Raw genomic sequence first — 56,162 nt, 5'->3', positions numbered from 1 at the left:
CCCTGGCGATTCGACGGGATACCGCGCAAACGTCCTGCCCGCAACCGTCTTCACCGTCGACGAACATCACGATCACCGCATCGTTATTGCGCCCGTCGACGGTACTCGCCGCGTGGGCCAGGCTGTCGGCCAGCGGTGTGCCGTCGTCGGGAACCAGGCCTCGAATCCCGTTGATCAGCCGCGGGCGGTCGCCGAACTTGAACAAACCCTGGTCCGGTGTTCTTTCGCAGCCGGCGAAGGTGATCAGGCGTGTGTCGATCTTCGGGTCCAGCCCGTTGATCATGCCGGCCAGCGAGTCCTTGGCGACGTCCATGCGGCTGGGTTTGGCGGTAAGCCGCATGGTGCGGTTCGGGTCCAGGAGCTTGTTGATGTCAGGACCGAAGAACCAGTCCTCGTCGGATTTCACTGACTTGATGTTCAAATCCATCGAACCCGAGGTGTCGAGCACCACCACGAACTGCGGGACCTCTGACTTCGGCGCTGTTTTGCGGCATGCGAAGTTGTCCAGCGTCGGGGCGGGTGGCGGGGCAGCCACTACCGGTTTTGGTGGTGGAACCGGTTTGGGTGGCGGGGTCGGCTTGGGTTCCGGTGCCGGTGCCGGCTTTGGTGGCGGGACCGGCTTGGGTTCCGCTACCGGCTCTGGCGTTGGTTCTGGTGCCGGAACAGGTTTCGGTTCCGGTTCCACGACAGGTTCGGGGACAGGCTCAACTGGTTTCTCAACCGGTTTCTCAACAGGCGTCACTACCGGTGCCACAGGCGCTACAGGCGGAACCACGACAACCGGCTCACGGTGCAGGAACCACCAGAGCCAGAGCGCCAGAAGCAGCAACAGCAGCGCGAGCAAGGCTGCCGCGATCCACCAGCCACGACGCGACGGCGGTAGGACGGGCACCACTGGCGGCACGATCGGTTTGGGCGGACGCTGGTTCCACCGCACCACCAAAGGCTCACCGTTGAGGCTGTAGAGTTTGTCCAGCTCAGGCGTACCGAGCAGGCTGCGCAGGTCATTCGCTTCCGTCGTTTGACCGCGTTTTTGCAGTTCATCCGCCAGCTGTCCGAGGGACGTCTGACGCACTTCATAGGTCTCCAGCAAACGTCGTTGCGCGTCCTCGTTGAGATCGGCATAAGGCGTGGGTTGGCCACCCAGTTCGGTCCACCATTCCAGCACGTCGCCGCTGCCCATCCGCGGGATAGCAAACAGACTGGCGACGGTCGGCGGAAAGTGTTTCTGGATGAGGGCGACTTTGGCTTGCAGCGCACTCATCCCCTCCGATGTGGCTTGCGCATCCCTGATGACCCGCTGCATGACGACGATTCCTGAAAAAGTGCAGGCATCCATCGGGACGCTTGCGGGGTGAAAAGTTACTCTTCGTAGCCGAGGCTGAATTGCAGCTGATTGACCTTCTTCTGCAACGTTTTCAGCTCTTGCTGCTTGGCCGCGAGTGTCGCGGGTGTTGATTTGGCCGTTGGCGCCGCTTGCGAAGCCTTGAGCTGCTTCTCGAGGTCGGCAATCTGCTTCTGCACCTGGGCCTCATTGCCACGCCGAGCCTTGAGCGAGGTCAGCAGTTGCGCCAGCGACTGATTCAGCGCCGCCTGGGATTTCTGCTGGCTGGCCAGATCGGTCTTGGTGCTGAGCTGCTGGGCCTGAATGTTCTCGTACACCTGACGGAACATTGCGTTTTGCTGTCGGGACTCGCTCAGGGCCAGTTCCTTCTGCTTGACCTGATCGCTGTAACCACCGGAGTAGTCACAGTTCATCTTGGTTAGCAGGCTGCTGTCGCGATTGGTTGCATCGCATTCGCCGGGCTGGGTCGCGCAACCGCTCAGGGCCAGGACGGCAGTGATGACCATTAGTTGTCGTAGCGTCATGTGCTTAACCCAGGGTGATTGCGGAGCGTTGGCTGTACAGAGCGTCGACTTCCTTCTGCAGGCTGACGACTTTCTGGTTCATTCTCTGAATGTTCATGTCCACCTGTCGGATCTCGGCGCTGGTGCCTTGCGAACGCTCGGCGTCTGCCACTTTTCTGTACTCGGTGACCTTGGTACGCATGTTGGCAAGGTCTTTGCGCAGGCGTGCGATGTCCGAGTCGATCCCGGCGATTTGCGCCTGAGCCCTGCTCTTGTCGACTTTCTTGTTGGCGATGTCCTTTTTGATCTGGGCAATTTGCGCATTGTCATCATTGATCACTTGCTGAGCGGTCGCAGTCCGGGCGATCACGTTCTGCGTGTCTTGTTCGACGTCGCTGTTCATCTTCGCCAAGCGGGTGGTGGTGTCGGCGTATTGGGCGCGACGTTGATCCAGGTAATAGTTCGCGCCCATGGCCACGCCACACGCGGTAATACCGGCGGCGATGACGCACACGGTTTTGTTGCTGCTGTTGGACAGCGCGCAAGCGAGGATGCCGACACCGGCGCCGACGGCGCAGGCCTGGTAACCGGACTTGCTGAAGAACTCTGCGTCATTGCCCTGGGTCAGGCGCGGGTCGGCACCGTCGCCTTCGCCTTCGCCCAACATGGAGCTGCCGGTGTTGGCGCAACCGCTCATTAGCAGGCTGCCAGCGACTACGAAAGCGATCTGTAGCTTGAAGCGAGTCCAAAGGCTGCGCGACATGGTGAAACTCCTACGTAACGGTGTTGACGCGTTGTTATTGAGTGACGGTTTTGCAGCTGGTCAGCCAGGCTTCAGTGTCGATTTTCTGCTTTTGCAGGAACGCCTTCTGATTGGCCCAGTGGGTGCGCAAGTAAGGTTTGAGGTCTTGCAGCTGTTTGTTGCGGGTGATGATTTCTTCCATCACCGGGACTTGCGATTCAAGCAGTGGCTGGCCGTACAAGGTAGCCGATTCCACCAGGCTGCTGGCGTAGTAGCGGCTGAGTTTGTGCAGGCGATCCTTTTGCTCGTTGAGCTTGCCTTTACGCATGTCGCAACTGGCATCTTTGTCTGCGCTTTCGCAGTTGAGCTTGTAGTTCTTTTGCAGGAAGTCGACGTACTGGCCGTCGTCGAGCATCTTGGTGCACAGGAACGCACCCAGGTTGAGGCTGGCGCGGATCGCCTGGTCGCGGGTTTCTTCCTGCTGCTGGTTGCTGGCGCGCAGCTGGTTCTCCAGGGCCTGGAGCTTTTCCTTGAGCGCTTTGTCTTCGACACCCGAGGCGAGGCTGTTCAGCGATTGTACGGTGCCTTTGTCGGCGGATTCGGTTTCCTTGCTGCCGGTGCCGAGTTTCTTCCAGCTGCTTTCGATGCTGGCGACCCGTTCGCGAGAGGTTAGGGTCGGGGAGACCAGCACCAGTCGCAGGCCGGTGGTCTTGTTTTTCACCTGGCCTTCGGCGTTGTAATACGGCTCTTCCTTACGCAATGCCGTACGCAGGTCGGCCTGGGCGGTCAGGTAGTTGCCGCCACGGACGACATAGCCGCCGGCCTGACCGTGCTGGCGGTCGAGTTTGTTCAGGCGAAACGGCTCGAACATCATTTCGTCGACGTTACCGAGCATGTCATGCAGGCCCAGCGGGTTGGGCTTTTGCAGGCCGGTCAATTGCACTTTGCCGTTGGACGATTGCGCCCCGGCGAACCACTCGTAGGCGTTGATGCCTTCTGGCATCGGGTAGTGCGTGTCGCGGAATTCAGCAGCACCGACTTCCAGCCCGCCGCGCGCGGCGAACTCCCACTCGACCTCGGTCGGTAGGCGCAGGAAACCCTGGGCACCGTCTTCCTTAGGCAGCTTGCCGGCGGCGTTTTTGCGCAGCCACAGGTTGTACTTGTCGGCGGCGTCGATGGCTTGCACCCAGCTCACCGCCGTTTGCGGCAAGCGCATTTTGGTGGCAGCGGTGGGGCAGGTCGCTTCGGTCAGCGCGGCGTATTGCAACTGACTCATCTCGTACTTGGCCATCAGGTAGTAGCGGGACTTGTCGTTCCTGGCCCCGGTAAAACTGCCGGCGATAAAGGTCGGGCGGGTCTGCTCGACATAGCCGTATTCCGCGCCGTCCTGACCGATGTTGATCGGGTAGTCATCCAAGGGACCTGCGACCGGAATGAACACTTTGCGAAACACCATCGAACCTTCGCAGGGCATCGGCAGCACGACGTCGCCAGCCTCGGGCATCGGGTTGTAATACTTCTCTTCCCAGCCCGCCGCCGAGGCGTCGAGCAAGTAGCCGAGGCTCAGGGGTAACAGCAAGCCAAAACGTTTATAGCTCACGCAGACTCTCCGCAGGTTGGATGTTGATGGCTCTCAGCGCGCCGATCATGGCCACCAGGGCAGCGACCAGAAAGGTCAGGAGCAGGGCGGCAACGCCGTGCCAGACCGTGATGTGGCAAACGAAGGTACCGGTGGCCTGGCTGCTGCCGAGCAGGGAGTCGAACAAATGACTGCCCACGGTATAAAACCCCAGCCCGCCCACGTAGCCGGCCAAACTCAGCACCAGCGCTTGCAGGACCACGAAACCGCCGACGGACCTGCGCTTGAAGCCCAGCAGACGCAGGACCGCCAGGCTTTTGCGTTTACGGTCTATGTTGGCCAGGAACGCGCCAACCATGGACGCCACGCAGCCGATCAGTGCCGCCATGGCGATCACACCGAAGATCAACCCCAGCACATGGTTGATGGCTTTGACGTTGTCGATGTCGGCCAGTCGGCTCGACGTTTCGATGTGTTGTTCGTTGAGCCAGTGTTCCAGCGGCGCGACCTGGTCGATGTCGCGCGCATACACGCGGGCGCGGGCATACAGCGGTTGTAGATTCCCCTGAGGCTTGCCGGTGGTAACGCCGAACTCACTGACCTGATAACCGTCGCGAAAGCGCTCCAGATCCAGTAACAGCGGCGGGGCGACGAACCCGGCCGCGCGACCGAAGCGGGCACCTTCGAGCACGGCCAGTACCGTCAGCGTCATCTCGCCGCGTTCATTGACACCTTCCAAGCGGCGCAAGGCCCGTAGCTGCACGCTGTCGCCGGCCTTGGCCTGCAAGCGTTGCGCTGCGCTGGCGCTGAGGATCACCTGATTGCCGACGGGGTTGAGGGACGCCAGATTCAGCTGTGGGTCGCCGGGCTCGGTGGCGATGATTTCCGCGCCTTCGACAAAGCGTTGCATGCCGATCAGCAGGTCCGCCTGGGTATTGAGCGAGCGGGTCTGGCCGAGGGCAAAGCCGGTCTCGGGGCGCAGGCGCAAACGCTCGATCCAGGCTGCGTCGTAGTTACCGTTGCTGAGCATCTTCACTTCAAGGTTGCGCGGGTCGCGCAGCAGTTCGTCCTGCAGCTGGCTGACCACCCCGTGTTTGAGCCCGAACAGCAACAACAACGGCGCGATCACCGCCACCAGGGAAGCGGCGATACACAGCGAGACCTTGCGGTCGTGCCAGAGGTCTTGCAGTGCCAGTGAGCCCAGCAGGCGCAAGCGATCAGTCCATCGGTTCAAACAGAGTCTCTCCCAGATGGTTGATAGCACCGAGTCGCGGCAACCCGAAATCCTTCAGCAGGGCCCAGTCATGGGATACAACGAGCGCACTCAGGCCCATGCTCGACACCAGGCTCAGGAGTAACTCAAACAATCGCCGGGCACTGTGAGGGTCGAGCGCGGCGGTCGGCTCGTCGGCCAACAGCAGCAGAGGTTCATGGGCAATTGCCCGAACGCAGGCGACGCGTTGGCGCTCGCCAATCGACAAGGCCTGGGGTTGTTTGTCCAACAAGCCTTGCAGGCGCAATACGTCAACGGCGTGGTCGATGTGATCGCTCTTCGCCTGCATCCCGAGCAAACGGCGCGGCAGGCTGATGTTGTCTCTCACGCTCAGGAACGGCAGCAAGCCGCCGCTCTGCAAAATGAATCCCAAGTGCCGTGAACGCACCGCTGCAAGTGCAGGCTGATCGTCAGTGGCCAGCAGTTGGGCGATATCCTGAGCGTGCGTCGGGCCCAGCCGGAAGCGCTCGAGTTCTACCGGTGCGAGCAACAGACCGATGGCTTCGAGCAACGTGCTTTTGCCGCTGCCGCTCTCACCCGTGACGGCGAGGATTTCTCCGGCGCCGATCCGCAGGTGCGGCAGTCGCACGTGATGAGCCTGTGCGCCTTCTCCACGGCGCACCAGCAGATTCTTGATTTCGAGCATCGGCGTCTCGTCAGGGCATCATTTCCAGCGGGACGGGGTAGACGTTGTCCCGCGCATCGCTGTCTTTGGCTAAGGCTACCCAACGGTCGACATCGGCGTTGTAACGCTGGTAATGCCGCAGTTTGGTGTTCAGCGTGCGGATGAATTTTTCTTGTGCCAGACCATCCCAGCTCTTCCAGGTCTCTTCATCCAGGTTCAGCACTTCACTCTGATAAGGCAGGTCTTCAAGGTATTCACCGAGCACGCCCATGTCCGCCAGTTTGGCATTGCTGTTCTGTTTGAGCTGATTGGGATCGGCGCCCATGGTCGCCGCCACCGAGCGCAGGCGATTGAACATGTCCGTTGGCGAAATCAGGCCCTCGTTGGCGGCATCGAGAATCTGCTTCATCACGTCGCTCAAGTCGCTGAGCTGTGACTTGGTCAACAGCACCCGCACGTCGGTGGTCGGAATGTTCTGCTTGATCAGGTCGCGGTCGGTGATCCATGCCTTGAACACTGGCGGGGCCTTGCTGTTGGTCCTCTCGCCGAGATAGGCGAGTTGCATGGCGTGGCCGATCAGCGCCGCGTCTTCGAGCATTTTTTTCTCGGCCGGGTCCTGCTTGGCGTTCGCCGCGCTGCCGATGGCGTCTTCGCCCATGTAGGCGGCTTTGACTTGTGTAGTGATCGCTGCGGCCAGTGTGTCGACCTTGCGCCCGAATTCTTGCACATCGCCTGCGTTTACCGGGTAGTACAGCGAAGTGTTGGTACCCGGGTAGGTCGACAGATTCCGGTATTGCGCCTCGGCCTTGGCATGGTCCTTGGCACCGGCCGGGGTTTTCAGGTGCAGCGTGTAAATCGCCACACCCGGGTTGGCGGCTTCGATACGTACCTGTGCAGCGCTCAAGCCGGTCTTCGACAGCTTGTCGTCGCCTTCGATGGCGCCCGCATCGGTGATCAGCACCACGTAGCGTGCGCCGAACTGGCTCCAGTCGACCTTGTCGATGCTCTCCATGACCCCGGCAAACGAGTCTTCATCGAAGCTGCTGCTCGACACGTTAGCCTGTTTGAGGTCTTTGATCCTGGCGAAAAAGTCGGCGCTGTCTTTCACCTTGGTAGGGTCGGCGTACATCTTGGTGGTGTATTCCAGCCCCGGTACTGCCTGGGTGTTGGAGCGGAAAGCCACCAGGCCGAACTTGACCTGCTTGCCGAGGTTCTGCGCTTCGATCTTCTGGTAAACCTTGCGGATCGCCTCGCGGGTGCGGTCGATATAGGGGTCCATCGAGATCGTCGAGTCGATGACAAATACCACGGCCGCGCTGAATTCCTTCAGCTGGTTGGCCTTTTTCTCTTCGGCTTCCTTGCTGCCGGCAGGGCTGTTTGCAGCCCCGCCCTTGGCGTTCTTGTCATCCGGCTTGCTGACGGAGGCCACATTGAGCAGGCGCGTGCGGAAACCGCTTTCGGTCATGACTTCTTCGCCACTGAGCACCGGCAGCAGGTAGAACTGCTTTTGCAGGTCGACGAAGTATTCAGGTTCTTCAGCCAGTACGCCCGGTGCTTGCAGGCCCTTTTTCAGCGTGGCCCGCAGCGGCGCGACTTTGCTGACCGGGTCCGGTGCATCGAGGATGCCTTCGACGGTGGCGCGGTCCTTGAAGAACAGCAGCCGGTCGCGGTTGGCCGGGTTAGTGAAGGCCAGCGTCAGCTGCATCTTCCAGTCGGTGGTGCAGCTGGCAGGCAGCCAGCCAATGGTTTTGCCATAACTGTCGGGACCGACTTTCAGCCATTCGGCATTGTTCGCTTGCGCACGTTCGTACACATAGAAGCGGCTGAAGACCGGTTGTGCTTCACCTTCGGCACCGCCCGCCGTCGAGCTGATTTTGCAGCCCGGTGTGGTCAGCACGCGTTGGAACAGGGTCTTTTTACCGGCCTGGATCAGCGGTTTGTCATCGGCCTGGGACAGTGGGCTGATGCACAGCGCGAGCAAGGCGGCACCGCTCAGCAGGAGTCGACTCATGGGTGAACGCATCACTTCTGCAACTCCTCGAAACGCTGCTTGGCTTCGGCATTGTTCGGGTCCTGGGTGAGGATGGTTTCATACCAGTAGGCGGCGGTGGCGTTGTCCGCAGCCGGGAAGCACTCGCTGGCCTTCAGGTATTTAGGGTCGTATTCACGGGCATAGGCGTTGGCGATCAGCACGTCACCAGCCTGGGCACGGTTGGCGTACAGGCGCTGGGCGACGCCGCAGTGTTTACTGGCCTTGGCCTGGTCGATGATCTCCAACAACCTGGCACTGTCGGGTGCCGCCTTGATGCAGGTCTGGACGAAGGTCAACTCGGGCAGGCTGTTCATACTGTCGAGGGTGCAGGCTTGAGCATTGGCGCCGGCAGGTGCGCTGGCAGTGGCTGCAACCGCAGGCGCTGGGGTGCGTTTGTAGAACCAGAATCCGGCGCCCGCCGCCAGCAACAACACCACAATCAACAGGCCGATCAGACCTTTGTTGCTTTTCTTCACCGGTGCGGGAGGCGGCGTATAGGCGCGCTCGGTGAGTACCGATTCCAACTCCACTTCTGGCTCGGCGGTGGACAGGGTCAGTTCAGGCAAATCCGGGATCTCCGGGATCTCCGGGATCTCCGGTGCCGGTGCGCTCGGCGCCGTCAGTTCGGCACCGCCGTAAGTCGAGCGTGTCTGGCCGCCGGCCGTGGACGGCAGCAAGCCGACGCCTGGCCGAACCACGCCTTTGTCGGCGTGGCCTTGGCTCTGTTCACGCAGTTCGATCTGGAATTGCGAGTTGGCGCCGCCTTCCAGCAGTGGGTCAACCACGTCCGGTCCGACCTGGGTTTCCAAAGCTTCGCCGTTGGCCGCGAGGTTGAAACGCGAGACCTTGAACCAGAATGGATTGTTGCTCCAGGCCTTGTGGTCCTGAAGGTAAAAACCGTCCTGGTTGCGCTGAATGGAAAACTCCAGCTGTTCCTCGTCACCCTGCCATTTCTTCACAGTGAGGCGAGCCTGGCCAGGCACATTGGGCTCTAACGCGAGCAGGTCGACACGAATTGGCATTGCTTATCTCGCTGCGAAGGCTGTGAGCACTTGGCCCAGCCGTTCGTTCTGTTCAGGGGTGATTTCACGTCCAGCACCATGGCCAGCATTGTCCTGCGTGATGTAGGCCAGGCCCGAAAGCCAGTCTCCTAGATACCGTTGCGCCTGATTCGCCGGTTGCGCCGGCAGTACAGGCACTTGTCCAGGGCCAATGTCGGTGTAGAACGAAAACAAGGGCTCCTTGGCACCGGCGCGGCTGTTCGGACGCTCGCTTACCGGTTTCTGGAGGTAGCCGAACCAGGACACGAAATCGCGCAGCACGCGCTGCACTTCCAGCACCTGGCGCTCAACCAGTTGATCGCGCCGCGCGCCACTTTGTGCGCGCTTGAGGACGGCGCGGCTCAGTTGCCCCGGCAAATCCTGGCGATAGCCGGCGGTGATCAGTTCATCGACCACCGCTTCCAGCAAGGCCTTTTCCAGCCCCAGCAGGTTGAGCAGGCTTTGCCGGGTGGTCAGTTCACGCAAGTGCGCGATCCAGGCCTTGAACGCTGCTTTGGCGAAACGGTGCTCGTTGCTTTGCGGTTCGGGCGCCGGGGTGCCGGTTTTGCTGCTGACTGGCGCGTCGTGGCCCGGGTCGTCACTGAAATCGAAATTGAAACCGGTGTCATTGCCGTAGAGGCTCTGGCTCGGTGTCGGGGTGACCGGCTCGTCGTTCACGGCCGGCTCGTCATCGGTTTCGTACACGCCGCTGAGGTACAGGTCGCGCACCTCTTCGCTCGGTATGTCGAGTTGATCGATCAATTCGCCAAGTACCGCCGGGCGACGGCCCAAGCTCGTCAGAATCATTTGCGCTTTGGCTTTCTTGGCGGCTGCGGCGCCGTCGTCGTCAGCGTGGTACCAGGTGCTCAGACCGTGAGTGGTCAGGCCTTCGAGGCATTCGCTCAATTGCTCGCGGATACGCTGCAATTTAAATTCTATATTGGCCACGCCTTTGAAACTGCCGCTGAAGTGGCTGATGCCACCGTCATCGTTGCGCAGCATTTCTGTCCAGGCGTTGACCGGATTCTTGATGTGTTTGCACACCAGAGCGTTGCTGGCGAAGCTGGTGCCCAGCGCGCTGACACGTTCCTGATAAATGGCATTGAGGCCGGTTTCCGCACCGGTCGCGTCTTGCCCGATGAACGCCGCATCCATACGCGGCTTGCGCACCAGGTAGGTGTTCTGGAACGGTGTACCGGCCCAGTCGTTCATCCAGCTCAGGCTGCCGAAACGCTCTAGCATGGTCAACTTGACCATGCCGTTCCAGCTCTCGTCGTACTGATCGGGTGTCAGACTCAGGGAGTTGGTAATGCGCAGGTCGAGCATGGTCAGCGCCCAGATCAGGCCGGTATCGCGCTTGCTGCGAGCAGCCGAGTCGGCGCCCTGGGTTTTTTCGATCCAGCGGGTCAGCACCGGACCCACGTCGTTGACGTCGCTCTGCTTGGTCGAACTGGTGCAGACCACCAGTGCGTTCATTTCCTGGTTGTCGGTGTAGCGTTCGAACAGGTAGGCGACCTTGCCGCGCAGGATCAGCTGGGAAACGGAGTTGTCCTTGGTACTGGATTGCGGGTCGTTGGAATCGGCGATCTCGTGCAGTTTCTGGCGCCCGCGATAACCGGGGAAATCCAGCAGGTCGACCTGATTGACGATGTCATCCACCGGCGCTTCGATCAGGCGGAAGGTCATTTCGGCGGTCAGTGCCGCCAGTTGCGCGACCGCAATCGCCTGACTGTTTTGCAGGCGATCGCCAACCAGCGGTCGAACATCGATCGGTAAGTCCAGCGGGCTGCCGAAGCGTTCGAGGATGTCGACGTTCATGATGCTGTCGCGCTGGCTGTAGGTGTCGTTGTCGAAACTCACCAAGGCCTTCAACGGTGCGAACACGGTCTCGGGCAGCCCCAGCTTGTGCAGCGCGCCGGCCAGTTTCTGGTACACGCGTGTCAACTCGCTTTGCTCACCCCAGAGGATCGAAAACAGCTCGGCCCGTTCCTGGAAATTCAGGCGTGGCGCCAGCTGCAACGCTTTGGGCCAGAACAGGTGCTCAAGCTTCTTCACCGAGTTGCGAAAATTGTCGCGCAGGTAATCCCACAGCGACACTAGATCGTCGGCGTTGACGCCCGTTTGCAGCGGCCCGGTTTCGCGACCTTCGAACGGTTTGAGCACGCGCTGGATGCGCTCCTCGTCGATCTCGTAGGAAATCCGCTCAAGGTCGAAATCCTTGAACCAGGCGTTGGCGAGAATCTTCGCCAGCTCGATTTCCTTGAACAACGTAAGTTCTACCGGGAAGTCCTTGTCCTGACTTTCCGTCGCCCGACGGCTGAAGCGCGTTACCAGGCCGGTGGCTTCCTTGCCACCACCCACCGGGTTGATGTGCTTGATGAAGTCCAGGCGATGATCGCCGAACTCGGTTTCCAGCTTACCGTTCTGACCGGCGGCGAGGGCCGAAATCAGGTAGGACTTGCCGGCCTGGGACAAGCCGAAAAAGCCAATGGTCATCGGCGTGCAGGCCACGCGACCGAGGCTTTGAGCCAGGTTGCGGGCGCGGTGCAGGCGGATGTTCAGGTTGTCGGCTTCGCTGTCCAGGCGCGGCGCATTGCCGCGCGTCTGGTCAATCCAGTCCAGCGCCTGACCGGCGCCTTCATAAACAGCGGCCCAACTGGCAGAGAGCTGAGTTTGATCGGGGGTCAGGTCTTTCATTTGCGTTTCACACTTCCACTGTCGAGCCAGTACTTGGTCTCGCTCAGGCCGGCATCGAGCATGGTGTTGAGTTCCAGCTCGAGGTCGCTGCGCGGGTTGAAGTTGACGTTGTTACTGTTGGATTCGATGTCGCGAACCGAGAGGCGGTCGCTGACCAGATCCTGCTTGCGCGTGTATTTGTCCGCCGGTTTGACCTCGAACCGCACCTTGAGCAGCGGGGCGCTGCCGTTTTCACCGGTTGCCCGGGAAAACTTCTCCCGACCCGCCTTGGTGAACCGCAAGGTATACAACGGCGAAGCGGCCCAGCGGTCAGCGGCCAACTGGCGAAAACCGAGGCGCAGGTCGCCGCGCATTTCCAGCTGCGGTGTGTCGGCGGCGTCGCCAACGCCAATTTCCGGTAGCTTGATTTTGTAGTCTTCGGACTGGATGTTGCGGTACAGCACGTCGGCATCCTTGATCACGTTGTTCAGATCGATGACGCCGATGTGCTTGACCGTTGAATACGGCTTGAGCGCCGATGCCCGGAAGTAGAAGTTCGGCACGCTGTGGTTGGCGCACAACAGGCAGAGCATGGCGCCGACCGAGGCGGTGCTTTTCGGGTCGTCGATCCGGCCGTTCTTGTGAAACGGATACCAGCCGCCGGTGCGGTAGTTTTGCAGCGCCAGAATACGCCCCGGTGGCAGCGGCAACAGCTTGCGAATGAACGCCTGGATGCCGGGCAGGCGCGAAGGGCGGCCGGTCAGCAGCAAGACATCACAGGGGTAATGCGCGACCACTTCACACAGCGCACCAAGGATCTTGGTGATGTTGATCTGGTCGTTGAGAAACGCGGCATGGAGCTTTTGCAGGTCGAAGCTGATCGGCGCGTCATACAGGTCGAAACCGCTCTGAGCGCCGACATCGCGACGCACGGCGACATTGACGTAGTCGAGCACGGTCTGGCTGATGGCATTGTCACCGAGCAATTGGCGGTAGCTTTGCGGGATGACTTCTTGCGGGACCTGCGGATCGTAATGCTCATACGCCTTGAGCAGCGCCAGGCCCAGCGGGGCGAACACCTGGAGGTTCAATTGTTGACGCAAGATCATGTCCTGGGCGCTGACCGATTCATCGCCACACAGCCGTGACATCAGTGAGTTCGGTGCCTTTACGCCGGCGTTCTGCAAGGCTTTTTCGAAACTCGGCAGGATGAAGTCCTGGATCACGTCCAGCAGGATGTCGTCGCCGGCCACTTTGAAGCCATCGCGAAAACGCTGTTCCGGCACGATGTGCACGTTGCTGCCGCTGCCGGTATTGCCCGCGCGGTCGAGGCGATAGTCGGTGATCACCAGGTCGGTGGTGCCACCGCCGATGTCGATGGTCGCGAGGGTGATGCGTTGGCGGTCGACTTTGTCCGGCCGGGCGATGGTGTCAAAAAACTCTTCCGGGTGACCGGCGAAGTTCTCGTTGACCTCAGTGTACAGGTACACCAACTGGCCGCAGGACGCTTCGTCCCATTCCACGCGGATACTCGGGATCGGCGTGCGCGGGCTGACGGCCTGATCCTGATGTGGATCTTCCTCGCCGGCATGCCAGCCGAGGCTTTTCCACACCAGGCCGATGGCTTGCAGCATGCGTTCGTTGAGGATGCTGCGCTCGGCCTGTGGCATGCCCGGTGGCACAGTCAGGGTAATGCTGTTGAGCTGGCGCGGCACGCGGGTGTGACCCTGGCGCGAACGCTGGGCCGGGCTGTTGATTTGCGACAGCGCCTGTGCCAGTACTTCGGCGAGCATGAAGGTCATTAGCGAGCTGCGTGAGTAACGCGGCATGAACACCGGCAGACGATCGTCTTCTTCGAGGCTGTAAAGCGCCTCGCCGGTTTCGTTGATCAGGTGCGAGAACGGCGCAGCGGTGGCGTACGGCTCATTGTCGGTCTTTATATACGAGCAGTTGAAACGCCAGCCGTGGCCATAGGCGTTTTCGTCCCACAGATAGCGTTTCGGGCTGGACAGGCCAGTGGAGCCTTCGGTGCCGCGACGACGACTGGCCAGACGACTGGCCTCATTGCCGACACGGGCAATCGTCGCCCATTGGAACGCATCGTGGCGACCGCTCTTGACCGAGCAGTGGTCCTTGCCGAAGTACGCCTGGGAGAACTCCACGCGGCTTTCAAACGGCAGGTTATAGGTGTGTTCCGGGGTGATCAGGTCACGCAGTTCCAGCACATAATTCTGCTTCAGTCCGGAGCCGGCCTGACCGTGATTTTCGATCAGGATGCCGCAGGTGCGCGAGTTGCCGACGTCCAGCACCAGGTCCACCGGTATGGGTTTGACCAGGCCATTGCTGTCGTTGGCGACCACTTTCAGCTCGGGGATTTCAACTTTCGCCCGGGCCTTCGACTCCTGGGCGGCTGACGGTTTGCTCAACAGGCTGAGCAAGTTGAGGTAGTGCGCCAGGTGATGGTTGGCGCGAATATCGATGTCCAGCTCTGCGCGCGAACGGTGGGCATTGCCCTCATTGAACACTTCCAGCAACCACTCGTTGACCCACGGCTGCGCCAGGAACCAGCGGGTTTCGCTAGCCTTGGTCGCCAGTTTGAAAGACACGCCGGAGCTGATGTCTTCATCGTTCGGCGCCAGATAGGCAGTGCCGTCACGTTTGGGCATCACACGGCTGTCGAACGCCATCGTCAGGCGGTGGGTATTACCGTCGATGTCAGGAGTTGCCAATTTCACCAAACGCATGCGCGACCAGTTGGTCGGACCTTCGTCGAAGCGATGCGGCGGCATGAAGCGGAAAAACGGGATCGGCAGCCAGATACCGTCGAGCAAATCGAGGCTGCTTTTCATGTCGACGCTGAACGCAGGTTTGGCTTTTTCGACCTTTTCCGGTTCGGGTTCGTAGAAAAAGAAGTCTTTCTCTTCGTTGTACGCCAGGCGGCAGATCAGCCCGCTGATCATCGGTGCGAACTCGCCCGCCGGTTCCTTGCGGGGATCCAGGCGCAGGGCGAAATCCATGAACTGGATGCCGGTGTCGCTGACCAGTGTGACGGTGTCTTCGAATTGAGTGACTTCAGGCAACATGTCGGGTTATTCCGTTTTTATTCGGCCACTTGCCGCATGGACATGGGGAATTGTTCTTTTCCGTAACCACCGGTGCAGTCTGCGATCGTGGTTGCCCCTGGGCGGCAGCTGACCTTGGGCATGTCGTAAGTGCTGCCATCGCCGCAAACGGCCTGGCCCTGGCTGTCGATGGCCAGGCTGCCACCCTTCATAGTAGCGCTCACCGGCCCGCTGCATTTCGAGCCGTCGGCCTGATGTACGGTGACTTGGCCCTTACCGTCCTTGAGTTGGTACTCCAGACGTAGCGGTTTGCCGGTTCGGCGATCCTGAATCCCGGCGCCTGCGCTGTACTGTCCATCGAGAAACTTGGCGGCACCGTCGGCGGCGTCTGGCGGGATGCTCAGGGGCGGGCCGGGTTTGGCAGCGGCGGGTTTTTCTGCCTCGGGCGATGTGACATCCGGCGGCGCGGTTTTGTTTTCTGGTGGCTCAGTTTTGTTTTCAGCTGCCGGGTCTATGGCCGGGTCTTTGGTCAAGTCGGCGGGTGCCATGTCAGCCTCGTTACCCTCGACGGCCGGCGTTTCCACACCATGCGTTCCAGTCACGGCGGTGCCGGTTCCAGTGGTCGAGCCTATAACGGTGCCTGTCACCGGAACGTTGTTGAGTGTCGTGACATTTCCGGTCAGTGGCGGCTCTTCCAGTTGTTTTTCTACTGGCACAACGCCGTCAGGCAGCAAATCTACCGCCACCAACGGAATCGGTACGCACCCTCGCAGGCCGAGCAACAGCCACAAAAGCAGCAGCAGGAGCGGCAGCAGCAACAGCCACCACCAACGACGCCACCACGGACGAGCAACCACCGGCACAACGGGCGGAACAACAGGCGCTTCGACCTCGGGTGGCAGCGTGAACGCGGGTGGTACCTGATAGAGGCAGTGCAGGGGATCGCCATTGCCGGTGCCGGCATGCTCGAAACCCCAGAAAGTCAGCACCGGTTTGCCTTGCACCAGGTAGACGAAGTTTTCGTCCGGGAAATGAATCACGCGCTTGAGCAGCTTACCGAACACGGCTTTGTCGCCTTGCGGCTGTTCGGCGGAGTCCGTACTCAGGAAACGCTGGCTCAATTCTTCGAGCGCGGTCTTCAGCGCTTCAAGCTGGCGGCGGGCAGGGGCACGTTCTTCTTCGGTCGCGCTGCTCCACGGAATCACATCGCCGTCGAGAGCGCTGTACCAATCGATCTGGTTCCCGAGTTCATCGCTTTGAGGGATGGCCAGATGATCGACCAACTCGGGGTTCTTGCGGCGAATGGCTTCGCGCAATTGCAGGGCTGCTCGGTAGACCGGTTGACCTGTTTCGCCGAGGGCAGTGAATGACCCGCTCTTACCGCTGCGTAATAGTGCCCCGCGCATTCAAACTCCATACGATCCGTTGCGCAAAAATGACAGACAAATGTGTCTGTACTTGCTCCTGCATTTAGCGGGCGACATTAGTGTCATAATGATATCGCCGTCAATCTGCCGGAGGTTCAAACCTTATGAGACTAACGTAAGCGTGCGGAGGTTGCATAAGGTCAAATTTAATTAGCTTGGGAAGGCTCGGGCGTAAGCTTTTTTATGCTTGCTGAATCGTTTCATCAGCGCTATAAAAAATGCACAACTCCAAGAAAGGCTTTCCCCATGTCCCCGCTCAAACTCTTCGTTGCCTTCAGCGCGCTGTCCGCTGCCTCCCACGCCATGGCCTGGGATTACGTCCTGCTCGACACTGACAAAGCCGCCCAGAGCTGGCAGATCACCAGCCAGCAACTCGGGGTGAAAACCGACAAACCCTTCTCCGTGACCCTGCGCACCTTGCACGGCGGTCGGCAGGAGGGCGTCAGCATCGTCGACATCGATAACGGCACGATGAAACTCTCGGTGGTGCCGACTCGCGGCATGAACGTCTTGCAGGCCTCGGTCGGCAATGTGCGCATGGGCTGGGATTCGCCGGTCAAGGAAGTGGTCAACCCGTCCTTCATCGAACTCAATGGTCGCGGTGGCTTGGGCTGGCTGGAAGGTTTCAATGAGCTGGTCACCCGCTGCGGCTACGAATGGGTCGGCCATCCCGGCATGGACAACGGTGAACTGCTGACCCTGCACGGCCGCGCCGCCAACATTCCGGCCAACAAAGTCACCCTGCACATCGATGAAAAACCGCCATACGCCATCAGCCTGCGTGGCGAGCTGAAAGAGCAGGCGTTCAAGAAAGTCGACTTCTCCGTGGCGACCGAACTGGTCACCGAACCCGGCAGCGTAACGTTCGCCCTCAACGACACCCTGACCAACAACGGCGACTATCCGAAGGAATACCAGGCGCTGTATCACAGCAACTTCAGCACGCCGTTCCTGGAACAGGGCGCCCGCTTCGCCGCGCCGGTGAAACAGGTCTCACCGTTCAACGACAAAGCCAAAGGCGATCTGCCGGACTGGCAAACCTACCGTGCACCGACCAAGGACTACGACGAGACGGTTTACAACGTGGTGCCGTATGCCGATGCCAAGGGCGATACGTTGACCGTGTTACATAACAAGGCCGGCAGCCTGGGGGTTTCGGTCGGCTTCAATACTCAAACACTGCCCGTGTTCTCCCTGTGGAAAAACACCGATACCCAGGGGCAGGGCTATGTCACGGGGCTGGAACCGGGGACGAGTTTTTCCTACAACCGCCGGTATCAGCGCCCATTGAACCTGGTGCCGACGATTGGGCCGAAGGAACACAAGCAGTTCCGCATCAGCTACAGCTTGTTGGCGGATAAGGCGGCTGTGGATAAGGCATTGAAACAGGTGAGCGAGATTCAGGGTGGGCGGGAGACTGAGGTGCGGCAGACGCCGTTGGTTGACCTCAACAAGGGGTGATGCTGGCTAGAGTGTTGTCGGCCGATATTGCAGCGCCTCGGCCAAGTGTTCACGGGTGATGCCATCGACTTGCTCAAGGTCCGCCAAGGTGCGAGCAACCTTGAGCAGTCGATGGGCCGCTCGCAGCGACAAGGTCAGCCGTTCACACGCCGTTTCCAGCCAGGTTTCGTCAACTGTGGATAACTTGCAGTGTCTGCGCAGGCCCGGCAAATCGAGGAATGCATTGGCACAGCCTTGGCGCTTTTGTTGCCGTTCTCGTGCATCGGCAACCAACTCGGCGGCGGTGGCAGTATCGTCGCCGGGTTTCAACGCAGGATTCAGCGCCGTGGCTTCGCGAGCAACCGTAAGGTGCAGATCGATACGATCCAGCAGCGGCCCCGACAATTTGTTGCGATAGCGCTGAACCATGTCCGGCGTACAGGAGCAACGGCCGCTCGGCTCGCCAAGATATCCACAGGGGCAGGGATTCATCGCTGCGACCAGTTGAAAGCGCGCCGGGAAGCGTACGCGGTCCTTGGCACGGGAGATCACGATGTGGCCGGATTCCAGTGGCTCCCGGAGCACCTCCAAAACCTTGCGATCAAACTCCGGTAGTTCGTCCAGAAACAGGACGCCGTGGTGGGCGAGGGTGATTTCACCGGGCTGCGGTTTCGAGCCGCCCCCCACCAGCGCGGGGCCGGACGCCGAGTGATGCGGTTGGCGAAACGGCCGCTGCGGCCAATGGCTCAACGGCGAGCAACTGACGACCGACTGAATCGCCGCCACTTCCAGCGCTTCATTTTCGGCCAGCGGCGGCAGCAATCCCGGCAAGCGGCTCGCCAACAGGGTTTTCCCCGTTCCCGGCGGCCCGCTGAACAACAGGTTGTGAGCACCAGCGGCAGCGATCAGTAGCGCACGCTTGGCCGCGAGTTGCCCCTGCACTTCATTCAAGTCGGGGTAGGGTTTGCTGGCGTAGAGCAGGCCATTGGAGACATAAGGCTCAATCGGTGTATGCCCATTGAAATGCGCAACGGCCTCAAGCAGATGATCCACCGCAATTACTTTCAGTCCCGAGGCCAGGCACGCCTCTTCAGCGTTAGCTCGCGGCACCATCAACCAGCGCCCGGCCTTGCGCGCTGCCAGCGCCGCTGGCAAGACCCCACGAACCGCCCGCACGGCACCTGATAACGCCAACTCCCCAAGGCATTCCGCATCATCGAGCGTCAACGTAGGCACCTGCACACTGGCCGAGAGAATCCCCAGGGCAATCGCCAGATCGAACCGCCCTCCATCCTTGGGTAAATCCGCCGGCGCCAGATTCAACGTGATCCGCCGCGCCGGAAATTGCAGCCCCGAATTGATGATCGCGCTGCGCACCCGGTCCTTGCTTTCCTTTACCGCCGCCTCGGGCAGGCCGACCATCGTCAGCGACGGCAAACCATTGGCCAGGTGGACTTCAACGGTGACAGCGGGCGCATCCACGCCAATCTGGGCGCGGCTGTGGACGATGGAGAGGGACATGGTCGTTCCTTGAGATGACGGGAGCCGCTTCCTGCGGGTTTTTGAAGGGTAGTCGTGGAGTCCGGTCGGAGAGGAGGGAAACTTTCGCAGAATGTTGCTGAAAGCCACGCTATGTAACAGCAGCCAAACGCTGGGTTCGACTGCGCAGCTGTCGTAAAACCTACTGACAAAGCCAGTCTGACACACCCCCTGCGCATTTATTTCGCGTGTAAATCAAGCAACTTATGTTGAGGTGGCTTGTTTTGAAGGAGTTGTGTCGTCAAACAAACTATTATCGCCATCCAGGATTTTGCCGGCGAAGCTCTCGGCATCCATCTTCTTTTTACCTTCTGCGACATTCGTAAAATAGTTGAAGTCTAAATCTATCCAGTGCTTAAGTTTGGCTTCGTAGTTGTTTGGATACTGTGCTTGCTGAACTGGGGGCAAGCCCTTGTAATGGTCAAGGACACTTTTGGAGAAGTTTGTGAGTTTTCCAGTGTTGTTGTATTCAAACTCTGCTTCGGCCACCACTTTCTGTCGCCATGCAAATTCTTGTTTGGCTGACTCTTTCAGTGCTGCCCGTCTTTCATTGATGGTAAAGGTGCCGCTGTCATCGTAAGTAATTAAGGCAAGCTGATCCATGGGCATCCCCGAAAACGGATTTTTGCCGAGTCCGTTTGTATACTGTGTCGCACTTTTGGCGCGCGCTAGTAATGTGGCATTATCTGTGTCAGGAACTTCAGAGTCGTATGTTGATTTATTGGCAGTATAATTAGCACTCACTAACTCGTTGAATGTGTTATTAGCCATCGAGCTCAGTTCCGTTCTAGTTAGGCGTGCATCCCGGGCCTGTGCGCGTACTGAGGCTTCGCTCAATTGGCTCGCTAGGGTGGAAACGGTACTACTATCTCGTGCGTTGCCAAGTGGGCCTTGGGGTGTGCTTTGGTTGACGCCTGGGTTTTTGCCGGGAGTCGCTGTCAATTTTTTTGTTCCAGCGAGCGCTTGGCCGCTGTTAGCTGCAAAATTGTTTAGTGAATTAACCATTCTTTTCTGCTCCCTGTTCGATGACTAAAATATGATGCATCGCCTAATAAATGTTGATGCTTTATCAAGATCTTACAAGCCCATTAAATATCGCTACATGCTTTATTTCATGGTGAGTACTACTGACCATGCATAGGTGGACGGATTTGTATTAGTTACTTTGATGGTGCAGGTGGCCCCACCACTAGGCGTGGCCGTATTATTCCACTTTGGAATTTTACTCGCGCCAAAGCCAGGAGTAGTCACAAATGTAGCTAAATAAATACATTTCTTGTTACCAATTTGATATCGCAAATTAGCATGATTGTAATCAGGTGATATCTGGCTTTGTATGACGTACGTATCTGAGTCATTTGCAATCACGGACGCTTGTGGAGTAGGTGATGCGTTTGCTTTCGTTATAGCTTCGTTGTTTGTTATGGGGGTATACGTAGCAGTCTGTGTTCCAAGGTTCTTGAATGTGACTGTAACGGACGGCCCAGCGGCCGCTGAACTTATGTGGAATGCAGTCAATGCGAAAACGGCAATTAAAGACTTGGATATTTTCATGGGTGTTGCTCCTTGTGGTGTTGGTAACAGTATTCCATTTAAAAAGTTGTGCTCATCACAAACTATTATCTAAGCCATGTAATATGGGCTTAAACTTTTTCGAGCGGATTTGCGAACCGGAGCCTGCGGAAATACCGGCAGGCCCGAAGGTCTCCCATGCACGGCCATAATTCGAGAAAGGAATAAATCTCTGGTTCGAACGTCGTCACGGTGCGTCGGGTGCTGTTCGAGTCGTCAAACCCATTGCTGGCTAATCAGTTGGGAGTGAGCTTAGGAACCGGAGCTTTGCGGCGCAATCGGAAGGGGAGTGAGATCTTCGTAGGAAGTTGCCGGGATTCTTGCGGGCTTGAAGAGCGCAGGTTGCGGCAATTCCTACAGGTGAGTCTGAAGGTCGTGGCGACCATTTCGCGAGCAGGCTCGCTCCCACAGTGGATTGGGTTCCACAGTGAGCATTTGCGGTGTTATTCGGTTGGTGGGTTCAGTTTCGCTTCCAGCTCGGCGACTTTCGCTTCGAGGCTTTCGAGGCGGGCGCGGGTGCGTGCCAGTACGACCATCTGGCTATCGAACTCTTCCCGACTCACCAGATCCAGTTTACTGAAGCCGCTCTGCAGCAACATTTTGAACTGGCTTTCGATTTCGGCTTTCGGCAGAGGCGTGTCGCCGCTGAAAAGGCGAGAGGCGGTGCCGGTGAGGGCGTCGAGGAAGTCTTTTGGCGCGAGCATGGGCAATGTCCTGGAAACAATGACGGGCAGTGTATCACGCAGTGTCTATAGTCATTTGCGCGGGCAAGGGATGCACGATTTTCGCGCATGGGGACGGACGCTGTCGCACCGTTGTAGTGCGTATCGCGTCGGGTATTGTTGCGAAGTAGCAGTCATCTGCGGGTAAAGGCTTGAAAACAGTAGTTTTTATGGAGATGGCAAGCTTTCTGCTTAGACCCTGATGACCCATGCACTGATGCAGTCACTGTGACGAACGCAGTGCGCCAAGCGAAGCGGGGGAGTGTTTCGTGAGGGGCGTCGGACGGGCAGGTCAGGGCCGACGATGCGTTACAAAGCCAGGCACTGCGCTTAGACTTGAGACGGGTTTGTTTTCCTGGGGCAAGTCCACCAAATTCGGGAGAGAGTTTTCATGAAGCTAGTCACTGCCATCATCAAGCCGTTCAAGCTGGACGACGTACGCGAGTCGCTGTCCGAGATCGGCGTGCAGGGCATTACCGTCACTGAAGTCAAAGGCTTTGGTCGGCAGAAGGGTCACACCGAGCTGTATCGCGGCGCGGAATACGTGGTCGATTTCCTGCCCAAGGTGAAGATCGACGTCGCCATCGACGACAAGGATCTGGACCGGGTAATCGAGGCCATCACCAAGGCTGCCAACACCGGCAAGATCGGTGACGGCAAGATCTTCGTGGTCAATCTGGAACAGGCGATTCGCATCCGTACCGGCGAAACCGATACCGACGCGATCTAAGCCGCCACAAACCCAACGCCCCAGGAGAAAACAATATGACTCTGCGTAAATTCGCAGGGCTAGGAGCCCTGTTGTCCATCGTAATGCCCAGCCTTGCTCTGGCGGCAGACGAAGTGGCGGCCCCAGTCCTCAACTCCGGCGACACCGCCTGGATGTTGACCTCGACAGCTCTCGTGCTGTTCATGACCATTCCCGGCCTCGCGCTGTTCTACGGCGGCATGGTTCGGTCGAAAAACATTCTTTCCGTGATGATGCAGTGCTTCGCCATTACCGGTCTGATCAGCGTCCTGTGGGTCATTTATGGCTACAGCATCGCGTTCGACACCACGGGCATGGAGCAGGGCGTCGTCAACTTCAACTCGTTCTTCGGCGGCATGGGCAAGGCGTTCCTTGCGGGTGTCACGCCAGCGAGTCTGACCGGCCCGGCAGCGCTGTTCCCCGAGGCGGTGTTCATCACCTTCCAGATGACCTTCGCGATCATCACCCCGGCGCTGATCGTCGGTGCGTTCGCCGAGCGGATGAAGTTCTCCGCGATGCTGATTTTCATGGGTATCTGGTTCACCCTGGTGTATGCGCCGATTGCGCACATGGTCTGGTCCGGCAACGGTGGCCTGATGTGGGACTGGGGCGTGCTCGATTTCGCTGGCGGCACCGTGGTGCACATCAACGCCGGTGTAGCAGGCCTGGTTGCTTGCCTGGTGCTGGGCAAGCGCAAGGGTTTCCCGACCACGCCGATGGCGCCGCACAACCTCGGTTACACCCTGATGGGCGCGGCCATGCTGTGGGTTGGCTGGTTCGGTTTCAACGCCGGTTCCGCCGCTGCGGCCAACGGCACCGCCGGCATGGCGATGCTGGTGACGCAAATCGCTACCGCTGCTGCTGCACTGGGCTGGATGTTTGCCGAGTGGCTCACCCACGGCAAGCCTAGCGCACTGGGCATCGCTTCGGGCGTGGTTGCCGGTCTGGTGGCAATCACCCCGGCTGCCGGCACCGTTGGCCCGATGGGCGCGTTGGTAATCGGTCTGGCGGCTGGCGTGGTGTGCTTCTTCTGCGCTACCACCCTCAAGCGCAAGCTCGGCTATGACGATTCCCTGGATGCCTTCGGCGTGCACGGTATCGGCGGTATCCTCGGCGCAATCCTGACCGGTGTGTTCGCTGCTCCGTCCCTGGGTGGCTTCGGCACCGTGACCGACATCGCCGCACAAGTGTGGATTCAGTGCAAAGGCGTGGGCTTCACGGTGATCTACACCGCGATCGCTACATACATCATCCTCAAGGTGCTGGATGCGGTCATGGGCCTGCGTATCAACGAAGAAGAAGAAGCGGTCGGCATCGATCTGGCGCTTCACAACGAACGCGGCTACAACTTGTAAGCAAGCGCGTAAAAAACTGCCCGGCTTGCCGGGCATTTTTTTGTCTGGAATTTGTCGTTGAAGGCTGAGCTGAAAGGTTTTTTCCTACAGCTTTTATGATGTTTACGTCGGGTGTTTTTGTGCAGCCAAAGGCTTACAGGATTGAAGGAATATTAGGGCCTTTGTTTTTTCACAGAGCGCGCTAGAATGCGCCCCGAACGTGCGGAGAACTGTATGTGGCAACAGACTCTGATTACCTTGCGGGCGAGGCCCCGGGGCTTTCATCTGGTAACGGACGAGTTACTCGCCGGCCTGCCTGAACTCAAGGCGTGTCGGGTCGGTCTGTTGCACTTGTGGCTGCAGCATACCTCGGCGTCGTTGACCATCAACGAGAACGCCGATCCGGCGGTACGTCGCGACTTCGAACGATTCTTCAATCGTCTGATCCCACAAGGAACAGACGGCTATGAGCATAACGACGAAGGCCTGGACGACCTCCCGGCGCACTTCAAGGCCAGCGTGCTTGGCTGTCAGCTCAGTTTGCCGATTGCGGCAGGCCGGTTGGCGTTGGGGACCTGGCAAGGCGTTTATCTGGGCGAGCACCGTGATCATGGCGGTGCCCGTAAAGTCCTCGCCACCGTGCACGGTGAAGGGGCATAACCGCTGGTCAGCAGCGGCTGTTGATTTTTTTCCGGCAGCCTTCGACAGAGGGCAAAGCTGGGCTATAACTAATCTGCTTTTCGCAAGTCATGAGGTAGAACATGAGCGACGATGATCTGGAAAACGACGACCTCGAAGTAGGCGACGACGACGAAACCGAAGAAGGTCTGGAAGCAGCGGCGGAAGACGTCGCTGAAGACGACGGTGGTGATGCGCCGGTTCCGACCGCCAAAGGCAAGGCCAAGGCAGCGGTATCGGTCGATGAGCTGCCGAGTGTCGAAGCCAAGAACAAGGAGCGCGATGCTCTCGCGCGGGCCATGGAGGAGTTTTTGGCCAAGGGTGGCAAGGTGCAGGAAGTGGAGGCCAATGTGGTCGCCGATCCGCCCAAGAAGCCGGACAACAAGTACGGCAGCCGGCCTATCTGAGCCTGCTACCCGCTTACTGAAAAAGCCCGCCGTCGCTGCGGGCTTTTTCATGCCTGAAACAAAAAACATGAAACCTGTGGTGATCCCTGTGGGAGCGAGCTTGCTCGCGATGGCGGAGTGTCAGGCAACATTTATTTTGAATGTTAAGCCCTCATCGCGAGCAAGCTCGCTCCCACGGGTTTTTTGTCAGTTCGATACCGAATTCCACCGCGCCAGCAATGCCGGCAAATCGCTCAGGCTGCGAATCTCCGCATCCGGCAACCGTTCGGCTTCCCAGACCTTGCCCGCCGGGTTGAACCAGATCGCCCGCATTCCCGCCTGCTGCGCACCGGCAATGTCATCACCTGGATGATCGCCAATGTGCACCGCCGATTCAGCGGTCACGCCACCGCGTTGCAAGGCCTCTTGGAACAATCGCGCATCGGGTTTGGCAATGCCGATGTCTTCGGCGCAAAGCGCAAACTTGAAGTAATCCGCCAGGCCCAGCCGACGCACATCGGCGTTGCCATTGGTGACCACGCCGAGGGCGTAATGATTGGCGAGGATTTCCAGGGTCGGTTCGACCTCCGGAAACACTTCGATCTGATGCCGGGCATGCAGGAATACTTCAAAACTCTTGTCCGCCAGGTCCGAGGCTTCGTCATGCCCATAACCGGACTCTTCCAGTGCGTGGAACAGCACCCGCCGACGCAGGGCGCTGATGCGGTGCTTGAGGCCAGGCTCGTTGCTCAATACGCGCTCACGAATGGCCCACAAATGTTCCACCGGCACTGCCCCCAGGTTGGGCGCGTGCTCGGTCAGCCATTCACGCAAAACGGCTTCGGCGCTGACGATCACCGGGGCGGTGTCCCACAGGGTGTCGTCGAGGTCGAAGGTGATCAACTGAATACTCATGAATCGTCGCCTTTCATGCGTTTGGCCCGTGGGTGGGCGCTGTCGTAGACGGCTGCCAGATGCTGGAAGTCCAGGTGGGTGTAGATCTGTGTGGTCTTGATGTCCGAGTGTCCGAGCAGTTCCTGCACCGCGCGCAGGTCCTGGGACGATTCCAGCAAATGGCTGGCGAAGGAGTGTCGCAACATGTGCGGATGCAGGTTCTGCCCCAGTTCGCGCTCGCCGGCAGCCTTGACCCGCACCTGGATCGCCCGGGGGCCGAGGCGGCGGCCTTGCTGGCTGACGAACACCGCATCGTCCGTCGGGTTGGCCATGGCTCGCAATGGCAGCCACTGCTCCAGCGCTTCGCGGGCCTTTTTTCCTACAGGCAGCAGGCGGGTCTTGCTGCCTTTGCCGAGCACCTGGACCATGCCGTCAGCCAGATCGAGCTGATCGAGATTGAGCCCCGTCAGCTCCGAAAGCCGCAAGCCGGAGGAATAGAACAGCTCGAGAATCGCTTGGTCCCGACGTGCCAGAAAGTCATCCTCGACCCCGCCTTCCAGCAGTTGCAGGGCGCGGTCGGTGTCGAGGGTTTTCGGCAGGCGGCGTTCGCCTTTGGGCGGTACGAGGCCATTGGCCGGATCGTGGTCGCACAGGCCTTCGCGGTTCAGGTAGTGATAGAGCCCGCGAACGGCTGACAGTAATCGCGCCAGGCTGCGGGACGATTGGCCTTGGGCGTGCAGACGGGCAACCAGGCTACGCAGGCGCTGGATGTCCAGCGCCGTCCAGCTGCCGATATTCTGTTTGACGCACCAGCCCAGCACTTTATCGAGGTCGCGGCGGTAGGCCGACAGTGTGTGCGGCGACACCTGCCGCTCACTGCGCAGGTGTTCGCAGTAAGCGTCCAGTTGTCGTTCCATGTTCAGCGTACCGAGCGCAGGGAATTGTTGACCCGTGGCAGCACGCGACCCATGACTTCAGCGATGTAGCTCAGGAACAAGGTGCCCACCGAGCTTTTGTAGTGCTGCGGATCACGGCTGGCGATGGCCAGGATGCCGTGGATGCCCTGGTGGCTGATGGCGACAACCGCGGTGGAGCCGATCTGCTTGCGCTGTTCTTCGCCGAACAGGAAGTCCAGTTCATGCTCACGCAGGCTGCCGCTGACGCTTTTGTCTTCCGAGAGCAAACCGCCGATGGCCACTTGAGCTTCGGCGTGTGTGACCCAGCGGCCCACCGGCATGGCGTTGTCGCCGAGCAGGATGAGGCTGACGAAGGGCACCTGGAATTCCTGGCGCAGGCTGTCTTCGACGCACATCACCACGTCTTCCAGGCTGGCAGCATCCATCAATGCCAGGATCAGGCGACGGGTCTTTTCGAACAGGCGGTCGTTGTCCCGGGCCACGTCCATCAAATGCGACAGGCGATGACGCAGTTCAATGTTGCGGTCGCGCAGGATGGTCATCTGGCGCTCGACCAGCGACACGGTATCGCCGCGCCGATGGGGGATACGCAGGGACGGGAGCAGTTCTTCGTGCTCGACGAAGAAGTCCGGATGAGCCTCCAGGTACGCGGCTACAGCCGCCGCCTCGAGGCTTTCGGACGGTGATTCGTCAGCTTGTCGTGCGGGTACCTGAGGCTTGTCGGTCATGGATTTCGCTCACTCAAAGACGCACTTGTCCTTCATATACGCGCACTGCCGGGCCGGTCATCATCACCGGTTGGCCAGGGCCTGCCCATTCGATGGACAAGCGCCCGCCAGGCAGGTCGATCAATAGCGGCGAATCCATCCACCCCTGGCTGATCGCGGCCACTGCGGCGGCACAGGCGCCGGTTCCGCAAGCCTGGGTTTCCCCGGCTCCACGCTCCCAGACGCGCAATTGCGCGCGGCTCCGGTCGATGACCTGGAGAAAACCGACATTGACCCGTGCCGGGAAGCGCGGGTGATGTTCGATTTTCGGGCCCAGTTCATGCACCGGCGCGTTGTTGATATCGCTGACCCGCAGCACGGCATGGGGGTTGCCCATGGACACGGCGGCCAGATCGACCGGGGTGCCGTCGACGTCGACCTGATAACTCTTGGCCTGCTCCGGTGCCTGGAACGGAATATCCGCCGGTACCAGGCGCGGGGCGCCCATGTTGACGCTGATCTGGCCGTCGTTACGCACGTCGAGCTCGATGACGCCGCTTTTGGTCTCGACGCGAATCACACGTTTTGCAGTCAGGCGCTTGTCGAGCACGAAACGGGCGAAGCAGCGCGCACCGTTGCCGCACTGTTCCACTTCGGAACCGTCGGAGTTGAAGATCCGATAGCGGAAATCCACGTCCGGGTTGCTCGGCGCTTCAACGATCAGCAACTGGTCGAAACCGATGCCGGTGTGCCGGTCACCCCATTGCTTGGCATGCTTGGGCAGAATGTGCGCGTGCTGGCTGACCAGGTCGAGGACCATGAAATCATTGCCCAGGCCGTGCATCTTGGTAAAACGCAGCAGCATGGTTTTACTCCGGCAGCAGGCTTTCGCCAGCATACAACTCGGCTACCGTTTCACGGCGACGCACTTCAAATGCCTGATCACCGTCCACCAACACTTCTGCGGCACGGCCGCGGGTGTTGTAGTTGGAACTCATGACAAACCCGTAGGCACCGGCCGAATGCACGGCCAGCAGGTCGCCTTCCTCCAGCGCCAGCTGACGATCCTTGGCCAAGAAGTCGCCGGTCTCGCAGATCGGGCCGACGATGTCGTAGGCGCGGGCAGCGGAGGTGCGCGGGCTCACGGCGGTGACGTCCATCCAGGCCTGATACAGCGCCGGGCGGATCAGGTCGTTCATGGCGGCGTCGACAATGGCGAAGTCTTTGTGTTCGGTGTGCTTGAGGTACTCGACCTGAGTCAGCAGCACGCCGGCGTTGGCGACGATGAAGCGGCCCGGCTCGAACACCAGCGCCAGGTCACGACCGTCGAGACGTTCGCGCACGGCCTTGATGTAGTCGGCAGCCAGTGGCGGCTCCTCGTCCTTGTATCGCACGCCCAGGCCACCACCGAGATCGATGTGGCGCAGGTAGATGCCGCAATCGCCAAGGCGATCGACCAGGCCCAGCAGGCGGTCGAGAGCGTCGATGAACGGCGGCAGGGTGGTCAGTTGCGAGCCGATGTGGCAATCGACGCCGACCACTTCCAGGTTCGGCAGCTGCGCGGCACGCACGTACACGTCTTCGGCGTCGGCGATGGCGATGCCGAACTTGTTCTCTTTGAGACCGGTGGAAATGTACGGGTGGGTGCCGGCATCGACGTCCGGGTTCACGCGCAGCGAAATCGGCGCGCGAACGCCCAGTTCGGCGGCGACCACCTGCAGGCGTTCCAGCTCGTCGGTGGATTCGACGTTGAAGCAGTGCACGCCGACTTCCAGGGCGCGACGCATGTCGTCGCGGGTCTTGCCGACGCCGGAGAACACAATCTTGTCGGCGCTGCCGCCAGCGGCCAGTACGCGTTCCAGCTCGCCACGGGAGACGATGTCGAAACCGGCGCCAAGACGCGCCAGGACATTCAGGACACCCAGGTTGGAGTTGGCCTTGACCGCGTAGCACACCAGGTGCGGTGTGCCGACCAGCGCATCGGCGTAAGCCAGGTATTGGGCTTCGATGTGCGCGCGCGAGTAAACGTAGGTGGGTGTACCAAAGCGCTCGGCGATGGCAGACAGGGCAACACCTTCCGCGAACAGTTCACCGTCACGGTAGTTAAAAGCGTCCATGAGGTTCCCTTATTATTGGTAGACGTCGTGCTTGTGTGCTTTGGAGGCAGGCTGCTGCTGCGACGACTTGGCTTGCTCCACAGGGTCCTGGTCTTCATCGGGCAGGTACAGCGGGCCTTTTTGACCGCAGGCCGACACAAGGCAGGCAACCGCGAGGAGCGCAGCAAGGGAAGAGATCAGGCGCTTCATGGCGAAATCCTTGAAAATGCATTAATTGCGCCGGAGTATACCGGCCACCCGGCAGCTTGCCTATGCAACGGACCGCCCGTCCGGCGGGGCTCGGCCCGATGCCGGTCGGTATCATGCAATCCCACAGGTCGTTATCCTTTGCAATCGACGGAGCTCGGTCGTATCTTGCGGCGCTTGAGCCTGATCAGACACTTTTTGAGGTTGCCGTAATGAGTTTGTCCGAAGCGCGTTTCCATGACCTGGTCGATGCCACCCAGCAATCCCTGGAGGACATCTTTGACGAGAGCGACCTGGATATCGACCTCGAAAGCTCGGCCGGTGTGCTGACGGTCAAGTTCGAGAACGGCAGCCAGTTGATCTTCAGTCGCCAGGAGCCGCTGCGCCAGCTGTGGCTGGCAGCGGTATCCGGTGGTTTCCACTTCGACTACGACGAAGAAAGCGAGCGCTGGATGTGCGACAAGAGCGAAGAGCAGTTGGGTGAAATGCTTGAGCGTATCGTCCAGCAGCAGGCCGGTGTCGAACTCGATTTCGAAGGCCTGTGAGATCGTGACCCAGCCTGCGCCTGTCCGTGCGCCCAAACCGCTCTACAGCAATGTCAGCCCGGCGGTACCGTCGCCCTGCAGCGGTGTGTGCCGGCTGGACGAGCAGAAAGTGTGTCTGGGCTGCTTCCGCCATGTCGAAGATATTCGTGAGTGGCGCTCGGCTGATGACGAGCGTAGGCGGGTGATTTGTGCGCAGGCTGCCCACCGCAAAGCTTCAGTCTAGTGAGTCATTGTGGCGAGGGGGCTTGCCCCCGTTGGGTCGCGTAGCGGCCCCAAGTTTTTACGGCTGCTGCGCAGCCGAACGGGGGCAAGCCCCCTCGCCACAGGAGTTCTCTACAAGTCCATAGCGTCGGTTTGGCCATGACTTGTATATTTTTTGAGCTGTGATAGTGTCCAGAAACGCCTCAACCCATCGAGGCTTGTGAAAACCCCGCCTTTTTCTGGCGGGGTTTTGCTTTTTTCGTGCAGAAGAAAGGAGTCTGCCCAGATCATGACCTCACCTTCCATCACCCTTACCCGTCTGGACGTCCAGCGTCTGGAGCGTCTGATCGACAGCCTGGACGACACGCTGCCGGGCGTTATTGCGCTGCAAACCGAACTGGATCGCGCCGATACCGTGGTCGGCCACGATGAAGTGCCGGCGGATGTCGTGACCATGAATTCCCGTGTGCATTGCCGCGAAGAAGGCAGTGGCAAGGACTACCACCTGACCCTGGTGTACCCCAAGGATGCGAACGCCGACGAAGGCAAGGTCTCGATCCTGGCGCCGGTGGGCAGCGCGCTGCTCGGCCTGAAGGTTGGCCAGCACATCGATTGGCCAGCTCCGGGCGGCAAGACCCTGAAGCTGACACTGCTGGAAGTCGAATCGCAGCCGGCCAATGGCGGCGCGTTCCCGGAGTGACTCCCCCTCAGACCTGATCGAGCGCCTCGTTCAATGCGTGCTCCAGGTCGGCTTTGTAGCGCAGGTACAGATGGGTGGAACTCTGACCTTCGCCGAGCAGGCCTGACAGGTCGAGGTCGGTGATGTAGCAGCGGTAGCGTTCGGTTTCCCGGCGCTGCCCGACGATTTCCCGGGCGACCACGCGGAACAACTGGTCGCCATGTTCCAGCTCTGAAAATTCCCGTTGATTGCAATACAGCGTCACCTGCACCTGACCCGGTGCGGCTTTGCCGACGATCGCCTGCACGTCGTAGAACGGCTTGTTCACTGGCGTCTGCGGCACCGGCCGGGCTTCGATGCGGCGTGCCCGGCCGGGGCCTGACGGCAGCAACTGGCAATACAGGGTGTCGAGGTTCAAGGGGTGGGCTGCGTCCATCGGCAACAAGGCATCGCGACGGTACTGGATCGATTGCAGGAAACGCTGCAGCGGCACCAGCAGGCTTTGCTCATCGTGCCAGGGCAGGCGTTGCTGCCACAGGGCGTTGAACTCATCGAGCACGTACAGATCAGCCTGATCTTCGTTGACCCTATAGAACACTTGAATGCAGTCCGGTTGGCCCGTTGGCAGGAACAGCGCAAGGTCGTGGTCTTCCAGTGCCTTCGGATCGAGGTGCAACGGGCTGTAGCTCGCCATTTCTTCGCCCAGGTAATCGATCAGCGCCGGCAGAGTGGCCAGCGCGATGTGCTGGACCTGGCCCGGCACCAACTCCAGCACGTGGTAGTGCTGCTGGACCTGGATCAGGTAGCGATGATTGAGCCGGCTGAGCAGCAGGTTCTGTGCGGTATCGAGGATTTCTTCCACCCGTTGGGCAATGAACTGCGCGCGGTTATGGCAGAAGCAACGCACCCGCAGCTTCGGCTGTTGTGGTCCGGCCGGCAGGTTTTTGAGGTAGTCGCGGATGCAGTCGAGCAGGGCGTGGGGGCCGTCGTAGCGGCCGACCAACACTTCGTTCCAGCTATTGAGCGTGACCTGGTCCAGAGTCAGCACCAGATTTTCCCGGACACCGGCGTAGCTCAGGGAGTCGGTGCGCTCGGTGGTCATGAGGATGTTCAGGTCGCGATGGTGCTTGAGCGGATCGATGCCGACATTCACCAGGATCAGCACTTCACCCGGCACGCTGGCGCGCAACAGAGGTTCCTCGGCGACGGTGGGCAAGGGCAGGGCGATGGTCTGTTGCAGGCTGCCGAGCAGGTTGAACAGTTCGAATTCGCTCAAGTCGCTGGTGCCGGGGTGCAAGGCCAGGCGGGTACTGCTGTCGATCACGCCATTGCGGTGGCACCAGGTCAGCAGTTCGAGCAAGTGACGGCTGCGTTTGATCGGCGCGAAATGCTCCCACTCCAGTGCCGTCAGGCTGCCGTTGTACAAGCCCCACTGGCTTTGCCCCGGCTCTTTCTTGTTCGGTGCGTGCACCAGCGTCAGGGTGTCTTCAGCCAGGTCCGGGGCGATGCCGGGATTGATGAATTCGACTTTACCGGCCTTGCGCTCGAAAGCGGCGTACAGGCGACGGCCGAGGACACTCAGGTCGCGCTTGTTGATGCGGCTGACCGTTTGTTCGTGACGGGCAAACTGGGTGAGGAAGCGGTAGCTGTAGTTCAGCTCGTTGACCAGTGCCCGCCGCTCGGAGCTGACCTGGCGGACTTTCCACTGGCTGCGGCTGTCGAGCAGGGTCAGTTGACGCTGGTCCCAGTGCCATTCATGGGCCAGGCGTTCGAGCAAGGAGCGCTGCCAGCTCTGGGTGCGGCTGTTGCCGGTGAGTTTGCGATTGACCTTCAGGTACAGCGCGCGCCGCACCAGTTCCAGCCGTTCCGGTTCGTTGCGGGCGATCAGGTATTCCTCGATGCGCCGATACACCACGACATACGGATCCAGTTCGTTGAGGTCGAGGCGGTTGGCGAACACCGCTTGCTTGAAGCGCAGGCTCAGGCAATGGACCCTGGGGTGTTCACTGGCGTAAACCTCCGTCAGCAACAGCTTGAGCACCGACTTGTAGGGCGACTCGATGCCCTTGAACAACTGCCAGAGCCCGGCACCGATGAATTCGCCGGGCGGGATGTAGGCCAGGTTGCCGAGGTCGAGGGTTTCATCGGCACGGATGAAGCGTTTGGAGATCAAGGCATGGGTGTAGCGGTCGTAGCTCGACTCTTCGTAGACCGGCACCAGCCACCAGATCGGTGTGCGCCCGGCGAGCCAGATCGCGGTGCGGTAAAACTCGTCCAGCAACAGGTAGTGCTGGGTGGTGCCGCAATCTTCCGAACTCAGCTGGGTATCGCGCTCACCGCGGACGAAACGGCTCGGGTCGATCAGGAAAAAATGCGCTTCGGCGCCCTGGCTGGTGGCCCAGGCTTCCAGCAACTGGCATTTCTTGCGCAGCTCGGCGAGTTCGTTTTCGGTCAGGTCCGGTCCATGGCAGACCCACACATCCATGTCGCTCTGGTCGGCCTGGGCCAGGGTGCCGAGGCTGCCCATCAGGAACAGTCCGTGAATCGGCCTCGGCGGGTTGCTGCCGTGGCGCGGCTTGTAGGAAAACGAGCGGGTCAGGCGCTGGGCTTCAGCGAGGACATTGGCATCCGGCTCGAAATTCGACAGCCCGGCCGGCGTACTGCCGGAAACGTAACCGGGCAACAGCGGATGGTTAACGTGGAAAAACAGCGGCAGCAAGGTCAGGACCCCTTGCTGGCGGGTCGACAACCCTTCCATGGCGCGAGCCATTCGCCCTTCGTTGAGTTTCAGAAAACGTGCGCGCAGCTGGCTGAGAACCTTGCGGTCGATTCCCTCGTCCAGATCGGGGCGGATTTCGTCGGTGCGCGTCATGTCAGCTCAAACCGGCTCGCAGGGCTCGGACGTGGGACTCTTCGGATGAGGGGCAGTTTAGCGCCTTGAGGCGACGACTTTTAAGCTGATTTTGTTTTTCTGGCGTCAGATTTCTATCGGCTGCAGACAGAAATCAGGGGGATGTGCCCGCGGAAATCCCTGGATCGGGGTCTCCGTGGGCGATGCGGCAGAATTCAGGCTGTTACTTCGGCGTTAAGAATGGTCAGCACGGTTTGCACATTTTGCGCGGCGTCACGACCCAGGCTGGTCAGGTAACCGCCATCAGGCTGGTCGGTCAGTTCTTTTTCAAAGAGGCGTTTGGCGGCGGCAATGTGTTTCGGGGCAGCGGTCTGATGAATTTTCAGACCTTCCTGGGAACTGTCCAGGTTGAAGAGTGCGAGGACTTCCAGTTCGGCAACCAACTCAGGGGTAAGCGACATAAGGACTCCAGACTTTCTAGGAATTGGACGACAGCGCCCCTAAGGTGAACCCGCTTGTCCGGCATGTCCAGTGCTCGCGACAGGGTTTTTTTCCTCTGTAGGAGCGAGCTTGCTCGCGAAGGTCGTCAACGATGACGCGTAAAACCAGATGCCCCGTGGCGCTCTCGGGTTTTTCGCGAGCAAGCTCGCTCCTACAGGGAGGTGTGGGCTTACTGCTTTTCTGGCGGCAACTCGGGCAAGGCGCGCAGGGCAGCTTCGTACCATTCGGTGTTGAACGCGCGGTCTTCTTCGAGGATCGCGTCGATTTCTACCGCCAAAACGTGGGCCATCAAGTTGAGGATTTCTTCCCGCTCGTAACCCACCAGCGTCAGCTTGTTGAACGTCGCCTTGGCAGCCGGCGGGTTGTCGCTTTCGATCTGGTTTTCGATGGCCTGGATCAGGGTGGTTTCGGCGAACTCTTCTTCGTCGTTGTCGATATCGGTTGGCTCGCTCATGGCAGGCTCCTCAGGGAAAGGCGGCCAGTTTACCCGCATTCAGCGGCGTGATGCTGCTGGCAAGAATCCCGGCAGCGTTCTATAAACAGGCACTGCCCACCCCGCATGGCCTGGAGGCTTTGTGATGATCAAGCTTTATGGATTCTCCGTCAGTAACTACTACAACATGGTCAAACTGGCGCTGCTGGAAAAAGGCCTGCCCTTCGAAGAAGTACCGTTTTACGCTGGCACCAGCCCCGAGGCACTGGCCATCAGCCCTCGCGGAAAGGTCCCGGTGCTGCAGGTAGAGCAGGGCTTCATCAATGAAACCAGCGTGATCCTCGAATACATCGAGCAAAGCCAGAAAGGCACGCCGCTGCTGCCGAGCGATCCGTTCGAGCGCGCGCAGGTGCTGGCACTGGCCAAGGAAATCGAGCTGTACATCGAATTGCCAGGCCGGGCCTGCTATCCCGAAGCCTTTTTCGGCATGACCCTGCCGGATGCGATCAAGGAAAAAACCAAAGCCGAATTGTTGTTGGGGATGGCTGCGCTGGGCCGGCATGCCAAATTCAGCCCTTACGTGGCTGGCGACAGCTTGAGCGTGGCGGATCTGTATTTCCTGTTCAGCGTGCCGCTGGCTTGTGGGGTCGCCAAGAAGTTGTTTGGCATCGATCTGTTGGCCGAGATGCCAAAGGCCAAGGCGCTGCTGGAGTTTTTGGGGGGGAATCCGAATGTGCAGCGTGTGGCGGCGGACCGGGAGGCCGCGATGCCGGCGTTCATGGCGATGATTGCTGCCAAAAAGTAGTTCTGTGGCGTTCTGAAGTCAGTCATCGCGGGCAAGCCCGCTCCCACAGGTTTCTTTGTTTGCCATGGATTTTTGGCAAGTACTGGATCCTTGTGGGAGCGGGCTTGCCCGCGAAGCTTTTAGCGGCTGGCGAGGAGCGCCTGACCGCGAGCCACTGCAGCCTTCACCTGCGCCGGCGCGGTGCCGCCGATGTGGTTACGGGCATTGACCGAGCCTTCCAGGGTCAGCACGGCGAACACGTCCTGGTCGATCTGGTCGCTGAACTTGCGCAGTTCTTCCAGGCTCATTTCCGCCAGGTCCTTGCCGCTGTCCACGCCGTACTTCACGGCATGACCAACGATTTCGTGGCAATCACGGAATGGCAGGCCGCGACGCACCAGGTAGTCGGCCAGGTCGGTGGCGGTGGAGAAGCCGCGCAGGGCCGCTTCGCGCATCATCGCGTGCTTGGGCTTGATCGCCGGAACCATGTCGGCAAAGGCCCGCAGCGAGTCGCGCAGGGTGTCGGCGGCGTCGAACAGCGGTTCCTTGTCTTCCTGGTTGTCCTTGTTGTAGGCCAGGGGCTGGCCTTTCATCAGGGTCAGCAGGCCCATCAGCGCGCCGAACACGCGACCGGTCTTGCCACGCACGAGCTCCGGCACGTCCGGGTTTTTCTTTTGCGGCATGATCGAGCTGCCGGTGCAGAAACGGTCGGGCAGATCGATGAACTGGAACTGCGCGCTGGTCCACAGCACCAGCTCTTCGGAGAAACGCGACAGGTGCATCATCGCGATACTGGCCGCCGAGCAGAATTCGATGGCGAAATCACGATCGGAGACGTTGTCCAGCGAATTGCCGCCAACCGCGTCGAAACCCAGGAGTTGGGCGGTGTATTCGCGATCGATCGGGTAGGTGGTGCCGGCCAGCGCCGCGCTGCCCAGTGGCATGCGGTTGGTGCGCTTGCGGCAGTCGACCAGGCGTTCGTAGTCGCGGCTGAGCATTTCGAACCAGGCCAGCATGTGGTGCCCGAACGTCACCGGTTGTGCGGTCTGCAGGTGGGTGAACCCCGGCATGATGCTTGCGGCTTCGCGCTCGGCCTGCTCCAGCAGGCCTTTTTGCAGGCGGGTGATTTCAGCCAGGATCAGGTCGATCTCGTCACGCAGCCACAGACGGATGTCGGTGGCGACCTGATCGTTACGGCTGCGGCCTGTGTGCAGTTTTTTACCGGTCACGCCGATGCGGTCGGTCAGGCGCGCCTCGATGTTCATGTGGACGTCTTCGAGGTCGATGCGCCAGTCGAACTGACCGGCCTCGATTTCGCCCTGGATGGTGTTCAGGCCATCGATGATGCTGTCGCGCTCGGCATCGGTCAGCACGCCGACCTTGGCCAGCATGGTGGCGTGGGCGATCGAGCCCATGATGTCGTGGCGATACAGGCGCTGGTCGAAGGTGACGGAGGCGGTGAAGCGGGCGACGAAGGCGTCGACGGGTTCACTGAAGCGGCCGCCCCAGGACTGATTGGTCTTGTCAGTGCTCATGAATTCGCTCGTATCGGCTTGAAGTAAGAAGGCGTGGAACGCTGGCGCGGATAATAACAGGGTTGCCAATCCTGTCGCTGACACTGGTCGATACGTTTTTTTTGGGGAGAGAAGGACCGGGCCGGGGCAAGAGCCACGCATTTTTGCCGAACGATATTTTCCAATTGAGCAATATCGTCCCGGCAACCGTCTACAGTTGGACAGTAGGATCAGCGCATTTTCTCGGTGCAGCCGCTGACTATAAGAAGAGTGGGGTGTTCATATTGCGTATCAGCAAACCCTGTGGCGATGCATCGCCAACGCGGGCCTGGGCCGCCAATCGCCCGGCAGATGAAAATTTAGCCGCCGGACCAGCGGCACTTTTTGACGCTCGCGCTAGTCTTAGCGTGGATCGCGGTGACGGACGTCACTTCACCTGTCTACGCTATCCTTGTGCGAGACTCACGCAGGAATCCAGCGCAATATGAATGTCCTGATCGTTGATGACGAACCCTTGGCCCGCGAGCGCCTGAGCCGAATGGTTGGCGAACTCGAGGGGTACAGTGTCCTGGAGCCTAGTGCCACGAATGGCGAAGAGGCGTTGGCACTGATCGACAGCCACAAGCCGGATATCGTGCTGCTCGATATCCGCATGCCCGGCCTGGATGGCCTGCAAGTGGCTGCTCGGTTGTGTGAACGCGAAACTCCCCCCGCCGTGGTGTTCTGCGCCGGGCCCGATGAATTTGCCGTGGAAGCCTTACAGGCCAGCGCCGTAGGCTATCTGGTGAAACCTGTGAGAACTGAACAATTACATGACGCATTAAAGAGAGCCGAGCGCCCCAATCGTGCCCAGCTCTCCGCCCTGACCCGCCCTGCTGCCGAAAGCGGCAACGGCCCGCGCAGCCATATCAGCGCCCGAACCCGTAAAGGGATCGAGCTGATTCCGCTGGATCAGGTGGTGTATTTCATTGCCGACCACAAATACGTGACCTTGCGCCACGAAAGCGGCGAAGTGTTGCTCGATGAGCCGCTCAAGGCCCTCGAAGATGAATTCGGTGACCGTTTCGTGCGTATTCATCGCAATGCACTGGTTGCCCGCGAGCGTATCGAGCGATTGCAACGCACACCCCTGGGGCATTTTCAGCTGTTCCTCAAAGGCCTCAACGGTGATGCGCTGATCGTCAGCCGTCGTCATGTGGCTGGGGTACGCAAAATGATGCAACAGCTTTAAAAAGCTGTTCGCAGGCCAATTTCACACCCGATTGCCGGACATCCGGGGCCAGGGAGGCCGAGTAGTATCTGATACAAGTCAAAGTGGATTTGGCTTAGCTGTTATTATCCGTCATATCTATTCAGTACGGATTGATCCATGTCCTCTCGCCAGATCCGCATCGCCACCCGCAAAAGCGCTCTCGCCCTGTGGCAGGCCGAATACGTCAAGGCCCGTCTTGAAGCAGCCCATCCGGGCCTGCTGGTGACTCTCGTCCCCATGGTCAGCCGTGGTGACAAGCTGCTTGACTCTCCGCTGTCGAAAATCGGCGGCAAGGGCCTGTTCGTCAAGGAACTCGAAACCGCGCTGCTGGAAAATGAGGCCGACATCGCCGTGCACTCCATGAAGGACGTGCCGATGGACTTCCCCGAAGGCCTCGGTCTGTTCTGTATCTGCGAGCGGGAAGACCCGCGCGATGCCTTCGTTTCCAACACTTACACCAACCTGGATGAGTTGCCCCAGGGCAGCATCGTCGGTACCTCCAGCCTGCGCCGCCAGGCTCAATTGCTGACCCGTCGCCCGGACTTGGAAATCCGCTTCCTGCGCGGCAACGTCAACACCCGCCTGGCCAAGCTCGATGCCGGCGAATACGACGCCATCATCCTCGCCGCTGCCGGCCTGATCCGTCTGGGATTCGAAGACCGCATCACCTCGGCCATCAGCGTCGACGACAGCCTTCCGGCCGGTGGCCAGGGCGCGGTGGGTATCGAATGCCGCAGCGCCGACAGTGAAATCCATGCGTTGCTGACACCCCTGCACCACCAGGACACCGCCACCCGCGTGACCGCCGAACGAGCCCTCAACAAGCACCTCAATGGCGGCTGCCAGGTGCCGATTGCCTGCTACGCCGTGCTGGAGGGTGACCAGGTCTGGTTGCGCGGACTGGTGGGCGATCCAGGCGGTGGCCTGCTGCTCAGCGCACAAGCCCGCGCCCCTCGCGGCGATGCCGAGGCACTGGGTGTGCGAGTCGCCGAAGACCTGCTCAGCCAGGGTGCCGACGCCATCCTCAAAGCGGTCTATGGCGAGGCTGGTCACGAGTGATCGGCTGGCGCTTGCTGCTGACGCGTCCCGCCGAAGAAGCGGCGGCGCTGAGCGGTTTTTTGGCCGAGCAGGGGATATTCAGTAACAGTCTGCCGCTTTTGGACATCATGCCCATTGAGGCCACTGACACAATGCGCCAGGTGATTCTGGCGCTGGATCAGTTCTGCGCCGTCATCGTGGTCAGCAAGCCGGCCGCCCGGATCGGCGTCGAACTGCTCGAGCGGTATTGGCCAACACCGCCCGGTGTGAAGTGGTTCAGCGTCGGCGCGGCGACCGCGCAGATCCTCGGGGATCACGGGCTGGACGTGAGCTTCCCGGCAGAAGGCGATGACAGTGAAGCCTTGCTCGAACTTTCCCGACTGCGCGAGGCTATCGCACAACCCGATGCACGAGTGCTGATCCTGCGCGGGGAGGGCGGGCGCGAGTTGCTGGCTGAGCGTTTGCGTGAGCTTGGTGCTAGTGTCGAGTATCTGGAGCTGTACCGCCGGGGATTGCCGATTTACCCGCCGACACTGCTGCCGCAACGGATCCAGGCGGAACGCCTGAACGGGCTGGTGGTCAGCAGTGGACAAGGTTTTGAGCACCTGCATCAACTGGCCGGCGATGCCTGGCCGCAGTTGGCGCGGTTGCCGTTGTTTGTACCGAGCCCCAGGGTTGCCGAGCTGGCGCGTGCCGCCGGGGCCAAAACAGTTGTGGATTGTCGTGGCGCCAGTGCCGCGGCCTTGCTGACGGCGTTACGGGAGCATCCCGTACCCGTTTTCTAATGCAAAGGATGGATACGTGAGCGAAACAGCCTTGCCTAAAGATGACTCGCGACCGGTGCTTGATGCACCTGTTGATGCACCTGTTGATGAAATGTCGCCGCCGACACCTGCTGCCGGGCAGCGTCGAGGCAATGGTCTGGCAATCATCGCGCTGCTGTTGGGCGCGGCCGGTGTAGCGGTGGGCGGTTGGGGTGTCTGGCAGGTGCGTCACCTGCAGGCCAATAATCAGCAGCAACTGAGCCAGGTGCAGGCGCTGAATGACCAGGCGCAAAACCTCAAGCTCAATGAGGAGCGCCTGAGCGCACGCCTGGCGCAATTGCCTCCAGCCGATGAACTGGAAGCACGCAGTCGTCTGGTGATTCAGCTACAAGGTGATCAGCAGCGGTTGAACCAACGGCTGGAAACCGTTCTCGGTGCCAGCCGCAAAGACTGGCGTCTGGCCGAGGCCGAGCACCTGCTGCGTCTGGCCAGCCTGCGACTGTCCGCCTTGCAGGACATCAGCAGTGCCCAGGCACTGGTCCAGGGTGCCGACGAGATACTGCGTGAGCAAAACGATCCGGGCTCCTTTGCCGCTCGCGAGCAGGTGGCCAAGACCCTGATCGCCTTGCGCAGCACCGAACAACCGGATCGCACCGGGCTGTTTCTGCGTCTGGGCGCGCTGCGCGATCAAGTGGCCAGCCTCACCGAGCTGGCACCAGAGTACAAGGACCGTGGTGATTCGCTGCTGGGCCTGACTGCCGATGGCGACGGTGCCAGTCGCTGGGCGCAATGGTGGGATCAGATTTCGCGCTACATCCGCATCGACTTCAATGCCGACAAGAACGTTCGCCCATTGCTGGCAGGCCAGAGTCTGAGCCAGGTACGCCTGGCCCTGAGCCTGGCGCTGGAGCAGGCGCAGTGGGCCGCACTCAATGGCCAGGCGGCGGTTTACTCCCAAGTGCTGGACGAGGCGCGGGACATCCTCAACGGCAACTTCAATCCGGACAACGCACAAAGCAAAGTCATGCTTGAACAGGTGGCCGAGTTGAGCGTGCAACCTGTCACCGTCGTCACGCCGGATATGACCGGCACCCTGAGCGCGGTGCAGGGGTATCTGGAACGGCGCAACGTCAACGCCGAGGACTCGGTCAAGCCACTGGCCAGGCCTGCCGCGAACGCCGCGCCGGAGGCCACGCCATGAGACGCCTCTATGTGATCGTGTTCCTCGTGATCGCCGCTGCCGCTGCGCTGGGGCTGGCGATTGCCGAGCATTCCGGCTACGTGCTGATTGCCTACAAGACCTTCCGTTATGAGTCGAGCCTGTGGGCTACTTTGGCGCTGGTGGCTGTGCTCTGGCTGGTGATCTGGGGCATCAGGTCGCTGGTCGAACTGGTGATGGCTTCCAGTGGCGTGGTCAATCCGTGGTCACGGCGTAACCGCAGCCGTCGAGTGCAGGTGGCGATCGAGCACGGTCAGCTGGACCTGGCCGAGGGTCGCTGGGCCAGCGCGCAACGTCACTTGCATCGGGCTGCCGAAGCCGAGCGTCAGCCGCTGCTTTACTACCTCGGCGCTGCCCGTGCCGCGAACGAACTCGGCAATCACGAAGAAAGCGACAACTTGCTGGAGCGCGCCCTCGAGCGTCAGCCCCAGGCCGAGTTGGCGATCGCCTTGAGCCACGCCCAGTTACAGACCGATCGCGGTGACACCGCAGGCGCCCTGGCCACCCTGCAAGCCATGCGTGAACGCCATCCTCATAACGCACAGACCTTGCGTCAGTTGCAGCGCCTGCTTCAGCAGCGTGGTGACTGGTCGGCAGTGATTCGCCTGCTGCCGGAGCTGCGCAAGGACAAAATCCTGCCGGCGGCGGAGCTCGCCGAGCTGGAGCGTCGGGCCTGGGGGGCGAACCTGTCTCTGGCGGCGCAACGAGAAGAAGACGGAACGGTGGGGCAGCAATCGCTGGAACGTGCCTGGCAACAACTGACTTCAGCACAGCGTCAGGAGCCGCAACTGGTGCTGGCATATGCCGAGCAGTTGCGGCAACTGGGGGCTCAGGTCGAGGCCGAAGAAGTTCTGCGCACCGCGCTCAAGCGCAGCTACGACAGTCATCTGGCCCGACTCTATGGACTGGTTCGGGGCAATGATCCGGCCCGCCAGTTGCAGGCCGCCGAAGGCTGGCTCAAGGACCACCCGGCCGATCCGGGCCTGCTGCTGACACTGGGTCGTCTATGCCTGCAAAACAGTTTGTGGGGCAAGGCCCGGGACTATCTGGAAAGCAGCCTGCGTGTACAGCGCAATCCGGAAGCCTGTGCCGAGCTGGCACGCTTGCTGGCACAAATGGGCGATGCCGAGCGCAGCAACCAGCTGTTTCAGGAAGGCCTGGGGTTGTTGGATGAGCGCTTGCTCGCGGCCCCTCTGCCAACGCCAGTCGGCGCTTGACCCACTCGCAGGCACCGGGCTCCGGCGCCTGAGCGATGACCTGCGACGAGGGGGCAATCACCCTCGCCGCAGTGCGATGATTAGTTGAAATTCAGTCGCGAAATCTCATCGCAGACAAAGTCCTACAGAGGACTACATTTTATCCTCTCGCCTGCGTCGGGATTTCCCTACACCTGCGCTGAAGTCTCTGTGGGCACTTGCCTTGAAAGGCTGTCGCGCTTTCCTCTACCGTAATGGTCTGTCACTACTTTTACGGAAAAGCCATGTCTTTGGCCTGCTCACGCTCCTTGTTTTTCATGGCTTTCATTGCGGGTGCCCTGGCGATGGGTGTTTCCTACTACCTGGAATATGCAGTCGGCCTGCGGCCTTGTGGCTTGTGTCTTGTGCAGCGGTTTTGCCTGGCGCTCCTTACCGGCGTCTGCCTGATGGCTTCGGTCCATGGCCCCGGTCGCATCGGAAACGTTCTCTATTGGCTGTTCAGTCTTTGTTGCAGCCTGGCCGGCACTGTCACTGCATGGCGACAGGTCCTGCTGCAAAGCCTTCCTGCGGAACAGGTAGCGGCGTGCTCGACTCATCTGGCGGACCTGTTGGCCAACTCTCCGTGGCTTTCGGTCGTACAGCAAATGTTCAAGGGCGCTGCCGATTGTGTGGAAATTTCCTGGACGCTGTTCGATCTGAGTCTCACCGAGTGGAGCCTGTTGCTCTTCGTCGCGATGATGATTCTGGCCGTTTACCAGTCGCTGCGACTGGTCTGGACCGGCTATCAGCGACCACTCAGCGGCGAGTCGTCGCACCGGGCCTTTGCGGGTGATTAAACACTTGTATGAACTTTATCGCCTGCGTACCTTGAAGCCAGTGTCGTGCGGGCATAATCTGGCCCGCACGTGTCATTGGAATTATGTTGCTCGATGACGCTCTGCCTGACCGCCCACCGACGTTACAAGAGGCGAGCGGGCATAGAGCAGCTGACCCACAAGGGAAGAGAGATCACCATGCTCGAAAGTTGTCAGAATGCTCAGGAACGCTGGGGCGGAGTGCACCTGCTGATCGATCGCTGGTTGCAGGAACGACACGAACTGATCGGGGCCTATGACGCTCTCGGCGCAAAGCCTGAGGCGCTGGGTGAGAACCGCAAGCCCTTGCAGGAATTCTGCGGCGTGCTGGTCGATTATGTATCGGCCGGGCACTTCGAGATCTACGAGCAGCTGACGGGGGAGGCCAAGGCCTTCAACGACAAGCGTGGCCTGGAGCTCGCCGAGACCATCTACCCGCGGATCGACGTCATCACCGAAAAGCTGCTCGCCTTCAATGACCTGTGTGACGCAGGTAAGTGTGTCGCCGAAGAGTTCAAGACACTCGGCGGACTGTTGCATGAGCGCTTTGAGCTGGAAGACTGCCTGATCGAAGTGCTGCACACCGCCCACAAGGAAGCCGATTCGGTTCAGGCCTGAAGCGCTTCCTGCAAGATCCCGAAACGGCGTGCCAAGGCACGCCGTTTTTCGTTTGCATCGTCAGCTGGTGGCACCGCGCAGTTCGACTTCGAACACCAGTGGTGTGAATGGTGCGATCACGTCACCGGCACCGTCGGCGCCATAGGCCTGAGCCGATGGAATCACCAGTCGCCATTTCGCCCCGACCGGCATGTTTTGCAGTGCACTGCGCCATCCGGCGATCACGCTGTCGAGACTGAACCACTGTGGCTGACTGTTCTGATCGAACACAGTGCCGTCGGGCAATCGACCGATATACAGCACCTGCACCTTGCCGTTCGGTCCGGCCTTGGCGCCAGTACCTGGCGTCAACTCGGTCAGCAACACGCCATCAGCCAGTTCGCGCACGCCGGGCCTGGCTTTTTCTGTGGCGAGAAAACGCTGTTCTTTTTCCAGTGCCATTTCGCTTTGCGGCTTGTCGGACTGCATGGCGATCCGGGCTTCATGCTCGGTCAGTATCTGTTGGATCTGCTCGTCCTTCAGCGCCAGCGGTTTGCCCTGATAGGCCTGCTGCAATCCTTCGACCAATGCCTGGAGTTGCAGATCGGGAACCTCCTGGCGCAAGCGTTCGCCAAGGCTTGCACCCAGGCTGTATGCGAGATCGTGGGCTTCATTTTCCTGCGTTGTTTCGCCGGCCTGGGCCACCGAAAAAAACACGCACAGCGATAAAAAAAGGTAGCGCGACATGAGCACTCTCCGACCTGAATTGCGGGCGATTATGCCAGTGAGAATGCGCGCAACGGTGAACTGCTTTTGCGCCGAGGCAGAAGTTTTTCAATCCTTTGCAACACAGCGCTTTCGATAGTGTCAACATGCCCTAGCGGCGGTTGCAGCAGAGGTCTAGTATGAGCCGCACTCACTTCAGCCAGGAGGTAAACCATGTCGGCCACCAAGAAGCCAGTAAACACTCCGTTGCACTTGCTCCAACAACTCTCGAGCAGCCTGCTCGAGCATCTGGAAACCGCTTGTTCCGAAGCCTTGGCTGATGCTGAAAAACTGCTCGCCAAGCTGGAAAAGCAGCGCGGAAAAGCGCAAGAAAAACTGCACAAATCCCGCACCAAATTGCAGGACGCTGCGGCGGCCGGAAAAGCCAAGGCACAAGCCAAGGCCAAGGGCGCAGTGGCCGATCTTGAGGAGCTGCTCGATGCCCTCAAGGATCGTCAATCGGAAACCCGCGGCTACATTCTGCAACTCAAGCGCGATGCTCAGGAAAGCCTGAAACTGGCCCAGGGCGTCGGTCGTGTACAAGAGGCTGTCGGCAAGGTGTTGTCCTTGCGTGCGGCCAAGCCTGCTGCGGCACCTGCGAAGAAAGCCGCTGCCAAACCGGCTGCTGCAAAAGCACCGGCCAAACCTGCCGCAAAACCTGCAGCTGCCAAGCCAGCAGCTAAAACTGCCGCAGCCAAACCTGCTGCCAAACCGGCTGCAAGAAAACCGGCTGCTGCCAGCGCTGCAAAACCTGCGGCTAAAACCACGGCTGCCAAACCAGCCGCCGCACGACCTACCGCTGCAAGAGCCGCTGCTGCCAAGCCAGCCGTGGCTAAAACCGCCGCCGCTAAACCGGCTGCAAAACCAGCCACTAAACCAGCCGCTAAACCCGCAGCAAAACCAGCAGCCAAAACTGCAGCAGCGAAACCTGCTGCGAAGCCGGCCGCCAAATCTGTCGCGGCTAAACCCGCTGCAAAACCTGCTGCGAAAACTGCGGCCAAACCCGCTGTAAAAGCAGCGGCCAAGCCGGCCGCTAAACCAGCTGCTAAACCGGCAGCCAAACCTGCTGCGGCTAAACCTGCCGCTGCTGCCAAGCCGGCCACCGCCAAACCCGCTGCCAAGCCAGCGGCGGCGAAGCCAGCTGCAAAACCAGCAGTGAAACCTGTTGCCGCCAAGCCGGCCGCCGCGCCAGTTGCCAAGCCAGCCAACCCGGCTCCGGTAGCAACGTCTGCTTTAGCAGCAGCCACCTCGACAGCCACGCCAGCGCCAACGCCGGCCGCTGCATCGATCGCAGCAACCACCCCAACCAGCGCTTCCTAAGTGCCGGTTACCGCGACGCGCAGCTGATGCAGCGCGTCGCGGTCCAGGTGGGCGGCGCCTGCCGTCACACCATTGAGCCAGGCCGATAGATCGGTCGCCTCACCTTGCGGCCAACTCAACGCCGATCGTTCCAGTCGTACCAACAGATGTCGCTCGGCTTCCAGTTCGAGTGCCTTCACTTGCTCGCGCAAAGCATTCAGTTCGCCGTCGTCGGCGGCAACGACTTTCCAATTCACCCGCAAGGCTCGCAGCGGTCGCACCACGTCTGCGTCCCACGGCTCGGCCACGCTACGCAGTTGCTGCAATCGGTGTTCGTTAAAGGCGACGCCACGTTCTCCCAGCCACAGTCCGCAGAGGAGCAAGCACACATTGATGCCCGCCGACTGCAATTGCAGGCATGCGGGTTCAACGCCGGGCTGTGCATAAGTACTTAGGGAAAAGCTCCACAGGTCAGAGGACATAGTGCTACTCGCGCCAGTTGCGAGCGAAGCTGGTAGACTCCGCCGCCATTATGATTCGACTTCAGAACCTGACTTTACAGCGTGGCCCGCAACGTCTGCTAGAAGACGCCGAGCTGACCCTGCACGCCGGCCAGAAAGCCGGCCTCATCGGTGCCAACGGCGCCGGCAAATCGAGCCTGTTCGCCTTGCTTCGGGGTGAGCTGCACCCGGACTCGGGTGATTGCTTCCTGCCGGCCGACTGGCGTATCGCCCACATGCGCCAGGAGGTCGACACCCTCGAACGCCTGGCGGTCGACTACGTGCTCGATGGCGACCTGCGCCTGCGCCAGGTGCAACGCGACCTGGCGGCAGCCGAAGCGGCCCATGACGGTGCCGCTCAGGCCCGACTGCACTCGGAACTCGACAGCGCCGACGGTTACACCGCCGATGCCCGGGCGCGCAAGCTGCTGGCCGGACTTGGATTCACCAACGAGCAGATGGATCGCCAGGTCGGGGATTTCTCCGGTGGCTGGCGGATGCGCCTGAACCTGGCGCAGGCCTTGATGTGCCCATCGGACCTGCTGCTGCTCGACGAACCGACCAACCACCTGGACCTCGACGCCATCATCTGGCTCGAAGAGTGGCTCAAGAGTTATCCCGGCACCTTGATGCTGATTTCCCACGACCGGGACTTCCTCGATGCCGTGGTCGACCACGTGGCCCACGTCGATCAGCGCAAGATCACCCTGTACCGCGGTGGCTACAGCGCTTTCGAGCGTGCCCGTGCCGAACGCCTGGCCCAGCAACAGCAGGCGTACGAGAAGCAGCAGGTGCAACGTGCGCACATGGAAAGCTACATCGCCCGCTTCAAGGCCCAGGCAACCAAGGCCCGCCAGGCCCAGAGCCGGATCAAGGCACTGGAGCGGATGGAAGAGCTGACCGCTGCCCACGTCGATTCGCCGTTCGACTTTGTCTTCCGTGAATCGCAGAAGATTTCCAGCCCGCTGATCGACCTGTCCGATGCCCGCCTGGGTTATGGCGACAAGGCCGTGCTGGAGAAGGTCAAGCTGCAACTGACCCCGGGTGCGCGAATCGGTCTGCTCGGCCCGAATGGCGCCGGTAAATCGACCCTGATCAAGAACCTTGCCGGTGAGCTCTCGCCATTGGCCGGCCGCTTGACCCGTGGCGAGAACACCGTTGTCGGTTACTTCGCCCAGCATCAGCTGGATTCGCTGGACTCCAAGGCCAGCCCGTTGCTGCACCTGCAACGCCTGGCACCGACCGAGCGTGAGCAGGCCCTGCGCGACTTCCTCGGCGGGTTCGACTTCCGTGGTGCGCGAATCGACGAACCGGTACTGAATTTCTCCGGTGGCGAAAAGGCGCGCCTGGCGTTGGCCTTGATCGCCTGGGACCGACCGAACCTGTTGCTGCTCGACGAACCGACCAACCACCTGGACCTGGAAATGCGTCTGGCGCTGACCATGGCCCTGCAGGAATTCAGTGGTGCGGTATTGGTGGTCTCTCACGATCGCCACTTGCTCAAAAGCACCACCGACAATTTCTATCTGGTGGCGGACGGCAAGGTCGAGGAATTCGACGGCGACCTGGAGGACTACACCCGCTGGCTGGTGGAGTATCGCCAGCGCAACGCCCCGGTCAGCAACACGCCGGTCAACCCGGACAAGACCGACAAGAAAGCCCAGCGTCAGGCCGCTGCTGCGTTGCGTCAGCAACTGGCGCCGCACAAGCGCGAAGCTGACAAGCTTGAAGCCGAACTCGGCAAGCTCCACGAAAAGCTGGCGAAGATCGATGCCAGCCTCGGCGACAGCGACATCTACGAGCCGGCGCGCAAGAACGAATTGCGGGATCTGCTGGCCGAACAGGCCAAGCTGAAGGTGCGTGAGGCGGAGCTGGAAGAAGCCTGGATGGAAGCCCTGGAGTTGCTGGAAAACATGCAGGCGGAGCTGGAGGAGCTGTCCTGATGGACGCCTTCAAGCTGCCGCTGCCGGCGGTGTGGGTCGAGCCGATCTGGCTCGGCGTACAAATCCTGCTGATCCTGCTGGCCGGATACATCGCCCAGCGTTTCGTCGCCAAATGCCTGACCCGTCTCGGCGAGCGCTACCCGTTTCCGCCGCAGTTGCTGATGCCGCTGCGCGGTGGTCTGCGCTGGCTCATCATGGGCAGTGCATTGATTTTTGTGCTGGAACGCCTCGGTGTTTCGGCCACGGTGCTCTGGACCGCGTTGTCCGGATTCGTCGCAGTCGCGGCGGTGGCGTTTTTCGCCATGTGGAGCGTGCTCTCGAACCTGCTGTGCGCGATCCTGATCTTTACCGTCGGCCCGTTTCGCATAGGTGACGTGGTCGAGTTGGTGGACACCACCGACAAGCCCGGCGTCAAAGGCCGGGTGGTGGCGATCAATCTTCTTTACACCACGCTGATCGAGGCCGAAGAAGTCGGCACTGGCAGCGCCATGGTGCAGGTGCCCAACAGTTTGTTCTTCCAGCGTTCGGTACGGCGCTGGCGCGGGACGGATGTGTTTCCTTCCAGCGGGTTTGAAAAGTAAGTTTTTTTTTCGCCTGACATATCGCCATTGCGAGCAAGCTCGCTCCCACAGTCGATCTTCAGTGAGCACAAATCTTGTGAGCACCAGAGACTTCTCTGTGGGAGCGAGCTTGCTCGCGATGGGGACCTCAAGTCAGCAGTCGTCATGTCCTACAAAAAATCGGTAGTCATCCAATCAAAGCCGCATTAGCTTAGACATCTGTCACGAGTCTGAGTCGAGGTGTGCAATGGAGCTTCAAACATGGCTGGCGTTTTTTGCCGCCTGCTGGGTGATCAGCCTGTCCCCCGGTGCCGGCGCCATTGCGTCGATGTCCAGCGGCTTGCAATACGGTTTCTGGCGCGGCTACTGGAACGCCCTGGGCCTGCAACTGGGCCTGGCTTTGCAGATCGCCATCGTCGGCGCCGGTGTCGGCGCCATTCTCACGGCGTCGGCCACGGCCTTCTATGCCATCAAATGGTTTGGCGTGGCGTATCTGGTTTACCTCGCGATAAAGCAATGGCGTGCGCTGCCCAGCGATATGAGCGATGACGCGGCGCTGCGCCAGATCGGCAAGCCGATGGCCTTGGTGTTCCGTGGTTTTCTGGTGAACATCAGCAACCCCAAGGCGCTGGTGTTCATGCTGGCGGTGTTGCCGCAGTTCATCGACCCCCATGCGCCACTGCTGATTCAGTATCTGATAATCGGTGTGACCATGGTTTGCGTCGACCTGATCGTCATGGCCGGCTACACCGGTCTGGCGTCCAAAGTGCTGCGTCTGTTGCGCACACCGAAACAGCAAAAGCGCATGAACCGGACCTTTGCCGGGCTGTTCATCGGGGCGGCGGCGTTCATGGCGACGTTGCGCAAAGCTGCTGTGTAAAACGGCGATATAAAAAAAGGCGACCCTGGAGGTCGCCTTTTTTGTTTGGAGGAGCCGCTCTCGAAACTGATGCAATTACGAAGAGATATCAACAAAGCTTGAGCGAAACCCGTCTGGCGTTAACAATATGTAACTTCGTATTTCCAATTGAGATTCATTCATGATTGCCCCCTCCCGTTTCCTGGCCTGGCTGTTGCTGCCGCTGTTGGCTGCGTGCAGTTTTCAGCTACTGGCCGCTCCCGCCGAAGGTGCGCCGCAGGCGCTGCACTTGCTCGATTACATCGGCGCGGATTACCCGGACACGGTGCAGGCGGGCAGCATCACGGACCAGGCCGGATTTCGCGTGCAGCAAGACTCGGTCAAGACGCTGGGACGTCTGATTGCAGTCATGCCGGCCAAGCCGGAAAAAGCCGCTCTGGAGCAAAGCCTGGCCGCGCTGGGAAACTCCATTGACGCCCATCAGGACGGCGCCGACGTCGCGCGCCAGGCCCGGCAACTGGGTGCGAAGCTGGCCGTGGCCTATGAAGTCAGTCAGGCCCCGGTCATTACGCCGGACCCGGTGCGTGGTGCGCCGCTGTACGCTCAGCATTGCTCGGTCTGCCATGGCGATACAGGGGCCGGCGACGGCCCGGCAGGTGTCGGCATGGCGCCGCCGCCATCCAATCTGCGTGATAGCACACGACTGGACCGACTGAGCCTCTACGCGATCTACAGCACCCTGGGCCTGGGGGTCGAAGGGACCGACATGCCGGCCTTTGCCGATCAACTGGATGATCGTCAGCGTTGGGACCTGGCCACCTATATCGCCAGCTTCAGTGTCGACCCGGCGACGGCCAAGGCTGAAAAGACCTACAACATCGCCGACCTCGCTCGTCAGACCCCGGCCGAAGTACAGGCTGTCGAAGGCCTGCAAGCCGCCGCGACCTTCCGTGCCCAGCGAGCGCAACCGCCGCAGGTCAAGCGTGGTCCGGCGCAACTGCTCGACTACACCGCGGCCACTTTGGACAAGAGCATCGCGGCGTATCGTGCCGGTGAGCATGATCAGGCTTATGACTTATCGGTAGCGGCGTATCTGGAAGGCTTCGAGCTGGTTGAGAGCTCGCTGGATAACATTGACGCCAACGTGCGTAAAGACACTGAAAAATCCCTGATGGCCTACCGTCAGTCGTTGCAGGACGGCTTGCCGGTGAGCGAGGTCGAGCAGCGCCTGGACGTGGCCAAGGACAAGTTGAAGGCATCGGCCGGCCTGTTGGGCAACGAGGGTTTGAGCTGGTCGCTGAGTTACATTTCCGGCCTGCTGATTCTGCTGCGCGAAGGTCTGGAAGCGATTCTGGTGCTGGCGGCGATCCTTGCTTTCCTGCGTAACACGGATCAACAGGCGGCGGTGCGCAGCGTTAACGTCGGCTGGGGCCTGGCGTTTGTGGCGGGGCTGGGCACCTGGGCGCTGGCAGCCTATGTGATTGATGTCAGCGGTTCCCAACGCGAATTGCTGGAAGGTGCGACGGCGTTGTTTGCCAGCGTCATGGTGCTGTGGCTGGGCGTGTGGATGCATGACCGTCGTCACGCCGCGGCCTGGCAGGATTACATCAAGACCAGCCTGGTGGGCGGTGGCGGGCGTTTCGGTTTTGCGACCCTGGCGTTCTTCTCGGTGTATCGCGAACTGTTCGAAGTGATCCTGTTCTACGAAACCCTGTGGTTGCAGGCGGGGCCCGCGGGGCACAACGCGGTGCTGGCCGGTGGTGCCACGGCGCTGGTGCTGCTGGTCGGCCTGGCCTGGGTGATTTTGCGCGGTTCGGCGAAGTTGCCGCTGGCGTTGTTCTTCAGCATCAACGCCGGTCTTTTGTGCGCCTTGTCGGTGGTGTTTGCCGGGCACGGCGTGAAAGCGCTGCAGGAAGCCGGGATCTTCGGTACGCGGCCGGTGCCGTTCTTTGACTTTGAATGGTTGGGGATCCATGCCGATGCCTATTCGTTGAGCGCCCAGGCTGTGGCGATCATTTCGATTGTCGTGTTGTACGGTCGTAGCCGGGTGGTTGAGAGACAGCGGGTGCAGGTTTCTTAAACGGCATTCGCTTCGCTCACTTTCGCGGGCAAGCCACGCTCCCACAGGTTTCGCGTTAACCTGTGGGAACGTGGCTTGCCCGCGATGCTTTTCAACAGAGGAAAATTCAATGCGTGTGTGGATCGATGCCGACGCCTGTCCTCGGGCAGCCAAGGATCTGGTGGTGAAGTTCGCTCTCAAGCGCCAGTTCGAAGTGGTGCTGGTGGCCGGGCAGCCGCAGACCAAACCGGGGCTGGCACTGGTCAAGCTGATCGTGGTGCCGAGCGGCCCGGATGCGGCCGATGACTACCTGGTGGAACACGCGGTGCCTGGTGAGCTGGTGATCTGCAGCGATGTACCGCTGGCCGATCGTCTGGTGAAGAAGGGCGTGGCAGCGCTCGACCCACGGGGCAAGGAGTTTGATGCGCAGAACATGGGCGAGCGGCTGGCGGTTCGCAACCTGTTCACCGATTTGCGCGAACAAGGGCAAATGGGCGGAGGGCCAGCGCCGTTTGGCGACCGTGAGAAGCAGGCGTTTGCCAATGCGCTGGACCGGATTCTCACTCGTCTGACGCGCAGTTCTTAAGACCAGTGGCGAACCCTGTGGGAGCGAGCTTGCTCGCGATAGCGGACTTACAGACAACATCGATGTTGAATGTGCTGGCCCCATCGCGAGCAAGCTCGCTCCCACAGTTTTGGAGGGTGTCAGGCGTCGTTTTCGTGGGTCAGTTCCAGTACCCGGTCTACCAGTTTGTTGATGCCTGAAGCCGCTTCACTGATCGATTGCGCCAGCATGTAAGCCGGTGTGCTCACCAGTTTGCGCGCCTTGTCCTCGACGATGTCACTGACCGCGCAATCGGTATGGGTCGCGCCCATCTTGTTCATCGCAGCTGCCGTGTCGGTGTCGTTGCCTATGGTGCAGGTGACGCCAGGGCCGTAGATCTTTGCCGCCAGGGCAGGGGAGATGCACATCAACCCCACCGGTTTGCCGGCCTCGGCAAAGGCTTCGGTCAGTGCCAGGACATCCGGTTGAACGGTGCAGGCGGCACCTTCGATGGCGAAGCTGGACAGGTTCTTGGCCGAGCCGAAGCCGCCGGGCACGATCAGCGCATCGAACTCATCGACGTTCGCGTCTCGGATATCCTTGATGTTGCCCCGGGCAATCCGCGCCGACTCCACCAGCACGTTGCGCGATTCGGGCATTTCTTCGCCGGTCAGGTGGTTGATCACATGCAACTGCGCGATGTCAGGTGCGAAACACTGCACCTGGGCCCCGCGCTGGTCCAGGCGCAGCAGGGTGATAACGCTCTCGTGGAGCTCGGCGCCGTCGTACACGCCACAACCGGAAAGGATCACTGCAACTTTTTTGCTCATGGGCTTTTCTCCAGATTCATGGCGTTAAATGTCCACTAATTTGTCCCGCGTTGCCATAGGGTTAATTCACGGCTGCACATAGCATCTGTCCTCAAGATTCCGATCAGGGCGCGTCATGGACTTCATTCTGTATGCGGTGCCGTTTTTCTTTGTGCTGATCGCCGCCGAGCTGCTGGCCGACCGTTGGCGCGGGGTGAGCAATTATCGGGTGGCAGACGCGATCAACAGCATCAGCACCGGCGTGCTGTCGACCACCACGGGTCTGTTGACCAAGGGGGTGGGGCTGGTGACCTACGCCTTTGCCCTCAAGCACTTGGCGTTGTTCGAGTTGTCGGCCGACAGCATCTGGACCTGGGTGTTTGCCTTTGTCTTCTACGATTTCTGCTACTACTGGCTGCATCGCATGGGTCACGAGCGCAACATCCTCTGGGCCGCCCATTCGGTGCATCATCAGAGCGAGGACTACAACCTGTCCACGGCCTTGCGCCAGACCAGTACCGGCTTCCTGCTGGGCTGGATCTTCTATCTGCCGATGGCGGTGTCCGGCGTGCCGCTGCTGGTGTTCGTCAGCGTCGCGGCGCTGAACCTGCTGTACCAGTTTTGGGTGCACACGCGGCACATTCCCAAGCTTGGCTGGTTCGAATGGTTCTTTGTCACGCCGTCCAATCATCGGGCTCACCATGCACAGAACGCTCTCTACATGGATCGCAACTATGGCGGCGTGTTCATTATTTGGGACCGTCTGTTCGGCTCGTTCCAGGAAGAAGACGACAACGAGCCGGTGATTTTCGGCGTGACCACGCCACTGGCGAGCTGGAACCCCGTGTGGGCGAACGTGCAGTTCTACGCGCAGTTGTGGGCAGATGCGCGTCGTGCCGAAAGCACCTGGGACAAGCTGCGGATCTGGTTCATGCGCACCGGCTGGCGCCCGGCGGAGGTGGCTGCCAGATACCCGATGAACAAGCCGGACCTGAGCCAGTTTCGCAAATTCGAGGTGGCGCTGGACGGGCGTCAGCAGCTCTACGTCCTCCTGCAGTTCTGCGTCTATATCGCGCTGGGCAGTTACTTGATGAATCTTGAACCGAAGCTGCCCGTCGTCGCCCTGGTGTTGGGCTGGGGAGCGGTGGCGTTCGGTCTGTTTGTGCTGGGCGTGGCTCTGGAGAATCGCCCGTGGGCGTTGAAGCTGGAGCTGCTGCGGCTGGCGTCGAATCTGCCATTGGTATGGCTGGCCCCGATGGTGGGGCTGTGGCCGGCCAGCGCTGTGGGCTGGGTCGGCCTGTTCAGTTACAGTCTGTTGAGCGGCATCGGTCTCTACTGTTGCAGAAACCGCATCACTCGGCTGGCGTCGTAGGGCCTTCGGCCTTGGTTCGTTCGGCCTTCAGGGCTTGTTCGTCGGCGTAGACCTGCTTGGCCAGGCGGGCATTCTTGAAGCGCCGACGCAGCCACAGCACGAAGCCCAGGACCAGCAGCGCACCGAGCACCCAGAGTTCATACTTCTTCACACTGCCGAGCATGCCTTCGAGCACCGCGCCGAAATGGTACGCGGCCGCCGCCAGGGCTGTGGCCCAGATCGCTGCGCCAATGCCGTTGAGCAGCAGGTAACGGCCCGGCGGATAACCCGACAGCCCGATGGCCACCGGCATGACCGTGCGCAAACCGTAGACGAAGCGGAAGCTCAATACCCAGATGTCCGGATGCTTGCGAATGTGTTCCAGCGCCCGGTCACCCATCATTTGCCAGCGGGGTTTGCGCGCCAGCAGTTTGCGGCCGTGTTTGCGTCCCAGGAAATACCACAGTTGGTCGCCGGCATAGCTGCCGAAGAAGGCCACGACCACCACCAGGTTGATGTCCATGTATCCACGGAACGCGAGGAAGCCCGCGAGTACCAGGATGGTTTCGCCTTCGAAGAACGTGCCTAGAAAAAGGGCAAAATAGCCGAAGTCATGCAGAAATTGTTGGAGCATTGTCTGGGTGCTGGCGAAATGAACGCGCAGCCTAACCCTTCGGACACATTCAGGAAAGTGTCCAAATGTGTCTCGACGTGAACATTTCCTACAACGACAATGGAATGCGGCTACCTGTCACAGGGGTGCACACAACTGTAATACGTTCGTCATAATGGCCGCTTATAACTGTCACGCTCGCACGCCTGCGGGCTCAGGAGTCTGCCGTGAGCTTTACCCCCGCCAACCGTTTGTTCCCTGCAACCCGCCTGCGCCGCAATCGTCGTGACGACTTCTCGCGTCGTCTGGTCCGTGAAAACGTCCTGACCGTCGATGACCTGATCCTGCCGGTGTTCGTACTGGACGGCGAAAACCGTCGCGAAGCGGTGGCTTCGATGCCGGGCGTCGAACGCCTGACCATCGACCTGTTGCTGGAAGAAGCGGCCAAGTGGGTCGAGTTGGGGATTCCGGCGCTTGCGCTGTTCCCGGTGACGCCAGCGGAACTCAAGTCCCTGGACGCCGCCGAGGCGTGGAACCCCGAAGGCATCGCCCAACGCGCGACCCGTGCGCTGCGTGCGCGGTTCCCTGAGCTGGGCGTGATCACCGACGTTGCCCTGGACCCGTTCACCACCCACGGCCAGGACGGCATTCTTGATGAAGAAGGCTACGTGCAGAACGACATCACCGTCGACGCACTGGTCAGGCAAGCCCTGTCCCACGCTGAGGCCGGCGCTCAGGTCGTGGCCCCATCGGACATGATGGACGGTCGCATCCAGGCGATCCGCGAAGCTCTCGAAGTGGCCGGTCACGTCAATGTGCGGATCATGGCCTACTCGGCCAAGTACGCCAGTGCCTATTACGGCCCGTTCCGTGATGCGGTCGGTTCGG

General features: G+C 60.4%; 53 protein-coding genes and 1 pseudogene (2 of these 54 running past the window's edge). 25 read left to right on the top strand and 29 right to left on the bottom strand.

Annotation, left to right across the window (positions count from 1 at the left end):
* The 11 genes in view from J4D25_RS24655 to J4D25_RS24605 are tightly spaced (at most 56 nt apart) and all read right to left on the bottom strand, a layout consistent with a single transcriptional unit that may run on beyond the window.
* Positions 1-1,306 carry the 5' portion of a VWA domain-containing protein gene (locus J4D25_RS24655; RefSeq protein ID WP_057712763.1) on the bottom strand. The gene continues 170 nt to the left of window position 1, outside the view, so the window shows 1,306 of its 1,476 coding nt (coding positions 1-1,306); the start codon lies at positions 1,304-1,306; the stop codon falls past the left edge of the window.
* Positions 1,307-1,362: 56 nt separating this feature from the next.
* Positions 1,363-1,869 carry a hypothetical protein gene (locus J4D25_RS24650; RefSeq protein ID WP_057712764.1) on the bottom strand — a complete coding sequence of 169 codons (507 nt, stop codon included), beginning with the start codon at positions 1,867-1,869 and terminating at the stop codon, positions 1,363-1,365.
* A gap of 4 nt (positions 1,870-1,873) precedes the next feature.
* Positions 1,874-2,611 (bottom strand): hypothetical protein, encoded by a 738-nt coding sequence (locus J4D25_RS24645; RefSeq protein ID WP_057712765.1) that lies wholly within the window; start codon positions 2,609-2,611, stop codon positions 1,874-1,876.
* A gap of 34 nt (positions 2,612-2,645) precedes the next feature.
* Entirely contained in the window at positions 2,646-4,190 is a 1,545-nt protein-coding gene (locus J4D25_RS24640) for an SUMF1/EgtB/PvdO family nonheme iron enzyme (protein ID WP_057712766.1), read from the bottom strand.
* Entirely contained in the window at positions 4,180-5,403 is a 1,224-nt protein-coding gene (locus tag J4D25_RS24635; RefSeq protein ID WP_057712767.1) for an ABC transporter permease, read from the bottom strand. The genes J4D25_RS24640 and J4D25_RS24635 overlap by 11 nt, the downstream gene beginning before the upstream one ends.
* Entirely contained in the window at positions 5,387-6,088 is a 702-nt protein-coding gene (locus J4D25_RS24630; RefSeq protein ID WP_057712768.1) for an ABC transporter ATP-binding protein, read from the bottom strand. The genes J4D25_RS24635 and J4D25_RS24630 overlap by 17 nt, the downstream gene beginning before the upstream one ends.
* Positions 6,089-6,098: 10 nt before the next feature.
* Positions 6,099-8,078, bottom strand: coding sequence for a vWA domain-containing protein (locus J4D25_RS24625; protein ID WP_057716539.1), 1,980 nt, complete (start codon positions 8,076-8,078; stop codon positions 6,099-6,101).
* Between the two features lie 11 nt (positions 8,079-8,089).
* The gene (locus J4D25_RS24620) at positions 8,090-9,121 is read right to left on the bottom strand and encodes a hypothetical protein (protein WP_057712769.1); all 1,032 of its coding nucleotides are present in this window, start codon (positions 9,119-9,121) and stop codon (positions 8,090-8,092) included.
* 3 nt (positions 9,122-9,124) lie between these two features.
* Positions 9,125-11,836, bottom strand: a complete 2,712-nt coding sequence (locus J4D25_RS24615; protein WP_057712770.1) for a putative virulence factor — start codon at positions 11,834-11,836, stop codon at positions 9,125-9,127.
* Positions 11,833-14,898 (bottom strand): virulence factor SrfB, encoded by a 3,066-nt coding sequence (locus J4D25_RS24610; protein ID WP_057712771.1) that lies wholly within the window; start codon positions 14,896-14,898, stop codon positions 11,833-11,835. Before J4D25_RS24610 ends, J4D25_RS24615 begins: the two co-directional genes overlap by 4 nt.
* A 17-nt stretch (positions 14,899-14,915) precedes the next feature.
* Positions 14,916-16,283, bottom strand: coding sequence for an SrfA family protein (locus J4D25_RS24605; RefSeq protein ID WP_057712772.1), 1,368 nt, complete (start codon positions 16,281-16,283; stop codon positions 14,916-14,918).
* Between the two features lie 267 nt (positions 16,284-16,550).
* Between J4D25_RS24605 and J4D25_RS24600 the strand changes: the two genes are divergently transcribed.
* Positions 16,551-17,765, top strand: coding sequence for an aldose 1-epimerase family protein (locus J4D25_RS24600; protein WP_057712773.1), 1,215 nt, complete (start codon positions 16,551-16,553; stop codon positions 17,763-17,765).
* Between the two features lie 6 nt (positions 17,766-17,771).
* Here J4D25_RS24600 and J4D25_RS24595 read toward each other — a convergent pair whose 3' ends face one another.
* From J4D25_RS24595 to J4D25_RS24580, 4 genes are all read right to left on the bottom strand, one after another.
* Positions 17,772-19,265 carry a YifB family Mg chelatase-like AAA ATPase gene (locus J4D25_RS24595; protein ID WP_057712774.1) on the bottom strand — a complete coding sequence of 498 codons (1,494 nt, stop codon included), beginning with the start codon at positions 19,263-19,265 and terminating at the stop codon, positions 17,772-17,774.
* Positions 19,266-19,487: 222 nt separating this feature from the next.
* Positions 19,488-20,288 (bottom strand): hypothetical protein, encoded by an 801-nt coding sequence (locus J4D25_RS24590; RefSeq protein ID WP_241781123.1) that lies wholly within the window; start codon positions 20,286-20,288, stop codon positions 19,488-19,490.
* 102 nt (positions 20,289-20,390) lie between these two features.
* Positions 20,391-20,837: a hypothetical protein gene (locus J4D25_RS24585; RefSeq protein WP_079246695.1), complete on the bottom strand. Its 447-nt coding sequence runs from the start codon at positions 20,835-20,837 to the stop codon at positions 20,391-20,393.
* Positions 20,838-21,298: 461 nt separating this feature from the next.
* A complete protein-coding gene (locus J4D25_RS24580; protein ID WP_046038993.1) occupies positions 21,299-21,559 on the bottom strand; it encodes an accessory factor UbiK family protein in 261 nt (86 codons plus the stop codon).
* 409 nt (positions 21,560-21,968) lie between these two features.
* Here J4D25_RS24580 and glnK point away from each other — a divergent pair, with 409 nt between their 5' ends.
* The 4 genes from glnK to sutA all read left to right on the top strand — a co-directional run bounded on the left by glnK (position 21,969) and on the right by sutA (position 24,744).
* Positions 21,969-22,307 (top strand): P-II family nitrogen regulator, encoded by a 339-nt coding sequence (gene glnK, locus J4D25_RS24575; protein WP_002555808.1) that lies wholly within the window; start codon positions 21,969-21,971, stop codon positions 22,305-22,307.
* Between the two features lie 35 nt (positions 22,308-22,342).
* Entirely contained in the window at positions 22,343-23,680 is a 1,338-nt protein-coding gene (locus J4D25_RS24570) for an ammonium transporter (protein WP_057712776.1), read from the top strand.
* Positions 23,681-23,893: 213 nt separating this feature from the next.
* Entirely contained in the window at positions 23,894-24,319 is a 426-nt protein-coding gene (locus tag J4D25_RS24565; protein ID WP_057712777.1) for a secondary thiamine-phosphate synthase enzyme YjbQ, read from the top strand.
* Positions 24,320-24,420: 101 nt separating this feature from the next.
* Entirely contained in the window at positions 24,421-24,744 is a 324-nt protein-coding gene (gene sutA, locus J4D25_RS24560) for a transcriptional regulator SutA (protein WP_008050867.1), read from the top strand.
* Between the two features lie 186 nt (positions 24,745-24,930).
* Here the strand turns inward: sutA and J4D25_RS24555 are convergent, their stop codons facing one another.
* Genes J4D25_RS24555 through J4D25_RS24530 form a run of 6 tightly spaced genes read right to left on the bottom strand, consistent with a single transcriptional unit; the run spans position 24,931 to position 29,547 of the window.
* Positions 24,931-25,638, bottom strand: a complete 708-nt coding sequence (locus J4D25_RS24555; RefSeq protein ID WP_057712778.1) for an HAD family hydrolase — start codon at positions 25,636-25,638, stop codon at positions 24,931-24,933.
* Positions 25,635-26,534, bottom strand: coding sequence for a tyrosine recombinase XerC (gene xerC, locus J4D25_RS24550; protein ID WP_057712779.1), 900 nt, complete (start codon positions 26,532-26,534; stop codon positions 25,635-25,637). The genes J4D25_RS24555 and xerC overlap by 4 nt, the downstream gene beginning before the upstream one ends.
* A 2-nt stretch (positions 26,535-26,536) precedes the next feature.
* The gene (locus tag J4D25_RS24545; RefSeq protein ID WP_015097340.1) at positions 26,537-27,262 is read right to left on the bottom strand and encodes a DUF484 family protein; all 726 of its coding nucleotides are present in this window, start codon (positions 27,260-27,262) and stop codon (positions 26,537-26,539) included.
* Between the two features lie 13 nt (positions 27,263-27,275).
* Positions 27,276-28,106, bottom strand: a complete 831-nt coding sequence (gene dapF / locus J4D25_RS24540; RefSeq protein ID WP_057712780.1) for a diaminopimelate epimerase — start codon at positions 28,104-28,106, stop codon at positions 27,276-27,278.
* Between the two features lie 4 nt (positions 28,107-28,110).
* The gene (gene lysA, locus J4D25_RS24535) at positions 28,111-29,358 is read right to left on the bottom strand and encodes a diaminopimelate decarboxylase (RefSeq protein ID WP_057712781.1); all 1,248 of its coding nucleotides are present in this window, start codon (positions 29,356-29,358) and stop codon (positions 28,111-28,113) included.
* A 12-nt stretch (positions 29,359-29,370) separates the two neighbouring features.
* Positions 29,371-29,547 (bottom strand): lipoprotein, encoded by a 177-nt coding sequence (locus tag J4D25_RS24530; protein WP_007980804.1) that lies wholly within the window; start codon positions 29,545-29,547, stop codon positions 29,371-29,373.
* 209 nt (positions 29,548-29,756) lie between these two features.
* Between J4D25_RS24530 and cyaY the strand changes: the two genes are divergently transcribed.
* The 3 genes from cyaY (at position 29,757) to rnk (ending at position 30,990) form a co-directional block, all read left to right on the top strand.
* Positions 29,757-30,089: an iron donor protein CyaY gene (gene cyaY / locus J4D25_RS24525; RefSeq protein ID WP_057712782.1), complete on the top strand. Its 333-nt coding sequence runs from the start codon at positions 29,757-29,759 to the stop codon at positions 30,087-30,089.
* Positions 30,090-30,093: 4 nt separating this feature from the next.
* The gene (locus J4D25_RS24520) at positions 30,094-30,312 is read left to right on the top strand and encodes a DUF1289 domain-containing protein (RefSeq protein ID WP_079246817.1); all 219 of its coding nucleotides are present in this window, start codon (positions 30,094-30,096) and stop codon (positions 30,310-30,312) included.
* A gap of 267 nt (positions 30,313-30,579) precedes the next feature.
* A complete protein-coding gene (rnk, locus tag J4D25_RS24515; RefSeq protein ID WP_057712783.1) occupies positions 30,580-30,990 on the top strand; it encodes a nucleoside diphosphate kinase regulator in 411 nt (136 codons plus the stop codon).
* Positions 30,991-30,997: 7 nt separating this feature from the next.
* On the opposite strand, the gene J4D25_RS24510 is transcribed toward rnk, so the two are convergent.
* From J4D25_RS24510 to J4D25_RS24500, 3 genes are all read right to left on the bottom strand, one after another.
* Positions 30,998-33,841: a class I adenylate cyclase gene (locus tag J4D25_RS24510; protein WP_057712784.1), complete on the bottom strand. Its 2,844-nt coding sequence runs from the start codon at positions 33,839-33,841 to the stop codon at positions 30,998-31,000.
* A gap of 194 nt (positions 33,842-34,035) precedes the next feature.
* Positions 34,036-34,281, bottom strand: coding sequence for a TIGR02647 family protein (locus J4D25_RS24505; RefSeq protein WP_057712785.1), 246 nt, complete (start codon positions 34,279-34,281; stop codon positions 34,036-34,038).
* Positions 34,282-34,490: 209 nt separating this feature from the next.
* Positions 34,491-34,775, bottom strand: a complete 285-nt coding sequence (locus tag J4D25_RS24500) for a hypothetical protein (protein WP_057712786.1) — start codon at positions 34,773-34,775, stop codon at positions 34,491-34,493.
* 124 nt (positions 34,776-34,899) lie between these two features.
* Between J4D25_RS24500 and J4D25_RS24495 the strand changes: the two genes are divergently transcribed.
* Positions 34,900-35,559, top strand: a complete 660-nt coding sequence (locus J4D25_RS24495; protein ID WP_057712787.1) for a glutathione S-transferase family protein — start codon at positions 34,900-34,902, stop codon at positions 35,557-35,559.
* A 119-nt stretch (positions 35,560-35,678) separates the two neighbouring features.
* Here the strand turns inward: J4D25_RS24495 and argH are convergent, their stop codons facing one another.
* Positions 35,679-37,073 (bottom strand): argininosuccinate lyase, encoded by a 1,395-nt coding sequence (argH, locus tag J4D25_RS24490; protein WP_008001478.1) that lies wholly within the window; start codon positions 37,071-37,073, stop codon positions 35,679-35,681.
* A gap of 344 nt (positions 37,074-37,417) precedes the next feature.
* Between argH and J4D25_RS27425 the strand changes: the two are divergent.
* The 8 genes and pseudogenes from J4D25_RS27425 to J4D25_RS24455 all read left to right on the top strand — a co-directional run.
* A pseudogene (locus J4D25_RS27425) lies at positions 37,418-37,540 on the top strand (sensor histidine kinase); the annotation flags it as partial.
* The gene (locus tag J4D25_RS24485; RefSeq protein ID WP_057712788.1) at positions 37,537-38,283 is read left to right on the top strand and encodes a LytTR family DNA-binding domain-containing protein; all 747 of its coding nucleotides are present in this window, start codon (positions 37,537-37,539) and stop codon (positions 38,281-38,283) included. The pseudogene J4D25_RS27425 and the gene J4D25_RS24485, both read left to right, overlap by 4 nt.
* A 138-nt stretch (positions 38,284-38,421) precedes the next feature.
* Entirely contained in the window at positions 38,422-39,363 is a 942-nt protein-coding gene (gene hemC / locus J4D25_RS24480; protein ID WP_057712789.1) for a hydroxymethylbilane synthase, read from the top strand.
* Positions 39,360-40,127, top strand: a complete 768-nt coding sequence (locus tag J4D25_RS24475) for a uroporphyrinogen-III synthase (RefSeq protein ID WP_057712790.1) — start codon at positions 39,360-39,362, stop codon at positions 40,125-40,127. Before hemC ends, J4D25_RS24475 begins: the two co-directional genes overlap by 4 nt.
* Before the next feature lie 16 nt (positions 40,128-40,143).
* Positions 40,144-41,307, top strand: a complete 1,164-nt coding sequence (locus tag J4D25_RS24470; RefSeq protein ID WP_057712791.1) for a uroporphyrinogen-III C-methyltransferase — start codon at positions 40,144-40,146, stop codon at positions 41,305-41,307.
* The gene (locus J4D25_RS24465; RefSeq protein ID WP_057712792.1) at positions 41,304-42,542 is read left to right on the top strand and encodes a heme biosynthesis protein HemY; all 1,239 of its coding nucleotides are present in this window, start codon (positions 41,304-41,306) and stop codon (positions 42,540-42,542) included. Before J4D25_RS24470 ends, J4D25_RS24465 begins: the two co-directional genes overlap by 4 nt.
* Before the next feature lie 263 nt (positions 42,543-42,805).
* The gene (locus J4D25_RS24460; protein ID WP_057712793.1) at positions 42,806-43,357 is read left to right on the top strand and encodes a disulfide bond formation protein B; all 552 of its coding nucleotides are present in this window, start codon (positions 42,806-42,808) and stop codon (positions 43,355-43,357) included.
* A 177-nt stretch (positions 43,358-43,534) separates the two neighbouring features.
* Positions 43,535-43,993, top strand: a complete 459-nt coding sequence (locus J4D25_RS24455) for an Rsd/AlgQ family anti-sigma factor (RefSeq protein WP_057712794.1) — start codon at positions 43,535-43,537, stop codon at positions 43,991-43,993.
* Positions 43,994-44,053: 60 nt separating this feature from the next.
* Here the strand turns inward: J4D25_RS24455 and J4D25_RS24450 are convergent, their stop codons facing one another.
* Complete coding sequence (locus J4D25_RS24450) at positions 44,054-44,719, bottom strand: FKBP-type peptidyl-prolyl cis-trans isomerase (RefSeq protein ID WP_057712795.1); 666 nt, start codon at positions 44,717-44,719, stop codon at positions 44,054-44,056.
* 192 nt (positions 44,720-44,911) lie between these two features.
* Between J4D25_RS24450 and J4D25_RS24445 the strand changes: the two genes are divergently transcribed.
* The gene (locus J4D25_RS24445) at positions 44,912-46,057 is read left to right on the top strand and encodes an AlgP family protein (RefSeq protein ID WP_079246697.1); all 1,146 of its coding nucleotides are present in this window, start codon (positions 44,912-44,914) and stop codon (positions 46,055-46,057) included.
* On the opposite strand, the gene J4D25_RS24440 is transcribed toward J4D25_RS24445, so the two are convergent.
* Entirely contained in the window at positions 46,054-46,518 is a 465-nt protein-coding gene (locus J4D25_RS24440; protein WP_057712798.1) for a TIGR02444 family protein, read from the bottom strand. The genes J4D25_RS24445 and J4D25_RS24440 overlap by 4 nt on opposite strands.
* A gap of 50 nt (positions 46,519-46,568) precedes the next feature.
* On the opposite strand from J4D25_RS24440, the gene J4D25_RS24435 reads away from it, so the two are divergent.
* The 5 genes from J4D25_RS24435 to J4D25_RS24415 all read left to right on the top strand — a co-directional run bounded on the left by J4D25_RS24435 (position 46,569) and on the right by J4D25_RS24415 (position 52,543).
* Entirely contained in the window at positions 46,569-48,479 is a 1,911-nt protein-coding gene (locus tag J4D25_RS24435) for an ATP-binding cassette domain-containing protein (RefSeq protein ID WP_057712799.1), read from the top strand.
* Entirely contained in the window at positions 48,479-49,060 is a 582-nt protein-coding gene (locus J4D25_RS24430; protein ID WP_057712800.1) for a mechanosensitive ion channel family protein, read from the top strand. Before J4D25_RS24435 ends, J4D25_RS24430 begins: the two co-directional genes overlap by 1 nt.
* Positions 49,061-49,286: 226 nt before the next feature.
* Entirely contained in the window at positions 49,287-49,919 is a 633-nt protein-coding gene (gene rhtB, locus J4D25_RS24425; protein WP_057712801.1) for a homoserine/homoserine lactone efflux protein, read from the top strand.
* 160 nt (positions 49,920-50,079) lie between these two features.
* Positions 50,080-51,978, top strand: coding sequence for a cytochrome c/FTR1 family iron permease (locus J4D25_RS24420; RefSeq protein ID WP_057712802.1), 1,899 nt, complete (start codon positions 50,080-50,082; stop codon positions 51,976-51,978).
* 109 nt (positions 51,979-52,087) lie between these two features.
* A complete protein-coding gene (locus J4D25_RS24415; RefSeq protein ID WP_057712803.1) occupies positions 52,088-52,543 on the top strand; it encodes a YaiI/YqxD family protein in 456 nt (151 codons plus the stop codon).
* A gap of 119 nt (positions 52,544-52,662) precedes the next feature.
* Here the strand turns inward: J4D25_RS24415 and elbB are convergent, their stop codons facing one another.
* Positions 52,663-53,331 carry an isoprenoid biosynthesis glyoxalase ElbB gene (elbB, locus tag J4D25_RS24410; protein ID WP_057712804.1) on the bottom strand — a complete coding sequence of 223 codons (669 nt, stop codon included), beginning with the start codon at positions 53,329-53,331 and terminating at the stop codon, positions 52,663-52,665.
* A gap of 115 nt (positions 53,332-53,446) precedes the next feature.
* Between elbB and J4D25_RS24405 the strand changes: the two genes are divergently transcribed.
* Positions 53,447-54,682: a sterol desaturase family protein gene (locus tag J4D25_RS24405; protein WP_057712805.1), complete on the top strand. Its 1,236-nt coding sequence runs from the start codon at positions 53,447-53,449 to the stop codon at positions 54,680-54,682.
* Here the strand turns inward: J4D25_RS24405 and J4D25_RS24400 are convergent.
* Positions 54,663-55,295, bottom strand: a complete 633-nt coding sequence (locus J4D25_RS24400; protein WP_057712806.1) for a DedA family protein — start codon at positions 55,293-55,295, stop codon at positions 54,663-54,665. The genes J4D25_RS24405 and J4D25_RS24400 overlap by 20 nt on opposite strands.
* 206 nt (positions 55,296-55,501) lie before the next feature.
* Between J4D25_RS24400 and hemB the strand changes: the two genes are divergently transcribed.
* Positions 55,502-56,162, top strand: partial view of a porphobilinogen synthase gene (gene hemB, locus J4D25_RS24395; RefSeq protein ID WP_057712807.1) — the 5' portion only. The gene runs 353 nt beyond the window's last position; only the first 661 of its 1,014 coding nucleotides appear in the window; its start codon is at positions 55,502-55,504; its stop codon lies beyond the right edge, outside the window.

It is taken from the genome of Pseudomonas sp. GW456-L13 (assembly GCF_017350115.1).
GTDB classification, from domain to species: domain Bacteria; phylum Pseudomonadota; class Gammaproteobacteria; order Pseudomonadales; family Pseudomonadaceae; genus Aquipseudomonas; species Aquipseudomonas jessenii.
Note: the sequence above shows the minus strand (reverse complement) of the source record. Positions and strands in the feature narration are given on the sequence as shown.

Coding starts and splice junctions, on each gene's coding strand:
- J4D25_RS24650 (WP_057712764.1), bottom strand. CDS start 1,869: ATGACGCTACGACAACTAATGGTCATCACTGCCGTCCTGGCCCTGAGC.
- J4D25_RS24645 (WP_057712765.1), bottom strand. CDS start 2,611: ATGTCGCGCAGCCTTTGGACTCGCTTCAAGCTACAGATCGCTTTCGTA.
- J4D25_RS24630 (WP_057712768.1), bottom strand. CDS start 6,088: ATGCTCGAAATCAAGAATCTGCTGGTGCGCCGTGGAGAAGGCGCACAG.
- J4D25_RS24625 (WP_057716539.1), bottom strand. CDS start 8,078: ATGAGTCGACTCCTGCTGAGCGGTGCCGCCTTGCTCGCGCTGTGCATC.
- J4D25_RS24620 (WP_057712769.1), bottom strand. CDS start 9,121: ATGCCAATTCGTGTCGACCTGCTCGCGTTAGAGCCCAATGTGCCTGGC.
- J4D25_RS24615 (WP_057712770.1), bottom strand. CDS start 11,836: ATGAAAGACCTGACCCCCGATCAAACTCAGCTCTCTGCCAGTTGGGCC.
- J4D25_RS24610 (WP_057712771.1), bottom strand. CDS start 14,898: ATGTTGCCTGAAGTCACTCAATTCGAAGACACCGTCACACTGGTCAGC.
- J4D25_RS24605 (WP_057712772.1), bottom strand. CDS start 16,283: ATGCGCGGGGCACTATTACGCAGCGGTAAGAGCGGGTCATTCACTGCC.
- J4D25_RS24600 (WP_057712773.1), top strand. CDS start 16,551: ATGTCCCCGCTCAAACTCTTCGTTGCCTTCAGCGCGCTGTCCGCTGCC.
- J4D25_RS24595 (WP_057712774.1), bottom strand. CDS start 19,265: ATGTCCCTCTCCATCGTCCACAGCCGCGCCCAGATTGGCGTGGATGCG.
- J4D25_RS24590 (WP_241781123.1), bottom strand. CDS start 20,288: ATGGTTAATTCACTAAACAATTTTGCAGCTAACAGCGGCCAAGCGCTC.
- J4D25_RS24585 (WP_079246695.1), bottom strand. CDS start 20,837: ATGAAAATATCCAAGTCTTTAATTGCCGTTTTCGCATTGACTGCATTC.
- J4D25_RS24580 (WP_046038993.1), bottom strand. CDS start 21,559: ATGCTCGCGCCAAAAGACTTCCTCGACGCCCTCACCGGCACCGCCTCT.
- glnK (WP_002555808.1), top strand. CDS start 21,969: ATGAAGCTAGTCACTGCCATCATCAAGCCGTTCAAGCTGGACGACGTA.
- J4D25_RS24570 (WP_057712776.1), top strand. CDS start 22,343: ATGACTCTGCGTAAATTCGCAGGGCTAGGAGCCCTGTTGTCCATCGTA.
- J4D25_RS24565 (WP_057712777.1), top strand. CDS start 23,894: ATGTGGCAACAGACTCTGATTACCTTGCGGGCGAGGCCCCGGGGCTTT.
- sutA (WP_008050867.1), top strand. CDS start 24,421: ATGAGCGACGATGATCTGGAAAACGACGACCTCGAAGTAGGCGACGAC.
- J4D25_RS24555 (WP_057712778.1), bottom strand. CDS start 25,638: ATGAGTATTCAGTTGATCACCTTCGACCTCGACGACACCCTGTGGGAC.
- xerC (WP_057712779.1), bottom strand. CDS start 26,534: ATGGAACGACAACTGGACGCTTACTGCGAACACCTGCGCAGTGAGCGG.
- J4D25_RS24545 (WP_015097340.1), bottom strand. CDS start 27,262: ATGACCGACAAGCCTCAGGTACCCGCACGACAAGCTGACGAATCACCG.
- dapF (WP_057712780.1), bottom strand. CDS start 28,106: ATGCTGCTGCGTTTTACCAAGATGCACGGCCTGGGCAATGATTTCATG.
- lysA (WP_057712781.1), bottom strand. CDS start 29,358: ATGGACGCTTTTAACTACCGTGACGGTGAACTGTTCGCGGAAGGTGTT.
- J4D25_RS24530 (WP_007980804.1), bottom strand. CDS start 29,547: ATGAAGCGCCTGATCTCTTCCCTTGCTGCGCTCCTCGCGGTTGCCTGC.
- cyaY (WP_057712782.1), top strand. CDS start 29,757: ATGAGTTTGTCCGAAGCGCGTTTCCATGACCTGGTCGATGCCACCCAG.
- rnk (WP_057712783.1), top strand. CDS start 30,580: ATGACCTCACCTTCCATCACCCTTACCCGTCTGGACGTCCAGCGTCTG.
- J4D25_RS24510 (WP_057712784.1), bottom strand. CDS start 33,841: ATGACGCGCACCGACGAAATCCGCCCCGATCTGGACGAGGGAATCGAC.
- J4D25_RS24505 (WP_057712785.1), bottom strand. CDS start 34,281: ATGTCGCTTACCCCTGAGTTGGTTGCCGAACTGGAAGTCCTCGCACTC.
- J4D25_RS24500 (WP_057712786.1), bottom strand. CDS start 34,775: ATGAGCGAGCCAACCGATATCGACAACGACGAAGAAGAGTTCGCCGAA.
- J4D25_RS24495 (WP_057712787.1), top strand. CDS start 34,900: ATGATCAAGCTTTATGGATTCTCCGTCAGTAACTACTACAACATGGTC.
- argH (WP_008001478.1), bottom strand. CDS start 37,073: ATGAGCACTGACAAGACCAATCAGTCCTGGGGCGGCCGCTTCAGTGAA.
- J4D25_RS24485 (WP_057712788.1), top strand. CDS start 37,537: ATGAATGTCCTGATCGTTGATGACGAACCCTTGGCCCGCGAGCGCCTG.
- hemC (WP_057712789.1), top strand. CDS start 38,422: ATGTCCTCTCGCCAGATCCGCATCGCCACCCGCAAAAGCGCTCTCGCC.
- J4D25_RS24465 (WP_057712792.1), top strand. CDS start 41,304: ATGAGACGCCTCTATGTGATCGTGTTCCTCGTGATCGCCGCTGCCGCT.
- J4D25_RS24460 (WP_057712793.1), top strand. CDS start 42,806: ATGTCTTTGGCCTGCTCACGCTCCTTGTTTTTCATGGCTTTCATTGCG.
- J4D25_RS24455 (WP_057712794.1), top strand. CDS start 43,535: ATGCTCGAAAGTTGTCAGAATGCTCAGGAACGCTGGGGCGGAGTGCAC.
- J4D25_RS24450 (WP_057712795.1), bottom strand. CDS start 44,719: ATGTCGCGCTACCTTTTTTTATCGCTGTGCGTGTTTTTTTCGGTGGCC.
- J4D25_RS24445 (WP_079246697.1), top strand. CDS start 44,912: ATGTCGGCCACCAAGAAGCCAGTAAACACTCCGTTGCACTTGCTCCAA.
- J4D25_RS24440 (WP_057712798.1), bottom strand. CDS start 46,518: ATGTCCTCTGACCTGTGGAGCTTTTCCCTAAGTACTTATGCACAGCCC.
- J4D25_RS24435 (WP_057712799.1), top strand. CDS start 46,569: ATGATTCGACTTCAGAACCTGACTTTACAGCGTGGCCCGCAACGTCTG.
- J4D25_RS24430 (WP_057712800.1), top strand. CDS start 48,479: ATGGACGCCTTCAAGCTGCCGCTGCCGGCGGTGTGGGTCGAGCCGATC.
- rhtB (WP_057712801.1), top strand. CDS start 49,287: ATGGAGCTTCAAACATGGCTGGCGTTTTTTGCCGCCTGCTGGGTGATC.
- J4D25_RS24420 (WP_057712802.1), top strand. CDS start 50,080: ATGATTGCCCCCTCCCGTTTCCTGGCCTGGCTGTTGCTGCCGCTGTTG.
- J4D25_RS24415 (WP_057712803.1), top strand. CDS start 52,088: ATGCGTGTGTGGATCGATGCCGACGCCTGTCCTCGGGCAGCCAAGGAT.
- elbB (WP_057712804.1), bottom strand. CDS start 53,331: ATGAGCAAAAAAGTTGCAGTGATCCTTTCCGGTTGTGGCGTGTACGAC.
- J4D25_RS24405 (WP_057712805.1), top strand. CDS start 53,447: ATGGACTTCATTCTGTATGCGGTGCCGTTTTTCTTTGTGCTGATCGCC.
- J4D25_RS24400 (WP_057712806.1), bottom strand. CDS start 55,295: ATGCTCCAACAATTTCTGCATGACTTCGGCTATTTTGCCCTTTTTCTA.